Source organism: Pseudomonas sp. BF-B-30, from assembly GCF_019956305.1.
Classification (GTDB): Bacteria; Pseudomonadota; Gammaproteobacteria; order Pseudomonadales; family Pseudomonadaceae; genus Aquipseudomonas; species Aquipseudomonas jessenii.
Window position 1 is genome coordinate 113,756 of record NZ_JAHBDG010000003.1, and the last position, 41,276, is coordinate 155,031.

36 protein-coding genes and 2 pseudogenes are annotated in these 41,276 nt (G+C 57.6%); 19 read left to right on the forward strand and 19 right to left on the reverse strand.

The genetic code is table 11. The features are described from left to right. Positions 1-88: 88 nt before the first annotated feature. From KGB29_RS02105 to KGB29_RS02115, 3 genes are all read right to left on the reverse strand, one after another. Entirely contained in the window at positions 89-1,504 is a 1,416-nt protein-coding gene (locus KGB29_RS02105; RefSeq protein ID WP_150812742.1) for an amino acid permease, read from the reverse strand. Positions 1,505-1,677: 173 nt separating this feature from the next. Next, complete coding sequence (locus KGB29_RS02110) at positions 1,678-2,733, reverse strand: ornithine cyclodeaminase (RefSeq protein WP_150812743.1); 1,056 nt, start codon at positions 2,731-2,733, stop codon at positions 1,678-1,680. Between the two features lie 50 nt (positions 2,734-2,783). After that, entirely contained in the window at positions 2,784-3,818 is a 1,035-nt protein-coding gene (locus KGB29_RS02115; protein ID WP_150812744.1) for a histone deacetylase family protein, read from the reverse strand. Between the two features lie 119 nt (positions 3,819-3,937). Here KGB29_RS02115 and KGB29_RS02120 point away from each other — a divergent pair, with 119 nt between their 5' ends. The 9 genes from KGB29_RS02120 to KGB29_RS02160 all read left to right on the forward strand — a co-directional run bounded on the left by KGB29_RS02120 (position 3,938) and on the right by KGB29_RS02160 (position 13,475). Continuing rightward, complete coding sequence (locus KGB29_RS02120; protein WP_150812745.1) at positions 3,938-4,438, forward strand: Lrp/AsnC family transcriptional regulator; 501 nt, start codon at positions 3,938-3,940, stop codon at positions 4,436-4,438. A 247-nt stretch (positions 4,439-4,685) separates the two neighbouring features. Continuing rightward, positions 4,686-5,963: a cystathionine gamma-synthase family protein gene (locus KGB29_RS02125; RefSeq protein ID WP_150812746.1), complete on the forward strand. Its 1,278-nt coding sequence runs from the start codon at positions 4,686-4,688 to the stop codon at positions 5,961-5,963. 151 nt (positions 5,964-6,114) lie between these two features. Continuing rightward, entirely contained in the window at positions 6,115-7,545 is a 1,431-nt protein-coding gene (locus tag KGB29_RS02130) for an amino acid permease (RefSeq protein ID WP_150812747.1), read from the forward strand. A 60-nt stretch (positions 7,546-7,605) separates the two neighbouring features. Next, complete coding sequence (locus tag KGB29_RS02135) at positions 7,606-8,496, forward strand: LysR substrate-binding domain-containing protein (protein WP_150812748.1); 891 nt, start codon at positions 7,606-7,608, stop codon at positions 8,494-8,496. Between the two features lie 16 nt (positions 8,497-8,512). Then, positions 8,513-9,892, forward strand: coding sequence for a threonine synthase (gene thrC, locus KGB29_RS02140; RefSeq protein ID WP_150812749.1), 1,380 nt, complete (start codon positions 8,513-8,515; stop codon positions 9,890-9,892). Positions 9,893-9,914: 22 nt separating this feature from the next. After that, positions 9,915-10,352: an Lrp/AsnC family transcriptional regulator gene (locus tag KGB29_RS02145; RefSeq protein WP_150812750.1), complete on the forward strand. Its 438-nt coding sequence runs from the start codon at positions 9,915-9,917 to the stop codon at positions 10,350-10,352. 176 nt (positions 10,353-10,528) lie between these two features. Next, positions 10,529-11,578, forward strand: a complete 1,050-nt coding sequence (locus KGB29_RS02150; protein ID WP_150812751.1) for a homoserine dehydrogenase — start codon at positions 10,529-10,531, stop codon at positions 11,576-11,578. Between the two features lie 4 nt (positions 11,579-11,582). Further along, positions 11,583-12,995, forward strand: a complete 1,413-nt coding sequence (locus KGB29_RS02155) for an aldehyde dehydrogenase family protein (RefSeq protein ID WP_150812752.1) — start codon at positions 11,583-11,585, stop codon at positions 12,993-12,995. Between the two features lie 168 nt (positions 12,996-13,163). After that, positions 13,164-13,475, forward strand: a complete 312-nt coding sequence (locus KGB29_RS02160; protein ID WP_223504134.1) for a hypothetical protein — start codon at positions 13,164-13,166, stop codon at positions 13,473-13,475. A 110-nt stretch (positions 13,476-13,585) separates the two neighbouring features. Here KGB29_RS02160 and KGB29_RS02165 read toward each other — a convergent pair whose 3' ends face one another. The 9 genes from KGB29_RS02165 to KGB29_RS02205 all read right to left on the reverse strand — a co-directional run bounded on the left by KGB29_RS02165 (position 13,586) and on the right by KGB29_RS02205 (position 21,194). Further along, the gene (locus KGB29_RS02165; protein WP_150812753.1) at positions 13,586-13,927 is read right to left on the reverse strand and encodes a hypothetical protein; all 342 of its coding nucleotides are present in this window, start codon (positions 13,925-13,927) and stop codon (positions 13,586-13,588) included. 247 nt (positions 13,928-14,174) lie between these two features. Further along, a complete protein-coding gene (locus tag KGB29_RS02170) occupies positions 14,175-14,990 on the reverse strand; it encodes an HpcH/HpaI aldolase/citrate lyase family protein (protein WP_150812754.1) in 816 nt (271 codons plus the stop codon). Continuing rightward, positions 14,987-15,829, reverse strand: a complete 843-nt coding sequence (locus tag KGB29_RS02175; protein ID WP_150812755.1) for a MaoC family dehydratase N-terminal domain-containing protein — start codon at positions 15,827-15,829, stop codon at positions 14,987-14,989. Before KGB29_RS02175 ends, KGB29_RS02170 begins: the two co-directional genes overlap by 4 nt. A 25-nt stretch (positions 15,830-15,854) precedes the next feature. Beyond that, the gene (locus tag KGB29_RS02180) at positions 15,855-16,799 is read right to left on the reverse strand and encodes an electron transfer flavoprotein subunit alpha/FixB family protein (RefSeq protein WP_150812756.1); all 945 of its coding nucleotides are present in this window, start codon (positions 16,797-16,799) and stop codon (positions 15,855-15,857) included. A gap of 16 nt (positions 16,800-16,815) precedes the next feature. Then, positions 16,816-17,580 carry an electron transfer flavoprotein subunit beta/FixA family protein gene (locus KGB29_RS02185; RefSeq protein ID WP_150812757.1) on the reverse strand — a complete coding sequence of 255 codons (765 nt, stop codon included), beginning with the start codon at positions 17,578-17,580 and terminating at the stop codon, positions 16,816-16,818. 37 nt (positions 17,581-17,617) lie between these two features. After that, the gene (locus KGB29_RS02190; protein ID WP_191626084.1) at positions 17,618-18,820 is read right to left on the reverse strand and encodes a CaiB/BaiF CoA transferase family protein; all 1,203 of its coding nucleotides are present in this window, start codon (positions 18,818-18,820) and stop codon (positions 17,618-17,620) included. A gap of 20 nt (positions 18,821-18,840) precedes the next feature. After that, positions 18,841-20,004 (reverse strand): acyl-CoA dehydrogenase family protein, encoded by a 1,164-nt coding sequence (locus tag KGB29_RS02195; protein WP_150812759.1) that lies wholly within the window; start codon positions 20,002-20,004, stop codon positions 18,841-18,843. A 66-nt stretch (positions 20,005-20,070) separates the two neighbouring features. After that, a complete protein-coding gene (locus KGB29_RS02200) occupies positions 20,071-20,667 on the reverse strand; it encodes a thiamine pyrophosphate-dependent enzyme (RefSeq protein WP_150812760.1) in 597 nt (198 codons plus the stop codon). Then, entirely contained in the window at positions 20,655-21,194 is a 540-nt protein-coding gene (locus KGB29_RS02205) for a thiamine pyrophosphate-binding protein (protein ID WP_007896342.1), read from the reverse strand. Before KGB29_RS02205 ends, KGB29_RS02200 begins: the two co-directional genes overlap by 13 nt. A gap of 323 nt (positions 21,195-21,517) precedes the next feature. On the opposite strand from KGB29_RS02205, the gene KGB29_RS02210 reads away from it, so the two are divergent. Then, on the forward strand, positions 21,518-22,822 hold the full coding sequence (locus KGB29_RS02210) for a dicarboxylate/amino acid:cation symporter (RefSeq protein WP_150812761.1): 1,305 nt from the start codon (positions 21,518-21,520) through the stop codon (positions 22,820-22,822). 57 nt (positions 22,823-22,879) lie between these two features. On the opposite strand, the gene KGB29_RS02215 is transcribed toward KGB29_RS02210, so the two are convergent. Genes KGB29_RS02215 through KGB29_RS02230 form a run of 4 tightly spaced genes read right to left on the reverse strand, consistent with a single transcriptional unit; the run spans position 22,880 to position 26,056 of the window. Further along, positions 22,880-24,094 carry a pyridoxal phosphate-dependent aminotransferase gene (locus KGB29_RS02215; RefSeq protein ID WP_150812762.1) on the reverse strand — a complete coding sequence of 405 codons (1,215 nt, stop codon included), beginning with the start codon at positions 24,092-24,094 and terminating at the stop codon, positions 22,880-22,882. Beyond that, positions 24,091-24,729, reverse strand: a complete 639-nt coding sequence (locus KGB29_RS02220) for an RraA family protein (protein WP_150812763.1) — start codon at positions 24,727-24,729, stop codon at positions 24,091-24,093. Before KGB29_RS02220 ends, KGB29_RS02215 begins: the two co-directional genes overlap by 4 nt. Next, positions 24,729-25,391, reverse strand: a complete 663-nt coding sequence (locus KGB29_RS02225) for an RraA family protein (RefSeq protein ID WP_150812764.1) — start codon at positions 25,389-25,391, stop codon at positions 24,729-24,731. The genes KGB29_RS02220 and KGB29_RS02225 overlap by 1 nt, the downstream gene beginning before the upstream one ends. After that, the gene (locus KGB29_RS02230) at positions 25,391-26,056 is read right to left on the reverse strand and encodes an RraA family protein (protein ID WP_150812765.1); all 666 of its coding nucleotides are present in this window, start codon (positions 26,054-26,056) and stop codon (positions 25,391-25,393) included. Before KGB29_RS02230 ends, KGB29_RS02225 begins: the two co-directional genes overlap by 1 nt. Positions 26,057-26,161: 105 nt before the next feature. On the opposite strand from KGB29_RS02230, the gene KGB29_RS02235 reads away from it, so the two are divergent. From KGB29_RS02235 to KGB29_RS02245, 3 genes are all read left to right on the forward strand, one after another. Then, positions 26,162-27,055 (forward strand): LysR family transcriptional regulator, encoded by an 894-nt coding sequence (locus KGB29_RS02235; protein WP_150812766.1) that lies wholly within the window; start codon positions 26,162-26,164, stop codon positions 27,053-27,055. A gap of 156 nt (positions 27,056-27,211) precedes the next feature. Continuing rightward, a complete protein-coding gene (locus KGB29_RS02240; protein WP_150812767.1) occupies positions 27,212-28,030 on the forward strand; it encodes an alpha/beta fold hydrolase in 819 nt (272 codons plus the stop codon). 152 nt (positions 28,031-28,182) lie between these two features. Beyond that, positions 28,183-29,637, forward strand: coding sequence for an alanine/glycine:cation symporter family protein (locus KGB29_RS02245; protein ID WP_150812768.1), 1,455 nt, complete (start codon positions 28,183-28,185; stop codon positions 29,635-29,637). A 61-nt stretch (positions 29,638-29,698) separates the two neighbouring features. Here the strand turns inward: KGB29_RS02245 and KGB29_RS02250 are convergent, their stop codons facing one another. Then, positions 29,699-31,075: an MFS family transporter gene (locus KGB29_RS02250; protein WP_150812769.1), complete on the reverse strand. Its 1,377-nt coding sequence runs from the start codon at positions 31,073-31,075 to the stop codon at positions 29,699-29,701. A gap of 489 nt (positions 31,076-31,564) precedes the next feature. Here KGB29_RS02250 and KGB29_RS02255 point away from each other — a divergent pair, with 489 nt between their 5' ends. Together KGB29_RS02255 and KGB29_RS02260 are read left to right on the forward strand one after the other, a co-directional pair. Further along, positions 31,565-32,506: a LysR substrate-binding domain-containing protein gene (locus tag KGB29_RS02255; RefSeq protein ID WP_174245511.1), complete on the forward strand. Its 942-nt coding sequence runs from the start codon at positions 31,565-31,567 to the stop codon at positions 32,504-32,506. Between the two features lie 165 nt (positions 32,507-32,671). Next, a pseudogene (locus KGB29_RS02260) lies at positions 32,672-33,780 on the forward strand (MFS transporter). A 432-nt stretch (positions 33,781-34,212) separates the two neighbouring features. Here KGB29_RS02260 and KGB29_RS02265 read toward each other — a convergent pair. Further along, positions 34,213-34,389, reverse strand: a pseudogene (locus KGB29_RS02265) (integrase); the annotation flags it as partial. 89 nt (positions 34,390-34,478) lie between these two features. Here KGB29_RS02265 and KGB29_RS02270 point away from each other — a divergent pair. Both KGB29_RS02270 and KGB29_RS02275 read left to right on the forward strand, forming a co-directional pair. Continuing rightward, positions 34,479-34,760, forward strand: coding sequence for an excalibur calcium-binding domain-containing protein (locus KGB29_RS02270; protein WP_150812770.1), 282 nt, complete (start codon positions 34,479-34,481; stop codon positions 34,758-34,760). A gap of 402 nt (positions 34,761-35,162) precedes the next feature. Further along, on the forward strand, positions 35,163-35,366 hold the full coding sequence (locus KGB29_RS02275) for a hypothetical protein (protein ID WP_080925379.1): 204 nt from the start codon (positions 35,163-35,165) through the stop codon (positions 35,364-35,366). A gap of 596 nt (positions 35,367-35,962) precedes the next feature. Here KGB29_RS02275 and KGB29_RS02280 read toward each other — a convergent pair. Then, positions 35,963-37,354, reverse strand: a complete 1,392-nt coding sequence (locus KGB29_RS02280) for an aldehyde dehydrogenase family protein (protein WP_150812771.1) — start codon at positions 37,352-37,354, stop codon at positions 35,963-35,965. Positions 37,355-37,454: 100 nt separating this feature from the next. On the opposite strand from KGB29_RS02280, the gene ptrR reads away from it, so the two are divergent. Both ptrR and KGB29_RS02290 read left to right on the forward strand, forming a co-directional pair. Next, on the forward strand, positions 37,455-38,333 hold the full coding sequence (ptrR, locus tag KGB29_RS02285; RefSeq protein WP_150812772.1) for a putrescine utilization regulator PtrR: 879 nt from the start codon (positions 37,455-37,457) through the stop codon (positions 38,331-38,333). A gap of 77 nt (positions 38,334-38,410) precedes the next feature. After that, the gene (locus KGB29_RS02290) at positions 38,411-40,615 is read left to right on the forward strand and encodes an OsmC domain/YcaO domain-containing protein (RefSeq protein WP_150812773.1); all 2,205 of its coding nucleotides are present in this window, start codon (positions 38,411-38,413) and stop codon (positions 40,613-40,615) included. Positions 40,616-41,276 lie beyond the last annotated feature (661 nt).

The following is a 41,276-nucleotide window of genomic DNA, read 5'->3' on the forward strand; positions in this document are numbered from 1 at the left end:
GCCGCTCTTCAACCTGCAGGTGCCCCACAAACGCCACGTTGCTCAAGCGCGGTTCACTGCATCGGCACCTTGAGGTGGCAGGTGAACATCAGCTGTACTGATTTGCCGAACCAGCAGCGGATTTTAGCTTCCTGGAATGGGTCAGCTGATAAGCAATTGCCAACCAAATGAACCACCCTGGCATGACCAGTAAGGCAATACGAGTGTCAGGTCTTAATGCCAACAGGCAGAGAACAAACCCCAGGAACGCCAAGGAGAACCAGGCCATCGGCACGCCGCCAGGCATCTTGTAGGTCGATTGCGTATGCAGGTCGGGTCGGCTTTTGCGATAGGCAATGTACGACGCGAGGATGGTCGACCAAGTGAAAATCACCAGGATCGCCGACACGGTAGAAACGATGGTGAACGCTGTCATGACTTCCGGAACGATGAACAGCAGCAGTACACCCACCAGCATCAACAGTGTGGTAAACGCCAGGCTTAGCAGAGGTACGCTATTGCCCGACAAACGCCGAAAAATCCCAGGCGCATTGTCGTGACTGGCCAGTCCAAACAGCATGCGGCTGGATGAAAATACGCCACTGTTGGCCGATGAGGCGGCAGACGTCAGCACCACAAAGTTGACGATACCTGCTGCTGCGGGAAACCCTGCAACCAGAAACAGTTCGACGAAAGGGCTCTTGTTGGGCGAAACCTGCTGCCAGGAAGTCACTGCAATAATGCAGGCCAGTGCCAGCACATAAAACAGGATGATTCTCAGCGGAATCGAGTTGATGGCTTTTGGCAGGGTCTTCTCGGGGGAGCGAGTTTCGGCGGCTGCAGTACCGATCAGCTCAGTGCCGGCAAAGGAGAAGATTGCCATCTGGAATCCGGCAAAGAAACCAAACAGGCCGTTGGGGAAGGCCGCCTGTTTATCCAGCAGGTGGTTCAGGGATGCTGTAACGCCACTAGGTGATACAAAGGAGCTGGCAATCATCACCATGCTGACGCCAATCAGGGTGACGACGGCAATGATCTTGATGATCGCGAACCAGAACTCCACTTCACCGAAAAGTCTGACGGTCAGCACGTTTAGGGCGAACAGCGTCATCAACATACCGATGGCCGGGATCCAGGCGGGTACATCGGGGAACCAGTACTGAAAGAATCCGCCGACCACCACGGCGTCGCCCACCACCGCGACGCTCCAGCTCAGCCAGTACGACCAGCCGAGGAAGAATGCCGCCCGCGGGCCGAGGTAGGCACCGGCAAAATCCGCGAAGGTTTTGAAGTTCAAGTTGGACAGCAACAGTTCGCCCATGGCGCGCATGACGAAGTAGACGAACAGACCGATGATCATATAAATGAGGATGATCGACGTGCCGGAGAGGGCAATGATCTTCCCGGAACCCATGAACAGGCCTGTACCGATGGCACCTCCCATGGCCATTAATTGAATGTGACGATTGCTGAGCGTGCGCTGCAGCGCGGGCTGTTCAACCCGCTCGGACGGAGTCGATTTCATTACAAAACCTCTTGATTTTATGTTTTTGAGTTTTGGCAGAAAGGTGGCTGTCTAGCGTTCTTGTTAGGGATGCAACGGCTACTGACGGTGGTGGTTTGCGGGCGGCAGGGTTCGCGTTCACTGCAGGGTGAGTGGCCCCTTGGCACTTTGTTCAGGGGCACCACTTGTGGCTATCAACTGGCCGTGCGCAGGCGCGAGGGGACGATTGCTGGCTGCTGATCAAGCAGTTGGTAGAGATTTTTTATGTTGGAAGGCGTCGGCACCAGATGGATGCGCTCACCGATGGCATGCTCTCGCGCCAGGTCGTGCACGTAGCGCAGTGACGAAAAGTCTTCGAGGGCAAAACCCACCGAATCGAACACGGTGACCTGTGCGTCGTTCTCGCGCCCCGGGACTTCGCCCAGGACAATCCGGAAGAACTCGACGACAGGAAAGTCGGGCTCCAGTTGTTGAATATCGCCTTCAATCCGGGTTTGAGGTTCAAACTCAACGATGACCCGGGCATTGCGCAGGATCTCGGCGTGCAGTTCGGTTTTCCCCGGGCAGTCGCCGCCGACGGCATTGATATGCATGCCGGGCTCGATCATCTCGGGCGTCAGAATCGTTGCATAGGCTTTGTCTGCGGTGACGGTGGTGACGATGTGCGCGCCCTTGACCGCTTCCTGTACCGAGTTGGCCAGAATCACCTCAATATCCGGGAATGCGGCCAGGTTGTGCTTCAATTTGAGTGAAGCGTCGCGATCGATATCGAAAATGCGTATTTGCTTGATGGACAGCATTTCGTGGAAGGCGAGGGCCTGAAATTCGCTCTGGGCGCCATTTCCGATGATTGCCATGATGCTTGCACCCGGGCGCGCCAGGGACTGCGCAACCAGGGCAGAGGTCGCGGCAGTGCGTACGGCAGTTGTCAGCGTCAGTTCGCTGAGCAATGTTGGATAGCCGCTGTGGACATCGGCCAGGACTCCGAAGGCCATGACCGTCAGCATGCCTCTTTGACCGTTGTCCGGGTGACCATTCACGTATTTGAACGAGTACTGCTGGCCGTCGTCGGTGGGCATCAACTCGATCACACCGTCTGCTGAATGATTGGCAGTGCGGGGCGATTTATCAAACTGCGCCCAGCGTGAATAGTCAGCCTCAATGTAAGCCGCCATTTCGCGGATGGCCCGACAGATTCCCACCTTGGCGAACAGGTGTGCGGCATGATCGACATCGATAAAATGAGTCATTTTTTTATTCTCCGATTCAGTAGTTGAAACGCTGCGATTCAGGGCATGACTCAGGCACGTTTGCTCTCGAAACCATGCAGTACGTTGACCGCATTGATCCCGATCTCATCGACCATGTAGCCGCCTTCCATCACGAACAGGGTGGGGCAGCCCACGCCCGCGATCAGCTCGCCGATGCCGATGAAGTCTTCGCTTTCCAGCAGGAAGTGGCTGATGGGGTCGTCCTTGAACGTATCGACGCCGAGTGAAATAACCAGTACTTCAGGGGCGAATTGCTGCAGTTTCCTGCAGGCGTGGAGCAGGGCGTTGCGGTAGCTTTCCCAGGTGGTGTTCTTCGGCAACGGGTAGTTCAGGTTGTAACCTTCGCCGTGGCCGGCGCCGACTTCGTGGCTGTAGCCTGAGTAGTACGGATAGGACACTGCCGGTTCGCCGTGCAGCGAGACAAACATGACGTCGCTGCGCCCGTAGAAAATGTTCTGCGTGCCGTTGCCATGATGAAAGTCGACGTCCAATACCGCGACACGTTTGGCGCCTTGGGTAATGGCTTGCTGTGCGGCAATGGCGGCGTTGTTCAGATAGCAGTAGCCGCCCATGTATTCACGTGCTGCGTGATGGCCAGGTGGGCGACACAGGGCAAAGGCACTGTCGTGGCCTTCATCGATCAGCGCCAGTCCGGTCAGCGCGATATCGGCGCTGGTTTTTACTGCTTGCCATGTGGTGGCGGTAATGGGGGAGCCGGCGTCCATGGCGTAGAAACCCAGTTTGCCGTCGATGAAAGTCGGTACTTGCTCGTTGGCCAGATCGCGCACGGGCCATACCAGCGGCAAGGCATCGTGGGTGCGTCCGGTTGCGCACCATTCAGACCAGGCAGTTTCCAGAAAGGTTACGTAGCGCTCGCTGTGCGCGTTGACATAGCACGACCGGTCAAATGCTCGCGGTTCGATGACCTGGCCAAGCCCTACCTGTTTGACCCGATGATGGACGGTATCGGCCCGACTGGGCTGTTCGAAGGAGGGCTTGAGCACGCCGTCTTTCAATTCGGAGCCGTGGTGCAAACGGTGGGAATCACTGAAAACTGTAAACATTGTGCGCATCCGTTGATGTGAACCAGTGCAAATATTCTGTTCCGGTCTGGAGGCGCTTTCTTTGCTTTGTTTTCGTGTTTTACTAGATTGTTCGGGATTTATTACTCAGGAATGGCGTAATGAAGAAAAAATCATCCAAGCGCATCAGTCTCGACGACACCGACCTGGCGATTCTCGCGTTGCTGCAGGAGGACGCGAGTATTTCCAACGCCGAGCTCAGTGAGCGGCTGTCGTTAAGCCTTACGCCTTGCTGGCGGCGGCGTAAGAGAATGGAGGAGGCGGGCGTGATAAAGGGCTACCAGGCCAACCTTGATCGACGAATGCTGGGGCTGGATATCATGGCGTTCGTGCACATCCGTTTTTCCACCCACGCCGATCACGCTCCGGACGCCTTCGAGGCGGTGATTGCGCAATTGCCCGAAGTGTTGTCCTGTCACAAGATCACCGGGGATGCCGATTACGTACTGCAAGTGCTGGCAGAGGATCTAGATAGCTACAGCGACTTTATCGAACAGGTACTCAGGCGTCAGGTGGGTATTGCATCCATCCAGTCCAGTTTGTCGTTACGCGAGGTCAAGACCAGTAGCCGTATAGCGATACCCAAATCGAGCAGGGGGTAAAACGATTGAGGTAGTCCGGAGCCCCGACGATGACCCAGGCAACATTGGGCGACAGCCGCTGAACAATCATGCCTTCCTGAAAAACAGATCAGAAGGTGTAAACCTATTTCAGGACTACACAGCCATTAAAAAAAGCAGCCCTTTGGCACCGATAACATCGTTTCTCGGGCGCACCGCTTTTCAATATATTGGCCGCCAGATCTGGTGAATGACTCAACACTCACCACCCTCAGTGCGAGTAGTCTTAATGAACAATAAACCTGACAACGCGGGGCTTGATAACGCCGGAACCGGGACCCGAGCGGTCTGGGGCGGGGAGCAAGTCAGGCATCCCTACAACGCCACTCAAACACCGATCGTGGTCAGCGCCGCTTACGGTTACGACGACATCGACGTCTGGTACGACGTTGCGTTGGGCAAGACGCCGGGCTTTATCTACAGCCGCATGAGCAACCCGACAGTCGAGACCCTCGAAGCAAAGATTCGCGAGCTGGAAATGGCCGAGTCCGCCGTGGCCTTCAGCAGCGGCATGGCGGCGATCAGCAGTGTGCTTTTCACCTTCCTGGCCAATGGCGATCGTGTGGTGTCGACCAAGGACAGCTACGGTGGCACCAACAAGATTTTCGAAGAATTCCTGCCGCGCACGGGTGTGGAGGTGACATTGTGCGAGACGTTCGATCACGAGGAGATCGAGCGTGAAATCGCCAAAGGCTGCCAGTTGGTGTACCTGGAAACGCCGACCAACCCGACCCTGAAAATACTCGATATCCAGCGTCTGGTAGCTGCAGCCAAGCGCGTCGGTGCCGTGGTGGTGGCGGACAACACCTTTGCCACGCCGCTGAATCAGAACCCCCTGGCGTTAGGGGTGGACGTGGTCATCCACAGCGCGACCAAGTTCCTCAGCGGTCATGGCGATGTACTTGGCGGCCTGGTGTGCGGCAGCGAATCCTTGATGGCCAAGGTTCGTCATTACCGGGAAATCAACGGTGCGACGCTCGACCCGTTCTCGGCCTACATGATCATCCGGGGCATGAAAACGCTGGTGCTGCGCATGCGTCAACAGCAACGCAGTGCCCGTGCCCTGGCGGAGTTCCTCTGCACCGAACCGTTGGTTGAGTCGGTCAATTATCCCGGCTTGCCCGGTCATCCGAACCACGCTGTGGCGTGCGCGCAAATGTCCGGCTTCGGCGCCATCGTCAGTTTTGTTCTGGTCGGTGGGATGGACACGGTCAAGGTGCTCTTGCCACGTCTGCGATTCGCCCACTGCGCGGGCAATCTCGGTGCAGTGGAAACCATTTACGGCCCGGCCCGGACCACCAGCCATGTCGAGAACACGCTGGAGGAACGACTGGCTCTGGGTATCTCCGAAGGACTGGTGCGGGTCTCGGTCGGCATTGAAGACACTGACGATCTGCTCGACGATTTGAAGCAGGCGTTCGCTTTTGTCAGGTGTTCGCGCGATGAGCTGGCACAGGCAAACACACAGCACTCAAACAACAAAACGTGCATCGAGGCTGCAAGCTGAAGTTTTAACGTTAGTACCTCACGACAAGGCTGTTAGTGAGGCGTTCATGAAGTGGAATAATAATAAAACTTAGTGGCGACCTGTTTTTACTCTGCCCAGTAACTGATCGCAGACGTTAATGCGCGCCCTGACAACTTTCATGAGAACAACCATGTCCATAAAAGAAGAACAACTCACTACGCGTGCCGGTTTTAAACAGGAAATGCAGACGCGCCACATTGTCATGTTGGCATTGGGTGGCGTCATTGGTACCGGGCTGTTTCTCACGTCCGGGTACACTGTTAACCAGGCCGGTCCGTTGGGTGCAGTCATCGCCTACATCATTGGCGCACTCATGGTTTACATGGTCATGATGTGCTTGGGCGAATTGGCGGTGCAGATGCCGGAAACGGGTTCGTTCAGCACCTACGCCACGCGTTTTCTCGGACCCGGCACCGGCTACACCGTGGCGTGGTTGTATTGGCTGACCTGGACTGTGGCAATCGGCTCTGAATTTACCGCCGCCGGGATTTTGATGGCGCGCTGGTTTCCGGATACACCGGTATGGATTTGGAGCGCGCTGTTCGCAGGCTTGGTGTTTCTGACCAACGTGATTTCGGTACGCTTGTTCGCTGAGACCGAATTCTGGTTGTCTCTGGTCAAAGTGGTGACCGTGGTGGTTTTTCTGCTAATCGGTGGTGGCGCGATTATCGGTCTGCTGCATATCGATCAGGCTCACAGTATCGGGCTGAGCAACTTCACTCGCGAGGGGCTTTTCCCTACCGGTTTCATGCCGATTGCCATGACGTTACTGGCGGTCTCCTTTGCGTTCTCCGGTACTGAACTGATCGGCATCGCCGCGGGTGAAACCAAGGACCCCCAGCGCAATGTGCCACGTGCCATTCGCACGACCGTGCTGCGCTTGGCGATCTTCTTCGTAGGTACCATTTTCGTCCTGGCGACGCTGTTACCCCGTGAGCAGGCCGGCCTGGTAGAGAGTCCATTTGTCACGGTGTTCACTTACATCGGGATTCCCTATTCGGCTGACATCATGAACTTCGTGATCATCAGTGCCTTGTTGTCGGCCGCCAACTCCGGTTTATACGCTGCTTCACGGATGCTCTGGACCCTGAGTGACCAGGGTCACCTGCCCAAACAGTTCTCGGCCCTGACCCGCATGGGCACACCACTCAACGCCATTATTGTCAGCATGGCCGGTGGCGCCGCCTCTTTGCTCAGCAGCGTGTTTGCCGCCGACACCATCTATCTGGCGCTGGTGTCGATCTCCGGATTGGCAGTGGTGGTGGTGTGGATGAGCATCGCCGCGAGCCAGATTGCTTTCCGCCGTCACTATGTGGCCAATGGAGGCGATGTCCACGACCTTAAGTTCCGCGTCCGGGGTTATCCATGGGTGCCGTTGGGGGCGTTGGTCTGCTGCAGCCTGGCGTGTGTCGGGATTGCTTTCGACCCTGAACAGCGGGTAGCTCTGTACTTCGGTTTGCCATTCATCGCCTGGTGCTATTTCGTGTATTACATTACGCGCAAAAGCCGCGAGCGACGCTTGTCGGTTACCCCCTTGGCACAACCGTCCGATGCGTTCTAGGCACTGTCGACGGGGTGGGCAAGCGCGCTCGGTGGAGGGGGCGTCATTGAGGTTCAGACCATGAAGCAAAAGACGTTACCCCCATTGAACTGGTTGCGGGCATTCGAGGTGTCCGCCCGTTGCCTGAACTTCACCCACGCTGCCGAAGAACTGTTTTTGACTCAGGGTGCAGTCAGTCAGCAAATCCGCCAATTGGAAAGTCATCTGGGTGTGGCGCTGTTCAAGCGTTTGCCCCGTGGCTTGGGGCTGACCGAGGAAGGTCAGGCCTATCTGCCGGTCGTGCAGGATGCAATCACTCGACTGGCGGTGGGGACCAACGAGATTTTTGGCCAGCACAAACGCCGGCCGATCAAGGTGCGCGGCAGCCTGGCGTTTTTCGTGCACTGGCTGGCGCCCAAACTGGTGGATTTTCGCCAGGCCCATCCACAGGTCGACATCCGCTACATCAGCAACATCTGGGTCAAAGAACTGGATGGTGAGGACGACATGGAAATTCGCTGGGGCCATGGTCAATGGCCCGGCCTGGTGTCGCAGCGCCTGACTTGGGACACCTTGTTTCCGGTCTGCTCGCCAGCCCTGATGGCGAGTTCGCCGCTGACGGTGCCGGCGGACGTGGCGCACCATCCGTTGTTGCATGTCCTGGGTTACGAAGAGGGTTGGGGTTACTGGTTGAACATGGTCGGTGCAGACACCGTCGATTCGTCGACCGGCATGCAGTTTGACACACTGATTTCCACCTTGCGTATGGCCGAGTTGGGACAGGGGGTTGCCCTGGCCCGGTCCTCGATGGTTGAAGAGATGCTTCAGGACGGTCGACTGGTCGAGCCCTTCGACCAGCGCATCGAGGCCAGTGAGTCTTTTTACCTCGTACGCGGTTCCGGGGCCGACCAGCACCCCGACGCGGTCATGTTTTCCACCTGGCTGGTCGAGCAGGCACATCGTTTCAAATGAATGGCCGGAGCCAACCATGCACTATGTAAGTACCCGAAATTCGGCTGTTAAGGTCAATTTCGAAAGGGTCGTGTTGTCTGGAATTGCCGAGGGCGGTGGGTTGTTCGTGCCGCTCGAACTGCCGCTGTTCAAACCACAGGACATTGCCAACTGGTCGACCTTGCCCTATGACGAACTGGCCTATCGGGTGATCAGTCCGTTTGTTGGCGAGACGATCTCCGAGACAGACCTCAAATGCATGCTCAAGGAGGCTGGCAGCCAATTCAGCCATCGGTCCCTGGCACCTTTGCATCAGGTAGATCGCAACGAATGGGTGTTGGAGCTGTTCCATGGACCGACCCGTTCCTCGAAGGATTTTGCCGCCCAGTTGCAGGCACGGCTGGTGCAATATTTTCTGCGCAAACGCGGGCGTCGCGCGGTGGTGCTCGGTGCCACCAATGGCGACACCGGACTTGCCGCCATCGAGGCATTCAAGCACGGCGACGAAACGGACGTGGTGGTGTTTTACCCGGAGGCAGGTGTACCGCAAGACCAACTCCAGCACCTGCAAGCGGTGGCGCATCCCAAGGTTCATCAGTTCGCAGTGAATGGCAGTTTCGACGAGTGCCAGGCCATCGTCACCCGGCTGTTCCTTCAGTGGCCGTACACGCAGCACGAGGCGATCAGTTTCAACTCCAGCAACTGGGTCAGTGTGTTGGCGCAACTGGTGTTTTATTTCCACGCCGTGCTGCAACTGGGGGGCGGTCAGCGTCCGATTGGTTTCAGCGTGCCAGCCGCGAGTTTTGCCGAGGTCTATGCCGGCTACATCGCGCAGAAAATGGGCTTGCCGATCACTCAGATAATCGTTGCGACCAACCAGAATGACGCGTTGCATCAGTTGTTTCTGAAGAACCACTACTCCAGGTTGCGAGCCAACAAGACCTTGTCGCCGGCCATGGACCTGTCGATCTTTTCTAACCTGGAACGTTTTCTCTGGGAACTCTACGGGCATGACGATCAGGCCGTGAGTGCGCTGATGGCAGCGTTCGAATCCAGCGGCGAGATGACCATCGCCAACGAGTTCTGGTTGCAGGCTCGGATGATCATCGACTCTTACGCGGTCAGTGATGAGGAGACACTGAAGGAAATTACCTCGCTGTATCGTGACACCGGTTACGTCATCGACCCGCATACCGCCACCGGCGTCCTCGCGGCCAGGTTGTATCGTCGAAGCCTGGTGGCGCCGATGGTTACCCTGGGGGAAATCTCGCCGGCCAAATCGGCGGTGCTGCTCGGCGAGCTGGGGGTCAGCACGCCAGCGCAACACCGTCCGGTCCCGGCGCAAGGGCCGGAGCAGCTTTACCGGATTCAACCGGACGACCTCGATACCATCCATCAGCTGCTCGGCGCGCTGTGAAGGCGCGGCAACAGGAGGCCAAGTGAAGCGAATTCTGGACCCTCTCGATGAACACATCATCGCGGAACTGCGGCTCAATGCCCGGGCTGCCCACGCCGAGCTGGCGGCGAAGGTCAACCTGTCGCGCAATGCCGTGCGCCAGCGCATTGAACGGCTTGAGCGCGACGGGGCGATACAGGGTTATACGGTACGCACGGGGGAGGGGCGGCAAGCTTCTTCGAACATCAATGCGGTGATTTTCGTCTACCGCTACGACCGCATGCGTGGCGCGGAAGTGCTGCAGGCCCTGCGGGCAATACCGGAAGTCATTCAGTGCGATGTGATGAGTGGCGAGTTCGATCTGATGCTGCGGGTCGGCGCTGCCAGTCCGGAGCGGGTGCATAAGGTCTGGAATGAGATCTGCGCGTTGCCCGGGGTGGAAAACACGGTGACCTCATTCGTGCTGTCGTCCGTCGTCTAACCCCTTTATCGCTCTGAAAAAAGCCAACCTGTGTTGGCTTTTTTTATGCTTGGCGTTTTGCCCGGGTGCTGGTCAAAACGCCCACAAAATAGAGCAAATTGGCCTATTTCACTGCCCTGGTCGTGCCCCTAACCTAGAGCCCAACAACCCATCACCCGGATCAAGGGCATAAAAAAATGACTGAATACAAATTGGCGCTGGTTGGCTTTGGCGGTGTTAACCGGGCATTGGCTCAGCTGATTGCCGAACGTAACGAACAGTGGAATACAGAACTGGGTTTCACCCTGAAAATCGTCGGCGTGACTGACTTGTTTCTCGGTTCGGTGATTGGCCGCGAAGGGCTGGACGCCAGTGCTCTTGCCCAATTGCCGACAGTCAAAGGTGCATTGGCGCAACTGTCGGGTGGCGACGTCACAGCCCTCAATGAAGCGGTGATCAAAGATTCCGGCGCGGACATTATTGTTGAAGCCACGTTTACCAACCCGGTTGACGGTGAACCGGCCACTTCGTTCTGCCGTTGGGCGCTGGAGGGCGGCCAGCATGTCGTCACCACCAACAAGGGGCCCATCGCGTTGCACGGCACCGAGCTCAAAGCACTGGCTCGACGCAAACATGTCGCCTTTGAATACGAAGGCTCGGTCATGAGCGGCACGCCGGTTATTCGCCTGGCCCGGCAGGCACTGGCAGGCAGCTCCATTGTCGGTTTTGAAGGCATTCTCAATGGCACGTCCAACTTCGTGCTCACCAGCATGGAAGGCGGCCTGGGGTTTGCCGAGGCCGTTGCCAAGGCCCAGGCGCTGGGTTACGCCGAAGCCGACCCGACGGCGGATGTCGAGGGTCATGACGTACGCCTGAAGGTGGTGATCCTGGCGAATGAACTGTTGGACGCGAAGCTTACGGTCAGCGACGTCACGTGCAGCGGCATTTCGTCCCTCAGCCTTGGCGACATCGAAAAAGCCCGGCAGGACGGCGCTCGCTGGAAGCTGATCGGGTCGGCGATGCGCCATGCCGACGGCTCGATCAGTGCCAGTGTCGAACCGCGGCTGTTGAACAATGACCATCCGCTGGCCAGTGTTGGCGGTGCAACGAACGCGGTGTCGTTTACCTCCGAACTGCTCGGTGCGGTGACGGTTTCGGGACCGGGAGCCGGGCGCACGGAAACAGCGTTTGCGCTGCTCTCGGACATCATCAGCATCCATCAATCCATTGCACGCAACCAGGAGTAAGCCTGTGAAACTATCGCGCCTGGTTCTGGATATCGTGGAGCCGCCCATTGAAGTCTTTAACGCCTATGACGGTTCCGTCATCGGTAGCGTAACGAATGTCTGTGCGTCGCAAGTTCCGCAGTTATTGGAGACGGGACGCAGTGGTAGACGAGCATGCGCCGCATTAGCGCGTCATCGTCGGGCTCGCATTCTTGAGCAAGCCGCAATCAATATTGAACGTGATGCCGGAGTGTTTGCCAGGCTGATCGTCGATGAGGCCGGAAAGACCCTCAAACAGGCGGAAAAGGAGGTCAAACGCTGCGTCAACACCCTCAAGCTATCGGCCGAGGAGGCCAGGCGCAATGCTGGGGAGGTGGTGCCTTTCGATGCTTATGAAGGCTCCGAATCGCGTCAGGGCTGGTTTTCTCGCGAGCCCTTGGGCCTGATCGTCGCGATCACGCCGTACAACGATCCGTTGAACCTGGTGGCGCATAAACTCGGTCCGGCCATTGCGGGCGGTAACGCGGTGATTCTCAAACCATCCGAGCTCGCGCCATTGTCGGCGATTAAACTGGTGTCTTATCTGGTCGCAGCAGGCTTGCCTGAATCAGTGGTTACAGTCGCCACCGGCGGCGCAGAACTGGGCAAGGCGTTGGTCGCCGCCCGTGAGGTGCGGATGATTTCCTTCACCGGCGGTTTCGTCACCGCAGAGCAGATTGCCCGCACGGCCGGGTTGAAGAAACTGGCCATGGACCTGGGCGGCAATGCGCCGGTAATCGTCATGGGCGATTGCGACCTTCAGGCGGCTGTCGAGAGTTGCGTGTCCGGAGCCTTTTGGGCTGCGGGACAGAACTGCGTAGGCACCCAGCGCTTGCTTATTCAGGCGTCGATTTATGAAGCGTTCCGAGAGCGTTTTGTCAGTCAGGCCCGTGCGCTTGTGGTCGGCGATCCATTACTGGCCGATACCGATATCGGCCCCATGATTACTGCGCATGCTGCGCAGAATGCAGAGCAAGTGGTGAACGAGGCCTTGCAGGAGGGCGCCACGTTGCTCTGCGGCCATCGGCGTGAAGGATCGTGCTATGCCGCCACCGTGTTGGAAAACGTCGATCACTCCAGTCGACTCTGGCGCAATGAAGTCTTCGCTCCTGTGGTGGTATTGCAGCTTTTCGAAACCTTCGATGAAGCCATTGCGTTGGCCAATGAGCCCGAATACAGCCTGCATGCCGGGATCTTCACCAATGATCTGGCTACGGCGATGAGTGCTGCCCGGAGGATCGAAGCCGGAGGGGTGATGATCAACGACTCTTCCGACTACCGCTTCGACGCGATGCCGTTTGGCGGTTCCAAGTACGGTAGCCTGGGCCGGGAAGGCGTACGTTTTGCCTATGAGGAAATGACCCAACCCAAGGTGGTGTGCCTTAACACGTTGGGTTAGTCGATTCGCGGTAAATGGATCAGCTCGTATGGCATTGGGTCGGTTTGGTCACCTGCCCAATGCGTTTTACTGAATGGGGAGAAGAAGTTGAATATTTCCACTGAGCTGGATAATCGCCAAAAAAGCGTCTGTTGCGTTCTGGGGGCGGGGGGCGGTGAGATCTGAAGAATGACGACTTCTGGCCGCTTTGTGCATGTCGTGGCCGACCGAAATCGAACCGAAGCTGGCAGCAAAGCTTTGAGGGGACGGACAGTATTAAAGAGTCTTCCCAGTGTGGGCGTACGAAGGGTCATAAAATTCGAGGACGGCACTGACCTGATCAACCTGAGTACCAGCGGATTGGCCTTTGCGAATCTCACTGTTGGAGAGCAGAACGGTGAGGCCGTCATAACCGTCACTGACCAGCCGGGTGTGGGAAGCATCACCTTGACCGGTGTCCCACAGGCAGCCATCACCGAGGCGGACTTCGCCTTTACCTGAGTAATCGGCGCATGCTCACGCCAGGTGATGGCGTGAGCATGCCGAGGAAAAGGGGAGGTATTTCCTTGCTCCGAATGTGCTCGGAGGTGACTTGTGGCGGTTGCGATGATCTATGCCTGAATTCCTATGTCACCTTGTGCAGCTTGTAACGCTCGCTCCTCGGTCAGCGGCGTTAAAGTTGGTTGCGCGTTGCTGGCGTGCAAGTAAAGAAAGTAGTGCCCTGAATCGTCCAGCAATACCCGGCACAGTTCTGATGGCCGAAAGTTGTTACCGATATAAATACTTTCCTTGAGGATCTCGAAAGATTTGATCCCATGCTGTCGCATAGTCGTTTCAAAGGCTTCGTAAAGACCCTCTCTGCGGCGTAGATTGTTTCGAGCATTTAGCTTGAAAAAAACCACCATCAGCACGGCATAGCTGATAAGGAGTATCACAAGGGCGCTAGTCCGCATGCGTGGAGCTCCATGTCCTCTCAATCGCTGTGCATCTCAGTGTAGGCGCGTTCCTGGTGGAGTTTAAGGGAAGGCACGCATCAAAAAATTCTCATAAGGGTCAGGCGAGTCTTTTTCGGACTCGCCCATCTTTTATTTGGCGACAGGTCTCGCCGGGCTTGGCGATTGGCTGGTTGATAGTGACGGTCCAGCCATACGGTCCGTGCGTTACAAAATTCGCGTACGGTGCAAGAGCGCTGCCGTTGAGTCAGGTCGCGCGCGCCAGGATGGCCTGCGCACGGCCAATGACAGGCGCGTCGACCATTTGCCCGTCGAGCACGAATACACCTTCACCCGAACTGGCGGCGTCCATGATGCGTTGTGCCCAGAGCAGTTCCTCCAGACCGGGTTTTAGCGCTTGATGGATAATCGCCACTTGGCTCGGATGGATACATAACGCGCCACCAAACCCCATGTCGCGGGCAAACTGAACGGTGCTGTGCAGGCCGACGGTGTCCTGTATGGAAGGAAACACGCCATCCAGCGCCGGAGCGAGGCCGGCCACCCGAGTCGCGAGCAGTACTGCGTATCGAGCGTGACTCAGGATCTCTTCGGCGGCAGGACTGCCGGTGGTCAAATTCAGGTCCAGGCCCAGATCAAGACTTCCGAATGACAAGCGCTCAACGCCTTGGGTCTGGGCAATCGCTTGGAGTTCGGCCAGGCCCTTGGCGCTTTCGATGATGGGCCAGATCGGTTTTTGAGTATTGGCGCCCGTGAGAACGTGCTCCGCGCTTTCTGCTTTGGGTAGCAAAATACCGATCACGCCAGCGTGTCGTCGACAAAGCTCCAGATCTGCCATGTGGGCCCAGTGATCCGGAGCATTGACCCGCACCAGAATCCGGGCTTGCGGATTGTCACTCAAAAAGCGCTCCAGGTTATCCCTCGCCTGTTCCTTGAGGTTCTCCTGTACGGCATCTTCCAAATCAACAATGACCCGGTCCGCACCGGTAGCGATGGCTTTGGGTATGCGCTCCGGACGAGTGGCCGGGACAAAAAGGGCGGAGCGAACAATGGAGGTATTCATGGTGTTTCTCCCGCGCTGAACTCGACTTCGCCGGTCTGCGCCATGCCGTCCTGATTACCTGCCCAGAGCTGTGCCTTGCCGCTATCAATCAGGCGTCCGCCGACCTCGAAAGGCTGAGGCGAAATCAAGGGACGGACGCCACGGAAGGTGAAGCGCTTCAAGCGCGCGTTCGGGTGCGCTTTGGTAAACGCGCGCAAATTCAGCGTGGCGATCAAAGGACCATGCACCACCAATCCCGGGTAACCCTCGGTCTCTGTGACGTATGGCCAGTCGTAGTGAATCCGGTGGCCATTGAAGGTGACGGCGGAGTAACGGAACAGCAAGGTCGGGGAGGGGACGACCAGGTCCCGCCATTGGCCCTCCGGTATCGCCTCGATGCCGCTCAGTTTGGGTGGAGTGGGTTCCCGATAGACAATGTCCTGCTCATCCTGCAGGGCGCGTTTGCCATCCTGAAAATACTCATGGCGCACCGTGACGAACAACAAGGAACCCGTGCGACCGTGCTTCTCTTCGACGTTGAGGATGGTTGACACACAGGTCACGTCAGCCTCCACCTTCAACGGCTGGTAAAACTCAAGTCGACTACCCGCCCACATGCGGTTGCGGTTGTGGGCGGGCGGCAGGAATCCCCCGAGCGCCGGATGACCGTCCGGACCCAGTTCGTCGGCGGTAACCGGTTCCTGAAAAAACGCCCAGTGCCACAAAGGCGGCAGCGATTCACCCGACCGGGGTACCGGCTCGCCCATCGTCGCGGCAATACGTTTGACCAAAGTAAAACTGATCCGGTCCTGGCTTTCCTGACGACGTCCAATCCAGGCTGAAAAATCGGAACTGCTCATATTTATCGCTCCTGTCAGTCGGCAATCAGGCCAGGGTGGCCATTTCTGGAATCGCTTCAAACAAGTCCGCCACCAGGCCGTAATCGGCCACCTGGAAGATCGGCGCTTCTTCGTCCTTGTTGATCGCAACGATCACTTTGGAGTCTTTCATGCCGGCCAGGTGCTGGATCGCGCCGGAGATACCGACGGCGATGTACAGCTGTGGAGCAACGATCTTGCCGGTCTGACCGACCTGCATGTCGTTGGGAACAAAACCTGCGTCGACCGCGGCGCGCGATGCACCGACGGCAGCGCCCAGCTTGTCGGCCAGGGCGTACAGGTGTTTGAAGTTGTCGCCGTTCTGCATACCGCGACCGCCGGAAACGACGATCTTGGCAGCGGTCAGTTCCGGACGATCGGACTTGGCCAGTTCTTCGCCAACGAAGCTTGCGATGCCAGCGTCGTGGGCAGTGCCAACAGCTTCAACGGCAGCGGAGCCACCTTCGGCTGCAACCGGGTCGAAACCGGTGGCACGCACGGTGATCACCTTGACCGCAGCGTTCGACTGAACGGTAGCGATGGCGTTACCGGCGTAGATCGGGCGCTTGAAGGTGTCAGCGCTTTCTACCGAGATGATCTCGGAGATCTGGTCAACGTCCAGTGCAGCGGCAACGCGCGGCAGGATGTTTTTGCCGTTGGAAGTGGCGGCAGCCAGGATGTGGCTGTAGCCCGTAGCCCCTGTTTCTTGGGCGAGAACTGCAACCAGAGGAGCGACGTTTTCCGGCAGCTGGTGCGCGTAGGCAGTGTTGTCAGCTACCAATACTTTGCTCACGCCAGCGATTTTCGCAGCGGCTTCAGCCACGGCACCCACACCCTGGCCAGCGACCAGAACGTGGATGTCGCCACCGATTTTGGCGGCAGCAGCAACGGTGTTCAGGGTGGCAGGAGCCACAACCTTGTTGTCGTGTTCTGCAATTACCAAGATAGTCATGATTCGGCTCCTTAACTCAAAGCACCTTCGCTTCGTTTTTCAGTTTTTCGACCAGTTCAGCCACCGACTTGACTTTGATACCCGCGCTGCGTGCAGCCGGCGCTTCGACTTTCAAAGTCTTGTTGGTGGAGGCGGTGGAAACGCCCAAAGCATCCGCAGTCACTACTTCGAGAGGCTTCTTCTTGGCTTTCATGATGTTTGGCAGAGACGCATAACGCGGCTCGTTCAAACGCAGGTCGGTGGTGACGATCGCCGGCAGTTTCAGGGAAACTGTCTGCGCGCCGCCGTCGATTTCACGGGTCACAGCTACGCTGTCGCCGCTGATTTCGACTTTCGAAGCGAACGTGCCCTGACCGTAGCCGCTCAATGCAGCGAGCATCTGGCCAGTCTGGTTGTTGTCGCTGTCGATGGCCTGTTTGCCAAGGATCACCAGCTGAGGCTGTTCCTTGTCGACAACAGCTTTCAACAGTTTGGCAACGGCCAGGGAAGTCAGGTCTTCGGCGGACTCGACGAGGATGGCGCGGTCGGCACCCAGAGCCAGCGCGGTGCGCAGTTGCTCTTGAGCGGTGGACGGGCCTACGGAGACAACGACGATTTCAGTCGCAACGCGCCCTTCTTGAATAGAGAGTTCTTTCAGGCGCACGGCTTCTTCCACGGCGATTTCGCAGAACGGGTTCATCGACATCTTGACGTTGGCGAGGTCGACGCCAGAGTTGTCGGCTTTCACGCGAACTTTCACGTTGTAATCGACCACTCGTTTCACAGCTACCAGGATCTTCATTGGGCAGTGTTCTCTCGAAAAACTTTGATCGTTGCCGTCAGATGGCACCGGTGGCACGCATTTGTTCAATGCGCTCTGCCCCCAGTCCCAGCTCCTTGAGCACTTGTTCGGTGTGTTGGCCAAGTCCTGGCACGGCATCCATGCGAGGTTCGAACGCACTGTTACTGCCGGGCGGGACCAGGCTCGGAACGGGGCCAGCAGAGGTTTCGACTGCTCGCCAGCGATCACGCGCCTGAAGTTGCGGATGGTCCCAGACACCTTGCATATCGTTCACTCGGGCGTTAGCGATTTGCGCCTGGTCCAGGCGATCGATCACCGCATCGAAGTTGAGCGTGGAGAACGATTCAACGATCAATTCCCGTAGCACATTGCGGTTTTCGACACGTTTGAAGTTGGCCGAGAAACGCGGGTCTTTGGCCAACCCGGGCGCAAGCAGCACCTTCTCGCAAAACAACTGCCATTCACGCTCGTTCTGCAAGCCCAGCATCACCGTGGTGCCGTCACCGACAGGGAAGGGACCGTAGGGGTAAATGGTGGCGTGTGCAGCGCCGGCGCGAGGGGGCGGAGGAGCTCCGTCATAGGCGTAGTACATTGGGTAGTTCATCCACTCGACCAGGCTTTCGAGCATCGAAACGTCGAGGTGGCTGCCTTCACCGGTGCGTTCACGCAACAACAGCGCAGACAGGATGCCGGTGTAGGCGTACATGCCGGCCGCGATATCGGCAATTGAACAACCGGCCTTGGCCATTTCTTCCTCGCCCTGGCCGCCGGTGACCGACAGGAATCCGCCTTCACTCTGGATCAACAGATCGTAGGCTTTCTTCTTCTCGTAGGGGCCACCGGCGCCATAGCCTGAAATGTCGCAGACGATCAGGCGCGGAAAACGCTGGTGCAGCACCTCGAATGACAGCCCCATTCGCGCGGCCGCACCGGGCGCCAGGTTCTGCACGAGCACATCGGCGGTGGCCAGCAAACTGTCCAGCACGTCGGCGGCACAATCCTGCTTCAGGTCGAGGGTCAGGCTTTCTTTTGAACGATTGGTCCAGACAAAGTGCGAGGCCAGACCGTTGACGCGTTGATCGTAGCCCCGGGCGAAATCGCCTGTGCCTGGACGTTCGACCTTGATCACCCTTGCGCCGAGATCGGCCAGTTGTCGGGTACAGAAGGGCGCGGCAATGGCATGCTCAAGGCTGACGACGGTAAGGCCATCGAGCGGACGGATGCTTTTGGGCTGGCTCATGATTTTTATCTCTCTTGTTATCAGAAAGAGCGCGGCAGCTCGAGCAGGTGTTCGGCAACGTAGGACAAGATCAGGTTGGTAGAGATGGGCGCTACCTGATACAGACGGGTTTCGCGGAATTTGCGTTCGACGTCGTATTCGCAGGCAAAGCCGAATCCTCCGTGGGTCTGCAAGCAGGCGTTAGCCGCTTCCCAGGACGCTTTCGCTGCCAGGTACTTGGCCATGTTGGCGCTGGCCCCGGCGTTGATGCCGCTGTCGTATTCTTCGCAGGCACGCCAGCGCATCAGGTCAGCCGCTTCGATTTCGATGTGGGCTTCGGCGATGGGGAACTGCACGCCCTGGTTCTGCCCGATAGGGCGCCCGAACACCACACGGTCTCGGGCATAAGCACTGGCCTTTTCGATAAACCAGCGACCGTCGCCGATGCATTCGGCAGCGATAAGTGTGCGTTCGGCATTCAGCCCGTCGAGGATGTACCGGAAGCCTTTGCCTTCCTCGCCGATCAGGCTGTCAGCGGGGATTTCCAGGTTGTCGAAGAACAGTTCGTTGGTTTCGTGATTGACCATGTTGGCGATCGGCTGCACGGTCATGCCGTTGCCGATGGCCTCGCGCAGGTCGACCAGAAAGATCGACATGCCTTCGGACTTTTTCTTCACCTCGGCCAAGGGCGTAGTGCGCGCCAGGAGGATCATCAGGTCGGAATGCTGGATTCGCGAGATCCACACTTTCTGCCCGTTGATCACGTACTTGTCGCCGCGTTTGATCGCGGTGGTCTTGATCTTGGTGGTATCGGTGCCGGTGGTGGGCTCGGTCACACCCATCGATTGCAGGCGCAGTTCACCGTTGGCCAGTTTCGGCAGGTAGTAGCTTTTCTGTGCCTCGCTGCCATGACGCAGCAGGGTGAACATGTTGTACATCTGCCCGTGAACGGTGCCGGAGTTGCCGCCACAGCGGTTCACTTCTTCGAGGATCACCGAGGCCTCGGCCAGCCCGAGGCCGGAGCCGCCATATTCGACAGGAATCATCGCAGCCAGCCAACCGGCGTCGGTCAGGGCCTTGACGAAGGTTTCCGGGAAACCTTTTTCTTCGTCGACTTTGCGCCAGTACGCGGCATCGAATTCAGCACACAAGGCGCGTACGCCTTCGCGGATGGCATTGAGTTCATCAGAGTTGCGGTCGGTCATTATTATTCTCCTCAACGCGTCACGCATGGCATCAGCCCTGCGTGACCGGGTTCGGGTAGGGCGCAATCAGATCGGGTTGAAACCCAGCGCAGCACGAAAGCGATTTTTGACGTAGTGACCATCACGGGGTGGCAGCACCCGGGGTGGGTTTTCTGCTTTGATCTTGATCGTCGCGAGCTTGACGCCGTCACGGGTAGCGAAGCGTTCGCGCAGGTCGTGTACGCCTTCCATGTCGCGAATTTCGTCGGTCCAACTGAAGCCGCAAGTCTTCGCCACCTGGTCCAGGGAAATACCGAAACCGGCGTGGCTGACTTGCATGCCGGTCTCGCCAAAGTGACCGTTGTCCAGCACTGCGATGGTCAGGTTGGCGGGCTTCTGCAGTGCTACCGTGGCCAGTGCGCCGAATCCCATGAGTAACTCACCGTCACCGGTGACTACCACCACCGACTTGTCCGGCTGGGCATTCGCCAGGCCCAGGCCGACCGTTATTGCGCTGCCCATGGCAGCCCAGAGGTAATAATTCAGATCATGGTCGCCGGCGGCCATGACGTCATAAGACGCTGAGCCCAGACCGGTCACGACCAGCACATCTTTGCGGTCGGCCAGCAAGGCTTTGACCACTTCGCGGCGGCACAGGGTGTGGTTTGCGCTTACTTGACCCATTTCTTTTCTCCAATCAGGCGCTGACCGAGCAGCAGGGCAGTGGCGGAATCACCGTTGAAGGCCATGGTTGCGGCACCGTGCAGCAGCGGGGCGACGTCTTCCGGGACATCTGCGCGCCAGGTCATGACCTTCATCAGGTTCAGGGAGGCTTCGGTGGCCTGGCCCATCGGGTTCTGCCACGCGTTGAATTCGGCCCAGTCGCCGCGCATGGTGACCACCATCAACAGCGGGAAGCCGGCACATACCTGAAGTGCCAGGGTGTTGATGCAGTTGCCGACACCACTGGACTGCATCAATAGGGCGCCGCGCTCACCGCCGAGCCAGGCGCCGGCGAGGTAGCCGATGCCTTCTTCTTCGGTGGTGAGGACAACGGCTTTGATGTCCGGGTCGGCATACGACATGCGGATGGCCGCCGAGTGACCTGCATCCGGTACGAAGACCACGTGTTTGACGTCGTGGGCCTTGAGCACGCGGAATACATCCTCCTGCCAATCCTGCCCCACGGTTTGTTCAGCTTCTGTTGACATGCCCATCTCCCAAGCAGTGCTGCTTTTGTGTTTTCACACATTCTGGGAGTGCTGAAGGAGAACGACGACTACCGTTTTTGTCTTTGAGATATGCCCGTTTTATATAGCTGGACGGTGAATGCATGGCGCAGTGGCGAACTGCGATAACCACAAAGTATGGGAAGGGCAAAGGTGCTGAGCCTGGGCGCCTGGCCATAGCATTTGGGCATATCAGCTAGAGCGTGATCCGCTCTTATTGACGGGGTGGGGCTAGGGTAGTTTTCGGCTACGTGGTTACAGCGCGTAACCGACGCAACTACAACAATAAGTAGGGGGCACACCTAATGAAAAACAGGCTACCGGCCGCGGCAGGCATTCTGATCGCCATGCTATTGGGGATTCTTATCGGCTACATGATTTTCCTGAACTTCCCGGACAAAGCGGCGGCGACGAGAGTGGCCGGTTACATCTCGATCGTCTCTGACATTTTTCTACGCCTGATCAAAATGCTCATTGGCCCTCTGGTGTTCTCGACCCTGGTGGTGGGCATCGCATACATGGGGGATGCCAGCGCTGTCGGCCGGGTGTTCGGCAAGGCACTGGGCTGGTTTTTGACGGCCTCGTTGATCTCGCTGTCGGTAGGGCTGGTCATGGCCAACCTGTTGCAACCCGGGCATAACCTGGGATTGCCATTACCAGAGGTGACCAGTGCGACCAACCTGCAAACGTCGGTGTTCACCCTCAAGGATTTCATGACACATCTGGTGCCCAAATCTTTCGCGGAGGCCATGGCCACCAACGAAATTCTTCAAATCGTGGTGTTCTCGATATTCTTCGGCGTTGCGCTGGCCTCCCTGGGCAAGAAAGCCGAGGGCCTGGTGAATGTCATCGAAGATCTGTCCCACGCGATGTTGAAGGTTACCGGTTATGTGATGAAGCTTGCTCCGCTGGCGGTGATGGCGGCCATGGCCGCGACCGTTTCAATTAACGGCCTGTCCATTCTGGTCAAGTTCGCCGTGTTCATGCGCGACTTCTATCTCGGGCTGATGGTGCTCTGGGTGATGCTGGTGTTTGCCGGCTGGATGTTTCTGGGGCGTCGGGTGTTCAAACTGGTGGTGCTGATCAGAGAGGCTTTCCTTCTGTCTTTCGCTACAGCCAGCTCCGAGTCGGCTTACCCGAAGATTCTTCATGCGCTGGATCGTTTTGGGGTCAAGCGCCGAATCTCGAGTTTCGTCATGCCCATGGGGTATTCCTTCAATCTTGACGGCTCGATGATGTACTGCACGTTTGCCGTACTGTTCATCGCTCAGGCCTATGGCATCGAGATGTCCATCGGCACGCAGATCACCATGTTGTTGACGTTGATGCTGACCTCCAAAGGCATGGCCGGCGTGCCCCGGGCTTCGTTGGTGGTGATTGCCGCGACGCTGACCCAGTTCGATATTCCCGAAGCCGGTTTGCTGCTGATTCTGGGGATCGACACCTTCCTCGATATGGGCCGCTCGGCCACCAACGCGGTGGGCAACTCCATCGCCACGGCTGTGGTGGCCAAATGGGAAGGCGAGTTGGTGAGTGAGGATAAGGCCGAGCGAGACGCCGCCGCGCTGGACGCTTCGGGTGGCGTGGGGGAGAAACCGCTGACTGTCTGACCCGTGCCGAGAAAAACGAAACCCGGCGATGGCCGGGTTCGTTCAAATACACTTGGGTTAACGCAGGGCGCTACAGAACGCGCGGATGGCCTCGCAGGCCTTGAGCAATGAAGCATCATCCAGGGCGTAGGCAATGCGAATGTAGGGGCCGAGGCCAAACGCGCTGCCATGCACCACCGCCACATTCGCTTCGTCGAGCAATGCGTGGGCGACGTCTTCATCGGTGAGCAGCGCTCGACCGCCCGCTGAGGTGCGACCGATCAGCCCCGCGCAGGAGGCGAACGCGTAAAACGCCCCGGCTGGGCTGACGCATTCAAGACCAGGTGTGGCGTTCAAAAGCTCCACCATCAAATCGCGACGCCCCTGAAAAGCGGCACGGCTTTCGCGGATGAAGTCCTTGGGCCCCTCCAGTGCGGCGAGTGCGGCCTGCTGTGAGATCGAGCTTGCACCTGAGGTTTGCTGACCTTGCAGTTTTTCCATGGCCTCCAGTAGCCAGCGTGGCCCGGTGGCAAAACCGATACGCCAGCCGGTCATGGCATAGGCCTTGGAAACACCGTTCATGGTCAGGGTTCGCGTGGCGAGCCGTGGTTCAACCTGGGCGAGGGTATGGAATACTTGATCGTCGAAGATCAGGTGTTCGTAGATGTCATCGGCCAGAATCAACACGTGAGGGTGTGCCAACAACACCTGCACCAAGGCTTGAAGCTCATCCCGGCTGTAAACTGCGCCCGTCGGGTTGGACGGCGAGTTGAGGATCAGCCAGCGGGTCTGCGGTGTGATCGCCGCGGTCAGTGCCGCGGGCGTCAGCTTGAATCCGGTATCGGCATCGCAAGTGACGATTCTGGTTTCACCACCACACAGTTGCACCATCTCCGGATAACTGACCCAGTACGGCGCCGGCACGATGACTTCGTCACCCTCATTGAGGGTCGCGGCCAGGGCGTTGTAGATCACCTGCTTGCCACCGTTGCAGACAAGGGTGTCTTGCCAGGTAACGTCCAGGCCGTTCTCACGACGGAACTTGGCGGCCACCGCTTCTCGCAGTGAGCGTACACCGGCGACCTGGGTGTAGCGGGTGTGGCCGTGTTCGATGGCGTGAATGGCCGCTTCACGTACATGTTCGGGTGTATCGAAATCTGGCTCGCCGGCGCACAGCGAAATGATCTTCGCACCTTGCGCCCGGCGCTCAGCCACTCTATCGATTATCCGATAGGTCGCGGAAGGTTGCGCACAGGCCAGGCGTTGGTTCAGACGTTGGATATCAGCGCTCATGCGCGGGTTCTCCATTCGGTAAGGTTCATCAGTTCCAGGGTCGAGCGACCTTCGGTCAATGCTTGCATCATCAGCGCCTCCTTGTTCGCGCGAGCTTCGCCTTCAGCGAGGGTACGTGCGGCATCCGACTTGGGAATGATGATCACGCCATCATCGTCGGCTACGACCAGGTCACCGACCGCCACGCCTACGCCATTGAAATTGAATGGCTGGCCCACGGAGGGCGCGCTGACCTTGACGGTGCCTTTGACCGAGATGCCGCGCGCGAATACTGGAAACTGGCGCTTCTTCAGCGCCGCGATATCACGAACGCCCCCATCAATGACCAGGCCGACCACGCCTGCCGCTTCGGCTGCCACGGTCAGCACTTCACCCCAGTAACCGGCGATGAAACTTCCCGTACCCACCACCAGAACGCTGCCGCGAGGCACGCGTTCCATTGCCAGGTGCAACGACAGGTTGTCACCCGGCGAGCACTCCAGTGGGTAGGCCGGCGCGGCGATGAAGGCACCGTCCCAGACGGGACGGATCGCGCTGTCGACCGCACAGGGCAGATGGGACGCTTCATACAGCGTCGAGCTGCCCAGGACTTTTGCTCGTTCGTGGAAATTCAACGGGAGGGGGAGCGTGGTCATCAGACTTTCCTCTGCAGGTGGTGGTAACCCAGTGCGGCGCGGGCTTGCTTGAGGGTTTTGCCTTGAGCGATCAGGGCTCGGATATCGGCTTCGACCGACTCGATCTGGCGGGCGCACGCGGCCACTTCAGTTGCCCGGGCGCGAGGCACAATCACCACGCCGTTGGCGTCGGCCACCACGATGTCCCGGGCACAGACGCGAGCCGTGCCGACAGACACTGGTTGATTGACCGACTGAACCTGTACGCGGTCCTTACCGGTGCGCATGAAGCGGCCCTTGCTGAAGATCGGATAGCCGTCGCTCAGCGCCTTGTTCACGTCTCGGCAAACACCGTCGATGACGGTGGCCGCAATCTGCCGGCTGCTGGCGTACTGGGTCATGATGTCGCCCCATACCGTGCAGTCTGTGCGGCCACTGTTGTCGATCACCACGACGTCACCGGGGAGCACGTCTTCGATGAAGTCGCCCACAGTACCGGGAGGCACGCTGGCCGAAACGTACTGCACGGTGAAGGCAGGTCCGACGATGACCTTGCTGTAATTGTCCAGCGGTGCCACGCCCAGGCATTGGCCGGGCAGGCCGAGTTTGTCCAGGGCATCGGAGACGCCAGGGGTGTCCAGGCCCTCAAACAGGGCGACAAGTGCTTGGTCTTCAAGATTCATCAGGAACGCTCCACCTGGATAGCTTCGAACTGGGTGTCATGCATCACTTCGGCCACTGAGCGGCCGCTGCGAACCGCTTCCACCATGCCGTCCTGGCGACGGGTAATGCGCTCGCCAAGATCGACTACCTTCTCGATGTAAGCCTGGGGCACGAACACCGTTCCGCAGTTATCGGCGATGACATAGTCGTCTTCGCTGACGTCGACGCCCGCCACATTGATCGTCACGGCGGCATCGATCTGCACCACCCGATTGCGCGCGCTGATCATGGTGACGCCACGGCCATATACCGGGTAGCCAATCGACTCGCTGCCATCGATATCGCGACTGAAGCCGTCGATGACCGTGCCGCGCACCTGTTTGCCGGCCGCGGCGTTGGCGAGAATGTCGCCCCAGCAGGAAATGCCCTCGATACCGCCGGCAATGACCAGCACGCGATCGTCGCTGTCAATCTGCTCCACTACCGGGGTGATCAGATGCACGGTGGGCACGCTGTCGGTTTTTGGCGCCAGCAACACGGTACTGGCGCGACCGATGATCTTCGGGCAGTTCCAAAGCGGGCGTAGTCCCACGGTGGCACCAGCCAGGCCGAGGAAGTCGAGGGCGTCGGATACCGTGTTGGTATCTAGCGCTGCCAAGCGATCCAGCAAACTCTTTTTGTTCATGGGGTAGCCCCTGCGGTGACGGAGGCGGCCAGTGTCGACGAGGCGATTTGATAGGTATATTACTAATCACAGAAGCGTTAGATACGCTAAACCTATGGAATAATCATGATCAATTTCCGTCTGATCCGTCACCTCTGGCTGTTCCTGGCCGTCGCCGAAGAGCAGAATTTCGGCCGTGCGGCCAAGCGGCTTGGCATGTCTCAGCCTCCCCTGAGCGAGCAGATTCAGGTGCTGGAACAGGCACTCAAGGTCCAACTGTTCGAGCGCTCGCGACGCGGGGCGAAACTGACCCCAGTGGGGGCGGCGATCCTGCCGGCGGTGCGTAAATTCGCCGAACAACTCGAGCGCCTGGAACTGGCGGTGGAGGAGGCCGTAGCAGGGCAGTCGGGGATGTTGACCATCGGTGCCATCTCCACGGCCATGTTTGACGTACTGCCTGGTCTGATCGAACAGATGAAAGACGATTACCCGCACCTGACCGTATCCGTGCGGGAAATCGACAGCGTAGAGGCCGTTCCGGCACTGGAAGCCGGTGATATCGACCTGGCCTTCGCCCGTCTGGACGGTGATCTGGGCGCCTCGATCCAGTCACTGCCGTTGCTGGAGGATCGTCTGGTAGTGGCGTTACCCAGTGACCACCCATTGGCGGCGCGAACACGTATCAGTTTGTCCAGCCTGGCCAACGAACCTTTGGTGATGTTTTCGCGAAAGGTCAGCCCGGTCTATTTCGACTACTTGATCGCAACCTGCCGAGCCAGCGGGTTTTCCCCGCGGGTGCTGCATGAAGTGCGTTCGGTCGCTTCGCAAATTGCCTTTGTCAGCTATGGGCAGGGCATCGCCCTGGTACCGGCATCCTTGAAAAAAATGGCACCGGATAACGTGGTATTTCGATCATTGAGTCAGAAGCTTAACGTGGTGACGACGGCGGTCGCCTGGAATGCGGATCGGCCCAATCCGCTCATAGCGCAAGTGATTGCGCGACTGCGGAAAAAGGCCTGAGCCGGACAAGAGCAGCGAGTGGGCAATCAACGATAGGTTTGGCGTATGGAAACGTTCCACAATTAGGAATTTACATAAGACTCGAACCGGCTGAAATTGGGCCTGTCGCCGATGACCTGTTTCGGCGGCAGTCCTATCGTCCAAGGAGTCATTTTCGTGACCGCATCCGAAACGTTCACTCATACGCAGCTCCCTTTGACCGTTGAGGGAGTCCAGCTGAACGTCGCCGCCATTCATCGAAATGGCAACCTGACGCCGATTGTGTTCCTGCATGGTTTTGGTTCCACCAAAGAGGACTACGCCGACATCGTGCAGCACGCGGAATTCGCCGGGCACCCCTTCCTTGCCTACGACGCACCGGGCTGCGGGGAGAGTCAGTGCAGCGACCTTTCCAGTATTTCGATTCCTTTTCTGCTGCAGACCGCATTACAGATGCTGGAGCATTTCGGTATCGAGCGCTTCCACCTGGTCGGCCACTCCATGGGCGGACTGACCGCACTGATGCTGGCCCATCAGTTCCCGGAGCGGGTAATCAGTTTCGTCGATATAGAGGGCAATATTGCTCCGGAAGATTGCTTTCTCAGCCGGCAGATCAACGCTTATCCAAGCGATGATCCAGAGAAGTTTTTCACGGCTTTCATCGCGCGTGCCCGGCAGGCCCCGGCATACGCCAGCGCACTCTATTCGGCGAGCCTCAGGCAAAAGGTGCGTGCCGGGGCAGTGCGGGGGATATTCCGGTCGATGGTCGACCTTTCCGATAACGCCGACCTGATGAGCAGGTTTCTCGGCTTGAAGTGCCCGCGAATGTTCATGTACGGCGAGCAGAACGCTTCACTGTCCTACCTTTCGCACATCGAGGCCCAAGGCGTGCGTTTGGCGCCAATTCCGGCCTGCGGCCACTTCCCCATGTACTCCAACCCCATCGCGATGTGGAAACAGATCGCCGATTTCCAGACTAGCAGTCGAACCGGGTAAGTCCGATCGCCCCGAGCGCTTCCCGATGTAGGGCGGGAGCCTGACTGCGGGCTCGCGGTCGCTATTCAACGCGTTTCATCTCACATGTCTGCCGCGGCGATGTGTGAGGGCGCGTGCATGCCTGTAATCCATAACAACAAGAGGTTCAAATCATGCTCGAAGTCATAAACAGCTTTCTTTCCGGAAAGCTCCTGATCGTACTTATCGTAGGCCTGGGTGGCTATTTCACGATTCGTTCACGCTTTGTCCAGTTTCGCCATTTCCTGCATATGTTCGGAGCCTTTCGCGATAGCGTGCAGAAGAGCGCCGGTCAGATCAGCTCGTTCCAGGCCTTGATGCTTAGCCTGGCGGGTCGCGTAGGGGCGGGCAACATCGCCGGGGTCGGGTTGGCCGTGACGTTGGGCGGGCCAGGAGCGGTGTTCTGGATGTGGGTGACCGCGCTGGTAGGCATGTCCACCAGCTTCTTCGAATGCAGCCTGGGGCAGTTGTATAAACGGTGCGATGCCAAGGGGCAGTTTCGGGGTGGGCCGTCGTACTACATCCAGTACGGACTGAAACAGGCGTGGCTGGGCAAGGTCATGGCCGTGTTGCTCCTGGTGACTTTCGGTTTTGCCTTCAACGGGCTGCAATCCCATGCCGTGACTCACTCGCTGAACAATGCGTTCGGCTTCTCCACGACCTACTCCGGTATTGCGATTGCCGTATTGCTCGGCCTGGTATTCATGGGTGGCATCAAGCGCATCGCTGCCGTCTCGGACCTGTTGGTGCCGGTCAAGACACTGGCCTACATTGGCGTGACCGTTTATGTGATCGTACTTCAGTTTGACCATGTGCCGGGCATGCTGGTGACCATTTTCAAAAGTGCCTTTGGCCTCGACCAGGCATTCGCAGGCCTGGTTGGCAGTGCCATCGTCATGGGCGTCAAACGCGGGGTGTTTGCCAATGAGGCGGGACTGGGCAGTGCGCCCAACGTAGCCGCCGTAGCGAAAGTCGATCACCCGGCGGCTCAAGGGGTGGTTCAAGCTTTCAGCGTCTTCCTGGATACCTTTGTGATCTGTACCTGCACGGCGCTGCTGATTCTGTTGTCGGGTTTTTACACGCCAGGCTTCGAAGGCGATGGCCTGGTACTGACACAGAACGCACTGGCGGCAGTGGTCGGGGACTGGGGGCGCACGTTCATTAGCGTGGCATTGGCTCTGTTTGTCTTCACGTCGATCCTCTATAACTACTATCTGGGCGAAAATAACCTGCGCTTTCTACTGGGCGATAAACGTGCTGCGGTGATGACCTATCGGGGCCTGGTGTTGCTGTTGATCCTTTGGGGCGCCGTGCAAAATCTGGGCACGGTGTTCGCCTTTGCCGATATCACCATGACGCTGTTGGCTTTCGTCAATCTGATCGCGCTGGCGCTGTTGTTCAACGTCGGCATGCGCTTGCTGCGTGACTATGACCGGCAGCGCAAGGCCGGCATCAAGTCGCCGATATTCGACTCCAGCCAGTTCGCGGATCTTGATCTTGACTTGCAGGCATGGCCCCATCGGGAAAAGGTCGGCAACAGCATCCCTGAATCTGCACCACAGGTAGCACCTGCCTCTGCCGTGCGCTGATGAAAAAAGGGCCCATGACAAGTCATGGGCCCTTGAAGGTCGTCTGGAGATCCTCCGTCAATCAGACTCGCGCAGCATGGGGCTTTACACGTCCCTTCAAACCGGTACGTTCTTCAATCTCACCTGAGCCACTGATATAGCCGTAACGCGACAGGTTGGGCATCAGCATCGCGGCGATGAAGGTGATGGTCACGACCGCCGCTACGTAGAAGAAAAAGTACTCCTCGATGCCCTGTGAGCGAAGCGACAAGGCCACGTATTCGGCGGTGCCGCCAAATGCCGCATTGCCCACCGCATAGGGAAATCCAACCCCCAATGCACGTACGGCAGGTGGGAACAGTTCGGCTTTGACGATCCCGGCAATCGGCGTGTAGAGCGACGCAATGGCCAGACCGCCAAACACCAGCACGAATGCCATGAACGGGTTGCTGACCGACTGCAGCGAGTACAGCAGGGGGATCACCAGCAACATGGCCAGCCCGGAGAACATCAACATGTGCGCCTTGATACCGATGCGGTCGGCGAGCAAGCCGAACAGCGGCTGGCAAAGCATGAAGCCGATCAGGGCCGCCGTCATGATGAAGCTGACCGTTTCCGGGCTGAAGCCGGCGGAGATCACCAGGAACTTCTGCATGTAGGTAGTGAAGGTATAGAAATACAGCGAACCACCGATGGTGAACGCCACCACCAGGGCAACTGCGCGTTTGTGTTTGAACATGCCGCGCAGAGAGCCGGCATCTTTGCGGTTCATGTCTTTCTTGTTGGCGGTTTCATGCATGGCGCGACGCAGATACACCACCACGACCGAGCTCAGCGCGCCGATGAAGAACGGAATCCTCCAACCCCACTCGCGCAACTCTTCACCGGTCAGGGTTTGTTGGAGAATGACGACGGTCATCAAGGCCAGCAGCTGACCGGCAATGATGGTGAAGTACTGAAACGAGCCATAGAAACAGCGACGACCCGGTGTCGCGATTTCGCTGATGTAGGTGGCGCCGGTGCCGTATTCCGCACCGACCGACAGGCCCTGAATCAGCCTGGCAACCACGAGCAGGATCGGCGCCGCGACGCCTATGGTTGCGTAGGTCGGCATGACGGCGATCAGCAGCGAGCCGGCGCACATCATGAACACCGAGATAATCATCGAGACCTTGCGGCCGCGAGTGTCAGCGATCCAGCCGAATATCCAGCCACCGAGCGGGCGCATGAAAAAGCCGACGGCGAAGACGCCCGCGGTCGCCAGTAGCTGGCTGGTCGTGTCGCCCTTGGGGAAAAACGAAGCGGCGAAGTAGATGGCGGTGTAGGCGTAAATGAAAAAGTCGTACCACTCCACCAGATTGCCCGAGCAGGCACCCATGATGGCCTTGACGCGGTTGGGCGCTCTCATCGCAGCAGTTTGGGCTGCGTGGTCTTTGGCGTCTGTGATTGATGCGGACATGTGATTCACCCTTTTTTCAAGGCGAGGGGAGACGAGGAGCGCGCTGATGCGCGTCCGACGTGACTGGCTCGTTGGGTTTTGGGTTTAACGAAAAGGCGTGAACCCGCTCACGGCCGGATTTCCGTAGAGAAGGGAGAGGGTGGATGCACGAGCGTGGCGAACGGTAGTGGCCCGGGGAAATCGGACGGGTGAGACGAAGCATTGAACATCATGGCGCGAGCCCTCGAATCTTATTCTTGTAGTGAGTCGAGCGCTCTTTGGCGCCGACGTTGATTGCACGCTACCGCAGAGTCAGGAGGGTAATAAGCCGTCAGGCAGGCCTAACTGATATACCTGAATTTTATAGCTTGGCGTGCAGCCCCGGCGGGCCGGGGGATACAGCCGGCTTGAAGGTCCTGGGGCCGCACGACACGGTGGTTGCGGGGCATTCCAAGGTGCGTAAATGCGATTACACTCACAGCACTTTCGCCGCATATCGCGCCGAGCCCGATGCTGACTGGCCTGGTAATGGATGTCGTTCAACTCAAAACCCTGATTCATGTTGCCGAGCTGGGCAGTCTCAGCAAGGCCTCGGATCGTCTTCACATCGCGCAACCGGCACTTAGCCGGCAAATTCGATTGTTGGAAAAGGAACTCGGCACCTACCTGTTTGATCGACATGGTCGAGGCATGGAGATCACCGACGCCGGACGTGAAGTGTTGGCACATGCCACCCGAATCATGGAAGAAATGGAGTCCATTCGAAGTTCTGTTGTGGGCGCAAAGTCCTCTTTTCGGGGAACGGTCGTCATCGGCACGACGCCGACGGTCGCGCAAATTATCACTGTTCCATTGGTACGCAAGATCAAAGAGGCGCATCCGAATCTCGCCGTCAGGTTTTCCTCAGCCTTCAGCGGTTATCTGCTCGATTGGGTTCAGCGTGGCGAATTGGAGCTGGCGATTTCTTACGATCCCCATCCTTTGCATACGCTGCGTATCGTGCCGGTGATGATGGAAAATCTGCTGCTGGTCGGTCCCGCCAGCGCCAACCTGCGTCTTGATACGCCGATATCGTTCGAGTCATTGGCTGAGCAGCAATTGGTATTGCCAAGCGCTCGACATAGCCTTCGCGTGATTCTGGATGATTGTGCACGTCAAGTCGGGATCAAGCTCAAGACCAGCGTTGAAGCCGACTCCTTCGGCGCCATGATCGATCTGGTCCGAAATGGCTTCGGTCTGACCGCTTTGCCTTTGGCATCGATTTACGCGCAGGTCGACGCTGGCGTGCTCAGTGCAGCCCCCTTGGTCGACCCCGTTCCCATGCGCAAACTGGTTCAGGTTTTTCCGGCCGACAGGCGGGTCAGTCCGGCCGCCAAATTTGTCGGGGATGCCTTTATCGAGATTGCCGCCGATCTGGTCAATCGCAAGATTTGGGCTGGACACATGCTTTGAGCCAACGGTGAACCTGTTAGCTGCGAGTGCCCCGTCCCCATACAAATCGCCCAATTATCCGTAGTTGCGCAGCTGCTCACGAGTTCCGCTTTGCTCACCACTGATGACACTGTCTTGAACCAACAAACGCGACTGCCTGGCGTATTCGGCATTTTTATTTTGGGGATGCTGCAAGTTCTGGTCTGGGGAGGTTCGTTCTTCCTGATGGCCGTCATGGCCGATCCGATCATGAAAGAGACCGGTTGGGCCAGCCAGTGGGTGTATGGCGCACTGTCTCTGAGCATTCTGGTTTCCGCGATGCTGGCACCGTTGACCAGCCGGCTTATCGCCCGGTACGGCGGCCGCCCCATCCTGGCCAGTAGCGGGCTGGGTGTCGCTATCGGGTTGTTTCTGATGGCCATCTCGACCTCGTTGCCGATGTTTCTTTTGTCTTGGGCCGTGATTGGCGTCGGTATGGCGCTGGGGCTGTATGAAGCGCTATTCGCGGCTTTAGGTTCTCTGTACGGGGAGCGGGCGGGCAGTGCGATTACCGGGATCACGCTTATTCAGGGTTTGCGACAACGCTGTCATGGCCCGCGGTAGCGCTGGTCATCGAGCACGTTGGCTGGCGCACGACATGCGTGGCTTATGGGGTGTTATTGGTCATTGCCGTGGCACCGCTTTATCTCTGGGTGCTGGCGCGGGGCACGGGACCCCTCACAAAGAGCCCGGCAGTGAGTGATGAAAGTCTCTCAATAGACCGGCGGATCTACCTGTTGCTTACGCTGATCTTCGCGTTGGGTGCCGTGATCATGACGGCGATGTCGGTCCAGCTGATTTCATTGTTGCAGGGGCAGGGCTACTCGCTTGCAGCCGCTATCGGACTGAGCGCGTTGCTGGGGCCGAGTCAGGTAGGGTCACGTGTTCTACAAGTGTTTTCGCGAAAGCGACACCCGATCTGGACGACGTTGATCTCTGTGGTGTTCGTGGCAATTGGTCTGCTGTTTGTGACCATCTCTCCGGCAATGACCGCGCTGGGTCTGGTGATCTATGGTGCGGGTAATGGCTTGCGGGCGATCGTTCGAGGACTGCTGCCATTGGCCCTCATGTCGCCTACTCATTATGTTTTGCTGATGGGGCGCATGGCTCGGCCTTCGCTCATAGGACAGGCCTTGACTCCCCTCGCGGCCGGGTACCTGTTAGAGATCTGGGGCGCTGGCGGTGTGCTTGCGGGCCTGAGTTCGCTGGCGGTATTGAATGTGCTCCTGGTGTTGCTGCTGATTCGACTGGTATGAAAAGAACAGCTCTGATTGCCATCTTCCCTAAGGATCCGGCTGGCATCTTCAGCGGCCAGCGACTCGAGTTCTTTGATGGCAATTTTTGGTCATGAAATGGACTCCCCCTACTTTTACCCCCACAAAAACGTCGGCTCTTGATGGACGTTACTGGACTCTCGTGGAGCAGAACACCGCTGGAGCTCAAGTAAATACTCGCTTGGAAAAATCCAGAGTGAAATTTTCAAAGCTTTCAAGAAGTATGCAAAAGGAGATCGGGTGCTAGGGGGCGAGTGTTCGAATTACTCCGTCCAGACCATTATTTCTGAGTGAAATCAGACACTTAAGCCAGTCAGCTAGTTCGGCTTTTTTGTGCCTGCGTAAAACCCGCGCAAAACTGGTGCAAAACTACCCGGTGATTTTGCTGATATTCAGGTCCGGAATCGCCTCTGGTCAGATGATTTCCTCGTGGTCACGTTGGTAGTTTTGGGTCATGCCTTCGCTCGCATGTCACGCGATTTTTTGCCCATCCTTTCCGACTTTCATGTACAGGTGCAGCGACAGCACTCGCACTTCGTGGAGGCCCGGCATCTATTCCTCCTTCCAACCTGCGTACCAGTTGGCCGCCTCCCACCGGCAGGCTGTATATGGATTAGTGGGTTATGCTGGAAGCAGGCAACGTGAGAACACAAACGGTCTCTCATCATGGATGGATCAAGATGAAACTGATTTTGGTTTTGCTTGTTGTTGGTCTGTTGGCTTGGAAGTTTTCCCCTGAATTACAGTCCTGGGTTGAGGCTCGGCCATCGAGTCCCCAAAGAATCTCTGCGGTCTTGATTGCGCCAAAGCCTGTTTCGGCTCCAGTCAAATGCGATGGGCGCAAATATTGCTCGCAGATGACCTCGTGCGCAGAGGCCACAAACTTTCTGCAAAATTGCCCAGGAATGGAAATGGATGGCGACTACGACGGGATACCTTGTGAGAAGCAGTGGTGCCGGTGACTAATCGCAGTTCGCCGGTAGGCTAGATGGTTTAATGAGATAAATTCTTAATGGAGTTGTTACTATGGAAAAGGCGTTTCGAAATCCGTTGTTTTTAACCGGGCTGCCACTAGTTGTCTGCGGTCTTGCTATCACTGCGCCGGGCCTTTGGATTCCTGGCGTGGTCTTGATGGTCGCTGGTTGGGCAAAGGGTAAGAAGCTTGTCTGACGTCATCGCCGCGACCCCTTGTCGATGAGCCAAGCCATGTAGCGCGGTGTTGTGATGACGATAATCATGGCTTTACCGTGACCGGGTGCGACAGAGGAGTGGGTGATTTTTTCGGGTTGGTCTACGCTCTGACTACGTTTCAATGCCGTTTTCGGCGAACCATTTGGCTCAGGCTACCGCTCGAAAGGACTCATATGAAATTCAATATCGTTGCCTTGGGCTTGCTTGCTGTTTTGGCTGGCTGCACAACTGCGGGCCCATATGTCACCAACATCTCAAGCGATGGACGTAACGGCTTGAATATCGAGAAGTGCTCCGTGAAGATGAATGCTTTCATGGGTACTGTTAGCACCACCGAATGTACATCCCAAAACGTTCAGCTCAGTCGCAGCAACTGATTTCAGGTTTCAGTTGGGTTTGTCTCAAGTCAGCTTCCCGTATTCTGCCAACTCGATCTGGTACTTCGCGGCGATCTGCTCGACCTGTGGTGTCGTCAGCTTTTCATCCAGGGTGCGCAGCTTGTTGCACTGCGGTGCGCAAACGCACGCCGGGGGAGACTCTGGAGGCCGAGGGTTAATATTCGAGCGGGCCGCGTGAGTGCCTGTTGACATCAATTAACGGATGAGCGAATTTAATCAAATCCTGTCATTTCTATATATTTAGAAATGAGCCGAACAAAGCCTCGCCAGAGAAGTCTGCCGGGGCTTCGTCGTATTCGGCTTAGGAGAAAACATGTCTAGAGCTCAACGACGACACGATACGCGCCGCATAAAGGCTCGTTTTTATTCAAGGCAACGCGCTTACGAATGCTGGTCAACCAGCGAGAAAAACGCCGGGCTTTTTGCAAACAATGGGAAGGTATGTTCCTGTTGGATGTGCGGCAATCCCAGAAAACAAGGATTGCTCACCATGCAGGAGTTGCGAGCTGACCTTCCCATTCAAGAGTGAAAACAGAACCCGGCCACCGAGCCGGGTTCGGAACACAACGCCCCCCTTAACGCCGGTCCAGCCAAACCGTTTGTGCATTACAGAATTCACGCACACCGAAATGCGAGAGTTCACGGCCAAAGCCACTCTTCTTCACGCCACCAAAACTGACACGCGGATCGCTGGCGCTATAGCCGTTGATGAACACGCCGCCGGTTTCAAGTTCGCTGGCCATCTGCCGGGCGAGTTCGACATTGCGCGTGTAGAGGGTGGCGGTGAGGCCGAACTCGCTGTCATTGGCCAACTCCAGCGCATGGGCTGCGTCTCGGGCCGTGATGATTGAGGCCACCGGACCAAACAACTCCTGTTTGAATGATGTCATCTGATCGGTCACGTCGCCGAGTACAGTGGGCTCATAGTAGTTACCTGGGCCTTCAGCCTTCTTTCCACCCATCAGCAACGTCGCGCCTTCTTTCAGTGTGTCGCGCACCTGTTGATCCAGTTCATCGCGCAGATCGAAGCGAGCCATCGGGCCGATATAGGTAGTGGTAGCCAGTGGATCACCGACAACCAGTTGTTGGGTGGCCTCGACGAACTTGCGGGTAAATTCCCGGGCAATGCCTTGCTCGACAATCAGGCGTTTGGCTGCGGCACAGACTTGTCCGGTGTTTTGATAGCGCCCGATCACGGCGGCTTTTACCGCCTCATCGAGGTCTGCGTCGTCGAGAACGATAAACGGGTCGGAGCCGCCCAGTTCCAATACGCACTTCTTCAGTGCGGCTCCGGCCTGAGCACCGATGGCCATGCCCGCTCGCACGCTACCGGTGAGGGTGACGGCCGCGATGCGTGGATCGGCGATCGCCTTGGATACACCGTCCGGGGTGACGTTGATGACCTCGAAAACACCTTCGGGGAAGTCCGCTTGCTTGAAGGCCTCCAGCAGCAGGTAGGTGCTGCCCATGACGTTTGGCGCGTGCTTGAGCACGTAGGTATTGCCGGCGAGCAGGGTGGGGACCGCGCCGCGCAGGACTTGCCAGATGGGGAAGTTCCACGGCATCACGGCGAGAATCGGGCCCAGGGGACGATATTCAATGCGTGCCTTGCCGCCTTCAACCAGAGTCGGTTCCGGGCTCAGCATGGCGGGGCCGTGTTCGGCGTACCACTGGCAGAGCTGCGCACATTTTTCAATTTCACCGCGGGCCTGGGCAATCGGCTTACCCATTTCCAGGGTGATCATGTTCGCCATGGCCTGTGCATTGTTGCGCAAGGCCTGACCGAGGTTGATCAACAGTTGCGCGCGCTGTTCAACCGGTTTGCCGCGCCAGGCGCGAAACCCGGTAGCGGCCCGCGTCAGCGCGGCCTGTAATGCCGAATCGGATTCGAAAGGGTAATGGCCGATCTGCTCGCCCGTAGCGGGGTTGATCGAAATGGCATGGGTAAGGCTGGATACGTTGGTCATGGCACCGTCCTGCGAGGTAGGAATGTGCTCAGGTTATGGGGCTATATGTTTTCTGGAAACTGAATAATAATGAGCATAACGTTCACGTTTGGAGAATGGCTTGGATCTGGTTCAGCTCGAAATTTTCAAGGCTGTCGCCGAGCACGGCAGCATCAGCGTGGCCGCCCAGCATATCCACCGGGTGCCATCGAATCTCACGACCAGAATCAAACAGCTTGAACTGGACCTGGGTGTGGATCTGTTTATTCGTGAGAAGAGTCGCCTGCGCCTGTCGCCGGCCGGCTGGAGCTTTCTGGATTACGCTCGACGTATTCTCGATCTGGTTCAGGAGGCGCGAGCCACCGTGGCGGGTGAAGAACCGCAGGGAGCCTTCGCCCTGGGTTCGCTGGAAAGTACTGCAGCGGTACGTATTCCAGAGCTATTGGCCGCCTATAACCAGAAGCACGCCAAGGTCGAACTGGACCTGTCCACCGGCCCCTCCGGGACCATGATCGATGGAGTACTGTCCGGGCGGCTGGCCGCTGCATTTGTCGATGGTCCGGTGTTGCATCCGGCGCTGGAGGGCGTGCCTGCATTCGAGGAGGAAATGGTCCTGATCGCCCCCCTCAACCATGACCCGATTCATCGGGCCAAGGATGTGAATGGCGAAAACATCTATGCCTTCCGCTCCAACTGCTCCTATCGCCATCATTTCGAAAGCTGGTTCGCCAATGGCGCGGCGGTGCCCGGCAAGATTTTCGAAATGGAGTCCTATCACGGCATGCTGGCCTGCGTCAGCGCCGGTGCCGGCCTGGCGCTGATGCCCCGCAGCATGCTCGAAAGCATGCCTGGATGCACGACGGTCAGCGTCTGGCCGTTGTCGGAGTCGTTCCGCTATTTACGCACCTGGCTGGTGTGGCGCAGGGGGACCGTGTCGCAGAGCCTGACGATGTTTGTGCGCTTGCTTGAGGAGCGGGGTGTGGTGTTGATCGATAAATAGCGGAAAGTTAACGGTCTGTGCCGAAAAACCGGATAATGGCGGCCAAATCGTTTAGCTCGTAATTCTGGTAATCGCACATGGAAATCAAGGTCAACTTTCTCGACAACCTTCGACTTGAAGCCAAGTTCGACGACTTCACGGTGATTGCCGATCAACCCATTCGCTACAAGGGCGATGGCTCGGCACCGGGGCCGTTCGATTACTTCCTGGCTTCGTCGGCGTTGTGTGCGGCGTACTTCGTGAAGCTGTATTGCGAAACTCGCAATATCCCCACCGAAAATATCCGCCTGTCGCAGAACAACATTGTTGATCCGGAAAACCGCTACAACCAGATTTTCAAGATTCAGGTTGAATTGCCAGCGGACATTTCCGCCAAGGACCGTCAGGGGATCTTGCGCTCCATCGACCGTTGTACGGTAAAGAAGGTGGTGCAAACCGGGCCTGAGTTTGTGATTGAAGAGGTCGAAAACCTCGACGCCGATGCCCAGGCGTTGCTGATGCCGCACTCGACCAGCGAGGCGGGCACCTACATTGTGGGCAAGGACCTGCCGCTGGAGCAAACCATCGCCAACATGTCGGGCATCCTGGCTGACCTGGGCATGAAGATTGAAATCGCTTCGTGGCGCAATATCGTTCCCAATGTGTGGTCGCTGCACATCCGCGACGCGCACTCGCCAATGTGTTTTACCAACGGCAAAGGCGCGACCAAAGAAGGCGCGCTGGCATCGGCACTGGGCGAGTTTATCGAGCGGCTCAACTGCAACTTCTTCTACAACGATCAGTTCTGGGGCGAGGACATCGCCAACGCGGCGTTTGTGCATTACCCGGACGAGCGCTGGTTCAAGCCTGGCCCGAAGGACGAACTGCCGACTGAAATTCTCGACGAGTACTGCCTGAAGATTTACGACCGGGATGGCGAGTTGCGTGGCTCGCATCTGTACGACACCAACTCCGGCAATACCCAGCGCGGCATTTGTTCACTGCCGTTTGTGCGCCAGTCGGACAATGAGGTGGTGTACTTCCCGTCCAACCTGATCGAAAACCTGTTCCTGAGCAATGGCATGAGCGCCGGCAACACCCTGGCCGAAGCCCAGGTGCAGTGCCTGTCGGAAATCTTCGAGCGCGCGGTCAAACGCGAAATCCTCGAAGGCGAAATGGCCCTGCCGGATGTGCCGCAGGAAGTACTGGCGAAATACCCGGGGATTCTGGCTGGTATCCAGGCCCTGGAAGAGCAGGGCTTCCCGGTGCTGGTCAAGGATGCATCGCTGGGCGGGGAGTTCCCGGTGATGTGTGTGACCTTGATGAACCCGCGTACCGGTGGTGTGTTTGCCTCGTTCGGCGCGCACCCCAGCCTGGAAGTGGCGCTGGAGCGCAGCCTGACGGAGCTGCTGCAAGGCCGCAGTTTCGAAGGCCTGAACGATCTGCCTCAGCCGACCTTCGAAGGTCAGGCGGTGACTGAGCCGAACAACTTCGTCGAGCACTTTATCGATTCCAGCGGTGTGGTCTCGTGGCGCTTCTTTAGTGCAAAACCGGATTTTGAATTCGTTGAGTGGGATTTCTCCGGTCAGGGCGAAAACTCCAATACCGAAGAGGCCGCGACCCTGTTCGGCATTCTCGAAGACATGGGCAAAGAAGTGTACATGGCAGTCTATGAGCACATTGGTGCCAAGGCCTGCCGCATTCTGGTGCCGGGTTACTCGGAAATTTATCCGGTAGAAGATTTGATCTGGGATAACACCAACAAAGCGCTGCAGTTCCGCGCTGACATCCTGAACCTGCACAGCCTGAGCAAAGTCGGCCTGAGATCGCTGGCCCAAGGTCTGGAAAACAGCGAGCTGGATGACTACACCGACATCACCACTTTGATCGGCATCGAGTTCGACGACAACACGCCTTGGGGCAAGTTGACGATCCTGGAGCTGAGGCTGCTGATTTATCTCGCCTTGCAGAAGTTTGATCAGGCCAAGGATCTGGTGGAAGCCTTCTTGCAATACAACGACAACACCGTCGAGCGCGGCTTGTTTTATCAAGCTGTGAACGTCGTGCTGGAAATGCAGCTGGACGATGATCTGGAACTGAGCGACTACGAGGTCAACTTCCGCCGGATGTTCGGCAACGAGCGGATGGACGCGGCGATAGGGTCCGTGGATGGCAGCGTGCGGTTCTATGGTCTGACGCCGACGAGCATGAAACTGGAAGGGCTCGACAGGCACCTTCGCCTGATCGAAAGCTACAAAAAGCTGCACATGGCGCGGGCGAGGGTGTCGGCTTTGTTCAACTGATAGCGATAACAAAAAAGCACCTTGGGTGCTTTTTTGTTTTTTGGCGGTCAGTCAATCGTCTGTGCGCGTGGGCTGATTTTTTGGCTATGACATGGGTTGTGGCTGCTTATGGGGAAGCTCTTCTATATAGAGGGGCGTTCTGGCTCCTCTATATAGGCACCCTTTGGGGTGTTTTGCTGCTTTCTGCAGCTTATTGATAGAAAACCTAAATCAGTGCTTGACGGCAGATTTCAGATCTCTATAATTCGCCCCACTTCCGGCGCAGTCGAAACGGAAAACTCCTTGGTAAACAAAGAGTTACGCAGTTTTCGGCAGCGGGTTGCTTCAGCTCATCGAAGCACAAAGGGAGTTGAAAAAGAGGTGTTGACAGCAGCGTGTAACGCTGTAGAATTCGCCTCCCGCTGACGAGAGATCTGAAGCGCAAGTGGTTGAAGTTGAAAAGGAAACTTGGAAAACTTCTGAAAAATACCACTTGACAGCAAATGAGGCTGCTGTAGAATGCGCGCCTCGGTTGAGACGAAAGATCTTAACCAACCGCTCTTTAACAACTGAATCAAGCAATTCGTGTGGGTGCTTGTGGAGTCAGGCTGCTAGTCAACAGATTATCAGCATCACAAGTTACTCCGCGAGAAATCAAAGATGTAACCAACGATTGCTGAGC

Bases quoted from the DNA above. Each gene is read 5' to 3' on its own strand.
- KGB29_RS02105 (WP_150812742.1), bottom strand. From the start codon at position 1,504: ATGAAATCGACTCCGTCCGAGCGGGTTGAACAGCCCGCGCTGCAGCGC.
- KGB29_RS02110 (WP_150812743.1), bottom strand. From the start codon at position 2,733: ATGACTCATTTTATCGATGTCGATCATGCCGCACACCTGTTCGCCAAG.
- KGB29_RS02115 (WP_150812744.1), bottom strand. From the start codon at position 3,818: ATGTTTACAGTTTTCAGTGATTCCCACCGTTTGCACCACGGCTCCGAA.
- KGB29_RS02120 (WP_150812745.1), top strand. From the start codon at position 3,938: ATGAAGAAAAAATCATCCAAGCGCATCAGTCTCGACGACACCGACCTG.
- KGB29_RS02125 (WP_150812746.1), top strand. From the start codon at position 4,686: ATGAACAATAAACCTGACAACGCGGGGCTTGATAACGCCGGAACCGGG.
- KGB29_RS02130 (WP_150812747.1), top strand. From the start codon at position 6,115: ATGTCCATAAAAGAAGAACAACTCACTACGCGTGCCGGTTTTAAACAG.
- KGB29_RS02135 (WP_150812748.1), top strand. From the start codon at position 7,606: ATGAAGCAAAAGACGTTACCCCCATTGAACTGGTTGCGGGCATTCGAG.
- thrC (WP_150812749.1), top strand. From the start codon at position 8,513: ATGCACTATGTAAGTACCCGAAATTCGGCTGTTAAGGTCAATTTCGAA.
- KGB29_RS02150 (WP_150812751.1), top strand. From the start codon at position 10,529: ATGACTGAATACAAATTGGCGCTGGTTGGCTTTGGCGGTGTTAACCGG.
- KGB29_RS02160 (WP_223504134.1), top strand. From the start codon at position 13,164: ATGACGACTTCTGGCCGCTTTGTGCATGTCGTGGCCGACCGAAATCGA.
- KGB29_RS02165 (WP_150812753.1), bottom strand. From the start codon at position 13,927: ATGCGGACTAGCGCCCTTGTGATACTCCTTATCAGCTATGCCGTGCTG.
- KGB29_RS02170 (WP_150812754.1), bottom strand. From the start codon at position 14,990: ATGAATACCTCCATTGTTCGCTCCGCCCTTTTTGTCCCGGCCACTCGT.
- KGB29_RS02175 (WP_150812755.1), bottom strand. From the start codon at position 15,829: ATGAGCAGTTCCGATTTTTCAGCCTGGATTGGACGTCGTCAGGAAAGC.
- KGB29_RS02180 (WP_150812756.1), bottom strand. From the start codon at position 16,799: ATGACTATCTTGGTAATTGCAGAACACGACAACAAGGTTGTGGCTCCT.
- KGB29_RS02185 (WP_150812757.1), bottom strand. From the start codon at position 17,580: ATGAAGATCCTGGTAGCTGTGAAACGAGTGGTCGATTACAACGTGAAA.
- KGB29_RS02190 (WP_191626084.1), bottom strand. From the start codon at position 18,820: ATGAGCCAGCCCAAAAGCATCCGTCCGCTCGATGGCCTTACCGTCGTC.
- KGB29_RS02195 (WP_150812759.1), bottom strand. From the start codon at position 20,004: ATGACCGACCGCAACTCTGATGAACTCAATGCCATCCGCGAAGGCGTA.
- KGB29_RS02200 (WP_150812760.1), bottom strand. From the start codon at position 20,667: ATGGGTCAAGTAAGCGCAAACCACACCCTGTGCCGCCGCGAAGTGGTC.
- KGB29_RS02205 (WP_007896342.1), bottom strand. From the start codon at position 21,194: ATGTCAACAGAAGCTGAACAAACCGTGGGGCAGGATTGGCAGGAGGAT.
- KGB29_RS02210 (WP_150812761.1), top strand. From the start codon at position 21,518: ATGAAAAACAGGCTACCGGCCGCGGCAGGCATTCTGATCGCCATGCTA.
- KGB29_RS02215 (WP_150812762.1), bottom strand. From the start codon at position 24,094: ATGAGCGCTGATATCCAACGTCTGAACCAACGCCTGGCCTGTGCGCAA.
- KGB29_RS02220 (WP_150812763.1), bottom strand. From the start codon at position 24,729: ATGACCACGCTCCCCCTCCCGTTGAATTTCCACGAACGAGCAAAAGTC.
- KGB29_RS02225 (WP_150812764.1), bottom strand. From the start codon at position 25,391: ATGAATCTTGAAGACCAAGCACTTGTCGCCCTGTTTGAGGGCCTGGAC.
- KGB29_RS02230 (WP_150812765.1), bottom strand. From the start codon at position 26,056: ATGAACAAAAAGAGTTTGCTGGATCGCTTGGCAGCGCTAGATACCAAC.
- KGB29_RS02235 (WP_150812766.1), top strand. From the start codon at position 26,162: ATGATCAATTTCCGTCTGATCCGTCACCTCTGGCTGTTCCTGGCCGTC.
- KGB29_RS02245 (WP_150812768.1), top strand. From the start codon at position 28,183: ATGCTCGAAGTCATAAACAGCTTTCTTTCCGGAAAGCTCCTGATCGTA.
- KGB29_RS02250 (WP_150812769.1), bottom strand. From the start codon at position 31,075: ATGTCCGCATCAATCACAGACGCCAAAGACCACGCAGCCCAAACTGCT.
- KGB29_RS02255 (WP_174245511.1), top strand. From the start codon at position 31,565: ATGCTGACTGGCCTGGTAATGGATGTCGTTCAACTCAAAACCCTGATT.
- KGB29_RS02270 (WP_150812770.1), top strand. From the start codon at position 34,479: ATGAAACTGATTTTGGTTTTGCTTGTTGTTGGTCTGTTGGCTTGGAAG.
- KGB29_RS02275 (WP_080925379.1), top strand. From the start codon at position 35,163: ATGAAATTCAATATCGTTGCCTTGGGCTTGCTTGCTGTTTTGGCTGGC.
- KGB29_RS02280 (WP_150812771.1), bottom strand. From the start codon at position 37,354: ATGACCAACGTATCCAGCCTTACCCATGCCATTTCGATCAACCCCGCT.
- KGB29_RS02290 (WP_150812773.1), top strand. From the start codon at position 38,411: ATGGAAATCAAGGTCAACTTTCTCGACAACCTTCGACTTGAAGCCAAG.